General features: G+C 69.0%; 37 protein-coding genes, 2 tRNA genes and 1 pseudogene. 30 read left to right on the top strand and 10 right to left on the bottom strand.

What is annotated here, in order from left to right; all coding sequences use genetic code 11:
• From GE300_RS23190 to GE300_RS16190, 11 genes and pseudogenes are all read left to right on the top strand, one after another.
• Nucleotides 1-179 (top strand): annotated as a pseudogene (locus GE300_RS23190) (IS6 family transposase); the annotation flags it as partial.
• A gap of 159 nt (nucleotides 180-338) precedes the next feature.
• Nucleotides 339-1250, top strand: a complete 912-nt coding sequence (locus GE300_RS16235; RefSeq protein ID WP_154447946.1) for a LysR family transcriptional regulator — start codon at nucleotides 339-341, stop codon at nucleotides 1248-1250.
• A 375-nt stretch (nucleotides 1251-1625) separates the two neighbouring features.
• Complete coding sequence (locus tag GE300_RS16230) at nucleotides 1626-2438, top strand: alpha/beta fold hydrolase (protein ID WP_154447944.1); 813 nt, start codon at nucleotides 1626-1628, stop codon at nucleotides 2436-2438.
• Nucleotides 2435-4165, top strand: coding sequence for an L-arabinonate dehydratase (araD, locus tag GE300_RS16225; protein WP_325063280.1), 1731 nt, complete (start codon nucleotides 2435-2437; stop codon nucleotides 4163-4165). Before GE300_RS16230 ends, araD begins: the two co-directional genes overlap by 4 nt.
• Before the next feature lie 12 nt (nucleotides 4166-4177).
• Entirely contained in the window at nucleotides 4178-4963 is a 786-nt protein-coding gene (locus GE300_RS16220) for an HpcH/HpaI aldolase family protein (RefSeq protein ID WP_154447942.1), read from the top strand.
• A gap of 191 nt (nucleotides 4964-5154) precedes the next feature.
• The gene (locus GE300_RS16215; RefSeq protein ID WP_154447940.1) at nucleotides 5155-6081 is read left to right on the top strand and encodes a 2-hydroxyacid dehydrogenase; all 927 of its coding nucleotides are present in this window, start codon (nucleotides 5155-5157) and stop codon (nucleotides 6079-6081) included.
• A gap of 77 nt (nucleotides 6082-6158) precedes the next feature.
• Nucleotides 6159-7625: an ABC transporter substrate-binding protein gene (locus tag GE300_RS16210; protein ID WP_325063279.1), complete on the top strand. Its 1467-nt coding sequence runs from the start codon at nucleotides 6159-6161 to the stop codon at nucleotides 7623-7625.
• 77 nt (nucleotides 7626-7702) lie between these two features.
• The gene (locus GE300_RS16205; protein ID WP_233417094.1) at nucleotides 7703-8623 is read left to right on the top strand and encodes an ABC transporter permease; all 921 of its coding nucleotides are present in this window, start codon (nucleotides 7703-7705) and stop codon (nucleotides 8621-8623) included.
• 16 nt (nucleotides 8624-8639) lie between these two features.
• The gene (locus GE300_RS16200; RefSeq protein WP_233417093.1) at nucleotides 8640-9614 is read left to right on the top strand and encodes an ABC transporter permease; all 975 of its coding nucleotides are present in this window, start codon (nucleotides 8640-8642) and stop codon (nucleotides 9612-9614) included.
• Nucleotides 9611-10672, top strand: a complete 1062-nt coding sequence (locus GE300_RS16195) for an ABC transporter ATP-binding protein (RefSeq protein WP_154447935.1) — start codon at nucleotides 9611-9613, stop codon at nucleotides 10670-10672. Before GE300_RS16200 ends, GE300_RS16195 begins: the two co-directional genes overlap by 4 nt.
• A complete protein-coding gene (locus tag GE300_RS16190; RefSeq protein ID WP_154447933.1) occupies nucleotides 10669-11697 on the top strand; it encodes an ABC transporter ATP-binding protein in 1029 nt (342 codons plus the stop codon). The genes GE300_RS16195 and GE300_RS16190 overlap by 4 nt, the downstream gene beginning before the upstream one ends.
• 818 nt (nucleotides 11698-12515) lie before the next feature.
• Here the strand turns inward: GE300_RS16190 and GE300_RS23605 are convergent.
• From GE300_RS23605 to GE300_RS16170, 4 genes are all read right to left on the bottom strand, one after another.
• A complete protein-coding gene (locus GE300_RS23605; protein WP_154447931.1) occupies nucleotides 12516-14507 on the bottom strand; it encodes a protein-L-isoaspartate(D-aspartate) O-methyltransferase in 1992 nt (663 codons plus the stop codon).
• A gap of 387 nt (nucleotides 14508-14894) precedes the next feature.
• Nucleotides 14895-16358, bottom strand: coding sequence for a pyridoxal phosphate-dependent decarboxylase family protein (locus GE300_RS16180; RefSeq protein ID WP_154447929.1), 1464 nt, complete (start codon nucleotides 16356-16358; stop codon nucleotides 14895-14897).
• A gap of 3 nt (nucleotides 16359-16361) precedes the next feature.
• Nucleotides 16362-17447 (bottom strand): PLP-dependent cysteine synthase family protein, encoded by a 1086-nt coding sequence (locus tag GE300_RS16175; RefSeq protein ID WP_154447927.1) that lies wholly within the window; start codon nucleotides 17445-17447, stop codon nucleotides 16362-16364.
• A 76-nt stretch (nucleotides 17448-17523) separates the two neighbouring features.
• The gene (locus tag GE300_RS16170) at nucleotides 17524-18018 is read right to left on the bottom strand and encodes a cupin domain-containing protein (RefSeq protein WP_233417092.1); all 495 of its coding nucleotides are present in this window, start codon (nucleotides 18016-18018) and stop codon (nucleotides 17524-17526) included.
• A 195-nt stretch (nucleotides 18019-18213) separates the two neighbouring features.
• Between GE300_RS16170 and GE300_RS16165 the strand changes: the two genes are divergently transcribed.
• The 3 genes from GE300_RS16165 to GE300_RS16155 all read left to right on the top strand — a co-directional run bounded on the left by GE300_RS16165 (nucleotide 18214) and on the right by GE300_RS16155 (nucleotide 24202).
• A complete protein-coding gene (locus tag GE300_RS16165) occupies nucleotides 18214-20139 on the top strand; it encodes a transcriptional regulator (RefSeq protein ID WP_154447925.1) in 1926 nt (641 codons plus the stop codon).
• 273 nt (nucleotides 20140-20412) lie between these two features.
• The gene (locus tag GE300_RS16160; protein ID WP_154447923.1) at nucleotides 20413-22203 is read left to right on the top strand and encodes an ABC transporter transmembrane domain-containing protein; all 1791 of its coding nucleotides are present in this window, start codon (nucleotides 20413-20415) and stop codon (nucleotides 22201-22203) included.
• A gap of 100 nt (nucleotides 22204-22303) precedes the next feature.
• The gene (locus tag GE300_RS16155; RefSeq protein ID WP_154447921.1) at nucleotides 22304-24202 is read left to right on the top strand and encodes an acyl-CoA synthetase; all 1899 of its coding nucleotides are present in this window, start codon (nucleotides 22304-22306) and stop codon (nucleotides 24200-24202) included.
• Between the two features lie 43 nt (nucleotides 24203-24245).
• On the opposite strand, the gene GE300_RS16150 is transcribed toward GE300_RS16155, so the two are convergent.
• The 3 genes from GE300_RS16150 to GE300_RS16140 all read right to left on the bottom strand — a co-directional run bounded on the left by GE300_RS16150 (nucleotide 24246) and on the right by GE300_RS16140 (nucleotide 25412).
• Nucleotides 24246-24425, bottom strand: coding sequence for a hypothetical protein (locus GE300_RS16150; RefSeq protein WP_154447919.1), 180 nt, complete (start codon nucleotides 24423-24425; stop codon nucleotides 24246-24248).
• 94 nt (nucleotides 24426-24519) lie between these two features.
• Nucleotides 24520-25077, bottom strand: coding sequence for a MarR family winged helix-turn-helix transcriptional regulator (locus tag GE300_RS16145; protein WP_233417091.1), 558 nt, complete (start codon nucleotides 25075-25077; stop codon nucleotides 24520-24522).
• 260 nt (nucleotides 25078-25337) lie between these two features.
• A tRNA-Thr gene (locus tag GE300_RS16140) sits at nucleotides 25338-25412 on the bottom strand.
• 182 nt (nucleotides 25413-25594) lie between these two features.
• Here GE300_RS16140 and GE300_RS23175 point away from each other — a divergent pair.
• From GE300_RS23175 to GE300_RS16085, 12 genes are all read left to right on the top strand, one after another.
• Entirely contained in the window at nucleotides 25595-25756 is a 162-nt protein-coding gene (locus tag GE300_RS23175) for a hypothetical protein (protein ID WP_233417090.1), read from the top strand.
• The gene (murA, locus tag GE300_RS16135; RefSeq protein WP_154447915.1) at nucleotides 25749-27017 is read left to right on the top strand and encodes a UDP-N-acetylglucosamine 1-carboxyvinyltransferase; all 1269 of its coding nucleotides are present in this window, start codon (nucleotides 25749-25751) and stop codon (nucleotides 27015-27017) included. The genes GE300_RS23175 and murA overlap by 8 nt, the downstream gene beginning before the upstream one ends.
• Nucleotides 27014-27490 carry a DUF2948 family protein gene (locus GE300_RS16130; protein ID WP_154447913.1) on the top strand — a complete coding sequence of 159 codons (477 nt, stop codon included), beginning with the start codon at nucleotides 27014-27016 and terminating at the stop codon, nucleotides 27488-27490. The genes murA and GE300_RS16130 overlap by 4 nt, the downstream gene beginning before the upstream one ends.
• A gap of 64 nt (nucleotides 27491-27554) precedes the next feature.
• A complete protein-coding gene (hisD, locus tag GE300_RS16125) occupies nucleotides 27555-28862 on the top strand; it encodes a histidinol dehydrogenase (protein ID WP_154447911.1) in 1308 nt (435 codons plus the stop codon).
• Nucleotides 28862-29350, top strand: coding sequence for a UPF0262 family protein (locus GE300_RS16120; RefSeq protein WP_154447909.1), 489 nt, complete (start codon nucleotides 28862-28864; stop codon nucleotides 29348-29350). The genes hisD and GE300_RS16120 overlap by 1 nt, the downstream gene beginning before the upstream one ends.
• Before the next feature lie 6 nt (nucleotides 29351-29356).
• Nucleotides 29357-29830, top strand: coding sequence for an arsenate-mycothiol transferase ArsC (locus tag GE300_RS16115; protein WP_325063278.1), 474 nt, complete (start codon nucleotides 29357-29359; stop codon nucleotides 29828-29830).
• Between the two features lie 241 nt (nucleotides 29831-30071).
• Nucleotides 30072-30290, top strand: coding sequence for a translation initiation factor IF-1 (gene infA, locus GE300_RS16110; RefSeq protein WP_154447907.1), 219 nt, complete (start codon nucleotides 30072-30074; stop codon nucleotides 30288-30290).
• Nucleotides 30291-30300: 10 nt separating this feature from the next.
• A complete protein-coding gene (locus GE300_RS16105; RefSeq protein ID WP_154447905.1) occupies nucleotides 30301-30873 on the top strand; it encodes a Maf family protein in 573 nt (190 codons plus the stop codon).
• Entirely contained in the window at nucleotides 30870-31940 is a 1071-nt protein-coding gene (locus GE300_RS16100; RefSeq protein ID WP_154447904.1) for a ribonuclease E/G, read from the top strand. The genes GE300_RS16105 and GE300_RS16100 overlap by 4 nt, the downstream gene beginning before the upstream one ends.
• Nucleotides 31921-32094: a DNA gyrase inhibitor YacG gene (locus GE300_RS16095; RefSeq protein ID WP_154447902.1), complete on the top strand. Its 174-nt coding sequence runs from the start codon at nucleotides 31921-31923 to the stop codon at nucleotides 32092-32094. The genes GE300_RS16100 and GE300_RS16095 overlap by 20 nt, the downstream gene beginning before the upstream one ends.
• Before the next feature lie 93 nt (nucleotides 32095-32187).
• A tRNA-Phe gene (locus tag GE300_RS16090) sits at nucleotides 32188-32262 on the top strand.
• A gap of 305 nt (nucleotides 32263-32567) precedes the next feature.
• Entirely contained in the window at nucleotides 32568-32771 is a 204-nt protein-coding gene (locus GE300_RS16085) for a hypothetical protein (protein ID WP_154447900.1), read from the top strand.
• Between the two features lie 270 nt (nucleotides 32772-33041).
• Here the strand turns inward: GE300_RS16085 and GE300_RS16080 are convergent, their stop codons facing one another.
• A complete protein-coding gene (locus GE300_RS16080) occupies nucleotides 33042-33626 on the bottom strand; it encodes a dihydrofolate reductase family protein (RefSeq protein WP_154447898.1) in 585 nt (194 codons plus the stop codon).
• A 206-nt stretch (nucleotides 33627-33832) separates the two neighbouring features.
• Between GE300_RS16080 and GE300_RS16075 the strand changes: the two genes are divergently transcribed.
• Nucleotides 33833-35299: a Ppx/GppA family phosphatase gene (locus tag GE300_RS16075; protein ID WP_325063277.1), complete on the top strand. Its 1467-nt coding sequence runs from the start codon at nucleotides 33833-33835 to the stop codon at nucleotides 35297-35299.
• Nucleotides 35300-35557: 258 nt separating this feature from the next.
• Here the strand turns inward: GE300_RS16075 and GE300_RS16070 are convergent, their stop codons facing one another.
• Nucleotides 35558-35860, bottom strand: a complete 303-nt coding sequence (locus GE300_RS16070; RefSeq protein ID WP_154447896.1) for a hypothetical protein — start codon at nucleotides 35858-35860, stop codon at nucleotides 35558-35560.
• A gap of 444 nt (nucleotides 35861-36304) precedes the next feature.
• On the opposite strand from GE300_RS16070, the gene proS reads away from it, so the two are divergent.
• The 3 genes from proS to GE300_RS16055 are packed head-to-tail and all read left to right on the top strand — an operon-like array spanning nucleotide 36305 to nucleotide 39605.
• Nucleotides 36305-37645: a proline--tRNA ligase gene (gene proS, locus GE300_RS16065; protein WP_154447893.1), complete on the top strand. Its 1341-nt coding sequence runs from the start codon at nucleotides 36305-36307 to the stop codon at nucleotides 37643-37645.
• Nucleotides 37646-37648: 3 nt separating this feature from the next.
• Nucleotides 37649-38929 (top strand): lipoprotein-releasing ABC transporter permease subunit, encoded by a 1281-nt coding sequence (locus GE300_RS16060; protein ID WP_154447891.1) that lies wholly within the window; start codon nucleotides 37649-37651, stop codon nucleotides 38927-38929.
• On the top strand, nucleotides 38922-39605 hold the full coding sequence (locus GE300_RS16055) for an ABC transporter ATP-binding protein (protein ID WP_154447889.1): 684 nt from the start codon (nucleotides 38922-38924) through the stop codon (nucleotides 39603-39605). The genes GE300_RS16060 and GE300_RS16055 overlap by 8 nt, the downstream gene beginning before the upstream one ends.
• 61 nt (nucleotides 39606-39666) lie before the next feature.
• Here GE300_RS16055 and GE300_RS16050 read toward each other — a convergent pair whose 3' ends face one another.
• Entirely contained in the window at nucleotides 39667-40677 is a 1011-nt protein-coding gene (locus GE300_RS16050) for a hypothetical protein (RefSeq protein WP_154447887.1), read from the bottom strand.
• Nucleotides 40678-40752 lie beyond the last annotated feature (75 nt).

Below are 40752 nucleotides of genomic sequence, written 5' to 3'. Positions count from 1 at the left end.
GACGACGGGAAAGGGCCATGCTGCGGTTCCGGCGCATGCGAAGTCTGCAGATATTCGCCGCCGTCCACGCCGCCGTCTCCAACCATTTCAACCGGGAACGTGGCCTCTATAGTCGCGAAAATTGCAAGACCCGGCGAACCGTCGTTCTCGTCGAGCGGCGAGCACTTTGTTTCGGGTGAGTTCATGTAAATGACGTCCAACTGAGACGAGTTCGAATTGGTCCGACATCACCTGCGCCGCTGTTAGAGAGCAGAGCGGGGTAAAGTAATCCCCCTTCTTTAGGTTGTTGAAACTGCTTCCGCTTTGCAGAATGCACAAAGTTTCCAAAGGATCAGCACTTGATCCGCTCCAACTGCCCGGAAAAAAACATGATCGAGATCAACCACCTCAGATGCTTCGTCGTCGTCGCGGAGGAACTGCATTTCGGTCGCGCGGCGGTACGACTGAACATGACCCAGCCGCCGCTCAGCCGTCGCATACAATCCCTGGAGCACGCACTTGGATGCGAGTTGTTCAACCGGAACAGTCGCTCCGTCGAGGTCACCGAAGCTGGCAAGACGTTCTACTCCGATGCAAGACGGATACTTCGGCTGCTCGAGTTGTCGTTGACATCCGTGAAGGACGTATCCGACGGACGGGCCGGGCTCGTGAGATGCGGCTTCACTGCCGCCTCGGCCTATCAGTTCATGCCGGCACTGGTCCGCCGCATGGACGAAGCGTTTCCGGGCGTGGTCTTGAAGCTCAAGGAGATGATGAGTCGTCGCCAGATCAGCGCTTTGGAAATCGGCGAGATCGACGTCGCATTGACCCGCCTCCCGATAGACGGGAACCTGTTCGATTTCGAGTGCGTCTTCCGCGAAGAGATGCGCCTCGTCTGTCATCAGGAGTCCCGGCTGGCGACGAAGCCGGTTATATATTGGTCCGACCTGAACGACGTCGACATGATCCTTTACGACCGCGACGAGGCACCGCACCTTCACGAATTGCTGTCGCGTCACTTTGTGCGACACAACATCACCCCACGCGTCCGGCAAGAGCTAGCACAAATACACACCATCATTTCACTTGTACGAAACGGGATTGGTGTGGCCTTCGTACCGGAAACGGCGTCCGTCTTGGACCAGACCAATGTGGTACTGCGCAAGATCAGCGACGCCGATCCGATGACTTTCGAACTCTACATCGCGTGGCGCAAAGACAATCGCAGTCCGATCATCCAGTACCTGCTCGATATCGCGCGCGAGCTCTGAAGCCGACCGGATCTCCGGCCTATGGCCATCCATGCGCCTAAGGTATTGATGCCTGATAAATAGGTATTGGACCGGCATTGGTCTGGCCCCGTAGTCTCATTCCGGGAAAGCGGTTGTCACTCAGAACGGTACCTGAGGTTCGGAGGAGTGGAAGGGCGCGTCCTGCATCAAGGTGTACCGGCTTTCGCGCGGCTTGCGGCGCGGCGGATGGCGGTTCAAGCGCAGATAGCTCGGCCGTAATCGCTTTGCTGCTGCTTTGGCACGGCGCAGGGAGCGGGCGGAGCGCGGCGGGGCTAATCAGCCTTCTCGTACTGCTCCGACTGCCGGGCATTTCCGGCGGGCGCCGTCGGGTAGGTGGACGAAAGGGAACCGGGAATGAGTTTTTTCGCTGTCAGCGATGATACGGAACTTCACTACAATCACGCTGCTGCCAGCGAAGGCCAGCCGACCGTCGTGTTCGTGAACTCTTCGGGCGCAAGGGCGGCCGTTTGGGAGGAAGACATCGTACCCGGGCTGGTCGCGCACGGTGTCGGAACCCTCACCGTCGATTTCCGAGGGCAGGGACAGACCAGGTACGGGCCAGACTCGCGCTTCGACCAGGCGGAAATCGTGACCGACCTTGAGGCGCTGATCGGGCATCTGGGCTTGCGGCGGATTGTGCTGGCCGGACTGTCGATCGGCGGTCTCCATGCCGCGCGCCTGTGGGAGGCGGGCGTGAACTGCGAGGCGATCGTGTTCGTCAACACCCTGCGAAAAAAGGGGCCGCTGACCGAATGGATCGCGGAACTGGAGCACCGTCTTATGGATCTGGGCGGCGAGCGCCTGCTGCATGATGCCTTCCGGCCGGTAACCGTCAGCACCACGCAGCTTGGCAACATTCGCCCCCGCTTTCTGACCCCCGAGCCCTATGCGCCCCTGCCGGTAGACCATCCTCGCAACCGGATCAGTCACGGGTCCCGCCACGTCGACTGGGGATTCCCATGGGCGAAGATCGACATCCCGGTGCTGGTGATGACCGGCCTGCACGACCGGCTGTTTCGGGTGCAGGCGGACGTGGACGAGATCGTCGCAAGCATTCCGAGGGTCGAAGTGATCGAATTTCCGGACGAAGGCCACGCGCTGCACACGGAAAATCCGGGCAGATTCGTCGATGAGATGCTGCGTTTCATCGGGAGGGTAAGCCAGTGACCAAGACCCCTGAGCAATTCAGATCGCATCGCTGGTTCGGCGACCAGGGGCTGCGGACCTTCGGGCACCGCTCGCGCATGCGGCAGATGGGCTATGACCCGCAGGACTGGGAAGGCCGCCCCATCATCGGGATCATCAATACCTGGTCCGACATCAATCCCTGCCACGCGCATTTTCGCAATCGCGCGGAGTTCGTGAAGAAGGGGATCCTGCAATCCGGCGGCTTCCCCCTGGAATTGCCGGCGCTTTCCCTCGCCGAACAGTTCGTGAAGCCGTCAGCGATGATGTACCGGAACCTCCTGGCCATGGAGGTCGAGGAACTCATCCGATCGCACCCCATCGACGGGGTCATCCTGATGGGCGGATGCGACAAGACTACGCCTGGCCTCTTGATGGGCGCCATAAGCATGGACGTCCCGGCGATATACCTGCCCGCCGGGCCCATGTTGCGCGGCAACTGGCATGGCAAGACCCTGGGTTCCGGGTCGGACAGCTGGAAATACTGGGACGAGCTTCGTGCCGGCACGATCACGCGTGCCGATTGGGAGGGCGTCGAGCGTGGCATCGCCCGCAGCTATGGCCACTGCATGACCATGGGCACGGCTTCGACGATGACGGCGATCGCCGACGCGCTCGGCATGACCTTGCCCGGCGCCTCCTCGATCCCGGCGCCGGATTCGAACCACAAGGCGATGAGCAAGGCGGCGGGTCGCCGGATCGTCGAGATGGTGCCAGAAGACCTGAAGCCGTCGAACATCCTTCGGCCGCCCTCTTTCCGGAACGCGATTGCCGTCGCGATGGCGATGGGCTGTTCGACCAACGCGATCATCCATCTGATCGCCATCGCGCGTCGCGCCGGGGTGCCGATCACGCTCGACGATTTCGATGCCGCAAGCCGAAAGGTCCCCGTTATGGCGAATGTGCGCCCCAGCGGGGATCAATATCTGATGGAAGATTTCTACTACGCCGGCGGGCTGCCGGCGTTGATGAAGCAGATCGCACCATATCTGGATCTCGAGATGATATCCGTCACCGGGCGGCCTCTGGCCGAGGACATCCGGCAGGCGGAAGTCTTCAATGACGACGTCATTCGCCCCCTGGAAAAGCCGATCTACCAGGAGGGAGCCCTTGCCGTGCTTCGCGGCAATCTTGCGCCCGACGGCTGCGTCATCAAGCCGTCGGCGTGCAGCGCCGCGTTCCAGGACCACAAGGGACCGGCATTGGTGTTCGACACCTACGAGGAACTGAAGGAGCACATTGACGACGAGAACCTCGAGGTGACGAAGGATACGGTGCTGGTGCTGAGGAACTCCGGTCCGGTCGGCGGTCCCGGAATGCCGGAATGGGGAATGCTCCCGATCCCGAAGAAGCTCTTGCGGGAAGGTGTTCGCGACATGCTGCGGCTGTCGGACGCCCGCATGAGCGGGACCAGCTACGGAGCCTGCGTGCTTCACATCTCCCCCGAGGCGCATGTGGGCGGTCCGTTGGCGTTGCTGAAGACCGGCGACCTTGTGCACATGAACATCCCCGAGCGAAGCATCAACATGCTCGTTTCCGCCGAGGAGTTGGAGAGACGGCGGGCGAACTGGGTGCCAAAGACACGCCCGTTCGGCCGTGGTTTCGGGCGGATGTATGCCGAGCATGTCTCGCAAGCGCACCAGGGATGCGACTTCGACTTTCTGGAAACGTCTGCGGGCGATCCGGTGCCGGAACCCAAGATATTTTAGGGAGCGCGTGACATGCTGAAGCAGCGGATAGCGGCCCAGGAGCCCCTCATCGGCACCTTCCTGAAGACCCCGCACTATGCGCTGGTCGAGGTGCTCGCCCAGACCGGGGTCGACTTCGTCGTGCTCGACGCCGAGCACGGACCGTTCACCCTGTCCGAGATCGATAGCTGCGTGCTGGCGGCACGGGCCGCCAGCCTGCCGATACTCGTGAGGCTGGTCGAAGGCACGCCCGCCAACGTCCTTCGCGTGCTCGACATGGGCGCCTCGGGAATCGTGGTGCCGCAGGTCAGCGACGCCGACCAGGCGGCGGCCATCGTCCGGTCGACACGCTATGGCGAAAAGGGGCGCGGCTTTGCAGGGACAACCCGGGCCGGCGGCTACGGCAGGCTCCCGGCCTCGGCGCTTGCCGAGATCGCGATGCAAGCGGTCGTGATTGTCCAGATCGAGGACCGCGAGGGGGTGAAGAATGCCGATGAGATCGCCGCGACCCCCGGTGTCGACGCCTGCTTCGTGGGGCGCGCAGATCTGGCGATGTCACAAGGCTTGGCGGACCCGAATGCGCCCGAAATCGAAAGGGCGACCTCGGCGGTGTTCGAGCAGTGCAAACGGCATGACGTGGCGCCGATGGTTTTCGTTGCCGGCATGCAGGACTGCCACCAATGGTTCGAACGGGGCGCCCGCCTGATCGCCGTGGGGAGTGAGCACAAGGCAATCCAGGACTACTTCCATCTTGAACGAAGCGACGCCGCGAAGCCACAGCGTGAAAACAGCGGTGGCCGGTTGGCTCCTACTGCTTGATGCAACTGGCGCATCGATCCCGCCATAAGGCGTATTGGACGCGCATCGAAAGCTGCCCTAACGTCAATGAGTATTGGCCGCAAGTCCAGTCGCCGGACGCCGCGGCGCGGGTCGGCAGCTCACTGCGAATGAGTTGGGAAACGATCGATCCCCCGCGCACGGAAACGCAGGCAACAGTGAGAAACCACAGAATGAGCAAGGCAAAAATACTGATACCCAAACCATTTCCGACTTCTTGCGACAGGGCGACCATCTATGAAACGGTGTGCTGCACCGATATCGTACGCGGCAATGCGACTCTGGCTGATGTGCGGGCGATCGCGCTCGCCGGACAGCAGAAGATCGGCGAACAGGAATTGTCGGCGTTCCCGAAGCTGGAGCTGATTTCCAAGTTCGGTGTCGGTTACGACTCCGTCGATGTGGATGCCGCCTCCGCGCGTGGGATCGTTGTGACAAACACGCCGGATGTACTGACGGATGAAGTTGCAGACCTTGCCATGGGGCTGCTGGTTGCTGCGGTGCGAAGGATACCGCAGGCAGAGCGCTTCCTGCGCGAAGGCCACTGGCAAGTCGGCCAGGGCTTCCCGCTATCGCCATCGCTGCGTGGCAAAAAGGTCGGTATTCTCGGCTTGGGGCGTATCGGACAGGCAATCGCGGACCGGCTTCTGGGAATGAAGCTGGACGTCGTCTATTGCAACCGTCGGCCCAAGTCGGGTTGCGAGCTTGTCTACTATGAAGACCTGATCCGCATGGCGTCGGATGTCGATGTCCTTGTCGTCAGCACCCCCGGGGGTCCGGAGACGGAGAAGCTCGTGTCCGCAGAGGTGATAGCGGCATTGGGCGCCGAAGGCACGCTGGTGAACATCGCGCGCGGAAACGTCGTCGACGAAGATGCGCTCACGAAGGCTTTGCAGGGAGGCGCTCTTCTGGCCGCCGGGCTGGATGTGTTTGTGAACGAGCCGATAGTGCCGGCTGCATTGCTCGAACTGGATAACGTGGTGCTGCTGCCGCATGTCGGATCGGGTGCCTTGGAGACCAGGCAGCGCATGGGAGACCTCGTCTTCGACAACTTGGACAGCTGGTTTGAAGGAAGGGGTGCGATCACGCCGGTTCGATAAAATGACAGCTAATAGGCTAGCAAGGGAGGAATAAAGAAATGAGACAACCTGGAACCAAAGTGCTTGCCGGAGTTGCGGTGACGCTTGCGCTTGCGGGCACGGTGAACGCTCAGGAGACCGATGTGACCATCGTTCTGGCAAGTGAGCCGGTGTCGCTTGACCCCTGCATGACTGCGGCGAACGACAACGGGCGTGTCGCGCTCGGAAACATCTTCAACGGTCTGACGGCGCGCAACCCCGAAACCGGCGCGCTTGAGCCGGCGCTGGCAAGCTCCTGGACGCAGCTGGACGGCAACAAGTGGGAATTCGACCTGCGTGACGGGGTCACGTTCCACGACGGCTCGCCGCTGGACGCGGAGGCGGTGAAATACTCGATCGAACGAACGCTGAACGAAAACCTGACGTGCGAGACGCGCACCAAGTTCTTCGCCGGGGGCGAGTACGCTGTCGAGGCAGCGGATGCGGATACCATCGTCATCACAACGGATGCGACGGACCCGATCCTGCCGCTCAAGATGGCGAACGTCATGATACATCCGACGTCGGTTCCGTTCGACGAGCTGCAGCGCACGGCGCCCGGCACCGGTCCTTATGTTCTCGATGACTGGGCGGCCGGCCAGCGTGTTCTGCTGACGCGCTACGACGGCTACTGGGGCGAAACACCCGAGGTCGCGACCGGCAAGTTCATCTGGCGCAGCGAATCCTCGGTCCGGGCCGCGATGGTAACCCAGGGGGAGGCGGACCTCGCCCCCTCGATCGCGGTGCAGGACGTCACGGAAGAGTACGGTGTCGCGTATCCAAACGCGGAATCGACCCGGCTGAACCTCGACATGCTGACCCCGCCGCTGGATGACCGGCGCATCCGCGAGGCGATCGCTCTGGCAATCGACCGCGACGCCATGCTGGGCACGGTCATGAGCTCTGGCGCCGAGAAGGCGACGCAACTTTACCATCCTACGACCATCGGCTGGAGCGATGAGGTGACGATGTGGGAGTATGACCCGGAGCGCGCTCGCGCGTTGCTGGATGAGGCAAAGGCGGACGGCGTGCCGATCGATGCGCCGATCCAGTTCATCGGCCGCATCGGCCACTTCCCCGGGGCCAAGGACTTCCACGAAGTCATCGCAATCATGCTGTCGGATGTCGGCCTGAACGTGGAGCTTGAGTGGGTCGAGGCCGCGGTGAAGAACCGCCTGCAGGTCAAACCCTTTGAGGAGGGCCGGAGGGCGCAGATCTTTGTCGACCAGCACGACAACACCTCGGGGGACCCGGTCTTCACGCTGCCCAGCCGATACGGGTCCGAAGGGGCGCAGTCCAAGGTGGCCGACCCCGAACTGGACCAACTGCTGAAAGAGGCCGCCGGGGCCACGGGTGAGGCGCGCGTGGATGCGTGGAAGGCCGCCGCGGCCAAGATCGAGGAAATCCTGCCCGATACCATGCTGTTCCATATGGTCGGCTATGCAGCCATCGGAGACGGTATCGAGTACACACCCACGATGTTCACCAACAGCTCGGTGCAACTCGCAGATATCTCGCTGAAGTGATCGGCGGATGACCAGGGCGCCCGGCCCGAACGGCCGGGCGCCCTGCGGCAAACGGAACGCCCAAGGAGCGCTCGCACATGCTGGCTGAGTTTCTGTTCAGGCGGGTATTCTACTCCTGTATCGCTCTGTTGGGCCTCGTCGTCGCGGTTTTCTTGCTGGCGCGTCTGACCGGAGATCCGTCGGTTCTCTACTTGCCCGACACCGCGACGGCGGTAATGCGCGAGCAGTTTCGCGAAGCCCACGGATACAACGACCCGATTGTTGTCCAACTCGGCCGATATGTCTGGAATGCGCTTCATCTCGATTTCGGCATGTCTCTGCGCCAGAATGTGCCTGCCATGGATGCGGTGCTTCAGGCGTTTCCCTGGACGCTGCGCCTGGCAGGCGTGACGGTCCTTCTGGCGATGATCGTGGCGATGACCATCGGCCCGCTGGCGGCCTATCGTCCCGGCTCGATATTCGACCGCATCGCCTCGGTCCTGTCGCTTGCGGCGGCCAGCACGCCCGATTTCTGGCTGGCGATCCTCGGGATCCTGGTATTCGCGGTGCATCTGGGGGTGCTGCCGACCTCGGGCACCGGAGGCTTCGCGTACTGGATCCTTCCGATCGGGGTGCTGATGTTCAAGATCACCGGCACGACGACGCAGGTCGTGCGCGGCTCGATGATCTCGTCGCTTGCCTCGCCCTATGTGAAGGCGGCGCGCGCGAAAGGCATGCCCGAGAACCGCATCATCTTCCTGCACGCCCTGCGGAATTCGGTGATCTCTGCGGTCACTGTCGCCGGCGACCAGACGCGCGGCCTGATCAACGGCGCCGTCATCGTGGAAAGCGTGTTCGGATGGCCCGGGGTCGGCAAGCTGATGATCGACGCGATTACCCAGCGCGATTTCGCGGTCGTTCAGGCCGCGGTGCTGGTTACCGCCGCCTGCATCTTCCTGCTGAACATCATCCTGGACCTGATCTATGCGGCGCTCGACCCGCGGATCGATCTGCATTGAGGAAGGGAGGGCTCGCATGACCGACAAGACCCCCGACACAACGGCAAGCGCTCCCGCGTCCAATCCGCGCCGGCGCTATGCGCTACTGACCATGCTCGCCGGCGACCGGTTCGCATCTGCGGCGGCGTGTTTCCTTCTCTTGTTGCTGTTCTTCGCCATCTTCGGCCCGGCCTTGATCGGCGGCGCGGAGGTCAGGATGAACCTGGGGATGCGCAACGCGCCGCCGTTCTCCGGCGAGAACGGGCTGCCCTACCTGCTGGGCGCGGATTCGCTTGGCCGCCCGATCCTGCCGCGCCTGATGGTTGCTGCGCGCACGACGCTGGGGATTTCAATCGGCGTCGTCTTCCTTGCCATGTGTGTAGGCTCGGCGCTGGGGATCGTGGCAGGGTACTATGGCGGTCGGCTGGGAGGCGCGATCATGCGAGGTGCGGACCTGGTGATGAGTTTCCCGTCACTGCTGCTTGCGGTGATCGTCCTTTATGTTCTGGAACCCTTCGTATTCAACGTCGTGATCGTCCTTGCGATCACCCGCATTCCGGTCTTCATCCGCGTCGCGCGGGCCGAGGTTCTGGAGGTCAAGCAGCGGCTTTTCGTGGAAGCTGCACGGTCCATAGGGGCAGGGGACTGGAGGATCCTCCGGTTGCACATCACGCCGGTGGTCCTGCCGACGCTGTTCACCGTCGCGTCGCTTGATCTTGCCAACGTTATGCTTGCGGAAAGCTCGCTCAGCTTCCTTGGTATCGGCGTTCAGCCCCCGGGTGTGACCTGGGGCCTGATGGTGGCCGACGGCCGCAACTTCCTGACCACAGCGTGGTGGCTGTCATTCTGGCCGGGCCTCGCCATTCTGCTCACGGCGCTATCGGCAAACCTGCTGTCCAACTGGATGCGCATCGCCATGGATCCGAAACTGCGCTGGCGGCTGGAACCCGAAGCTACGCGCAGCAGTGCAATCCTGCGCCGCCTGTTCCCGGCCCGGAGCCAGGCGCGATGACGCGCTGGAAGGAGTTCGACGTGAAGCGAGGCAGTTCCGGCCCCCTTCTGCAAGTGCAGGGCCTGGAGGTGGAATTCCGCACCGGCGGGCGTGTGGTCCATGCCGTCAACGGGATCGACATCGACGTCCGGCGTGGCGAGACCGTTGCTGTCCTCGGGGAAAGCGGGTCGGGCAAGAGCATCACCTTCGAGGCAATACTGGGCACGCTCGACTCCCCGCCTGGCCACGTCACAGGCGGTCGGGCCGAGTTCGAGGGGCAGAACCTGTTCGATCTGTCGCCGCGCCGGCGCCGCGCGATTTGCGGAGACCGGATCGGCATGATCTTCCAGGATCCGCTGTCCGCTCTGAACCCGGTCTACACGGTTGGCTGGCAGATGGCGGAGATGTACCGCGTGCATCGCCATCTGGGCCGCGCCGAGGCGCGCCGACAGTCGATGGACATGCTGGCGCGTGTAGGAATTCCGGATGTGCAAAGGCGGATCGACAACTACCCGCACGAATTCTCGGGTGGGATGAGGCAGCGTCTGGTCATAGCGATGGCGCTGGCCGTCGATCCCGCCCTGGTGATCGCGGACGAGCCGACCACCGCGCTCGACGTCACTGTCGAGGCGCAGATTCTGGCGCTGCTGCGCGACCTCCAGCGCGAGCGCGGCATGGGGCTGATCCTGATCACCCATTCCATGGCCGTTGCGGCCGAGATCGCGGACCGGATCTGCGTCATGTATGCCGGGCAGGTGGTGGAGCGCGGCGATGTTCGCACGCTCTTCGGCAGCCCCGCGCATCCATACACGGCCGGGCTCCTGCACTCCCTGCCGGGGGTCGCCGCCGCCCGCCACCGGCGACTGACACCAATCCCCGGTCAGCCGCCCGACCTGGCGCACATCCCGCCGGGATGTCCCTTCCACCCGCGCTGCCCGCGGGCCGAGGCGCGATGCCGGGCCGAACCGCCGGCCCTGCGCCCGGTCGGCGACGGCCAGCGCGAGGCCGCCTGCCATTTCGCGGAGGAACTTCTGGCCGCCGCCCCGACGGCACAGCAGGATGAAGGACATGCCAGATGACACCAGAGCACCTGCGCCCGGATAGTGACGTCGTCCTTCGCGTCCAGGATCTGCAGAAGCATTTTCCGCTCCGCCGCGCGGGGCGACATGGACCCGGGTTATCGATCAAGGCTGTCGACGGCGTGACCTTCGACGTCCGGCGCGGCGAGACAATCGGCGTGGTGGGCGAGAGTGGCTGTGGCAAGTCGACGCTCGGCCGGGCGGTCATGCGCCTGGTCGAGCCGACCGGCGGACGCATCGAACTCATGGGAAAGGACATCACCGCCCTGTCGAGGCGGGAAATGCGCCCCATGCGGCGTCACGTTCAGATGGTCTTTCAGGACCCGTTGTCTTCGCTCAATCCGCGCATGACCGCGCGGCAGATCGTCGAGGAGCCGCTGCACATCTTCCGTTGGGGCGATCGGGCGTCGATCGAGAAGCGCAGTGCAATGCTGTTCGACCATGTCGGGCTACCCCGCGCGAGCCTGTCGAAACATGCCCACGAGTTCTCGGGTGGTCAGCGCCAGCGGATTGCGATTGCCCGGGCTCTCGCGCTCAATCCATCGGTCGTGGTCTGCGACGAGGCGGTCTCGGCCCTGGACGTCTCGATCCAGGCACAGGTCCTGAACCTGCTGCAGGATTTGCAGAAGGAACTGAACCTCGCCTACATCTTCATCACTCACGACCTTTCGGTGGTCGAGTATATCTCGCACCGGATCGCGGTCATGTATCTTGGCCGTATCGTCGAACTCGCGGACACGCGAGCGCTGTTCGACCAGCCAATGCATCCCTACACGCAAGCCCTCATGTCTTCCGCGCCTTCGAGGGATCCGCGCGTGCTCGGTGCCGAGCGTGAAGTTCTCGCCGGGGAGGTGCCCAGTCCGATCAGCCCACCCAGCGGCTGCCGCTTCCGAACCCGCTGCACCAAAGCCCACGATCGCTGCGCCGTCACCAGTCCGGCCTTCAGGAGCGTCGGTTCCGGGCATATGGCTGCATGTCACCTGAACGAGGCGGGCGACGCTCCGATCCCGGATGAGGTGGTGTAGGGACATTTACAGACACGCGTAGTGCGAAGCCGGACAGGGGGCGCAGATTTCCGTGGCACCGCCTTGGCGCGATGTTCGGCGCCGAGATCGGGAAATGTCGAGCTTGTAAGATCAAGCCGCTCGCGTTGCGTCTCAAGAAGGTGCTCGTGAAACTCCTGGCCGAGCGGCAATCGATCCAGAGGGAGGCAAGCTGCGCTCCGGATGGGAACAGCATTTCCAGTCCCTGCGCCTTGGCTTCCCTCACTGTTTCGAGGGCAGGTTCGGAGAGCGGGACGCGGAAATCCTGGACTTTCCCCTTCCGGCCCTCGATGCGTTCTTTGGGGACCGTCCAGATCCTGGCATCCAGATCTATTTCGGACACGCGGGCGCCGAGGCAGCCGTCGAGGCGAACCAAGGTGAGGATGGCAGCGCCCGGATGTGGTGCTGCCGAGCCGCGGATACAGTTCCGGACTATCCTGCTTCTCGACGGCGCCGGTCCCGGGGTCCTTCTTCTCGATCACTGCCTCGGGCGACGTGTAGGTCTCGAGCGGGAATTCAATGACGATGACGAGAAAGCCGCCGGTGCAGCAGGCGGGATCGCCGATCACGCAGGTCGGCCCGGGTCCAGCATGTCGGCCATCAATCGAATGATGGCCGTGGCGTACGGAACCGCCCGTTGCTGCCGGCCGTCGCCAGCTTGCTCAGCCGGTATTCGCAGGTCGCCCCTGGTGTCGCCCTCAGCACCCCGGTTGGCGCGTGCGGCTGCCGGCGCCGGGGTCGACCGGGCTTGCGACGACCCCGAGCCGCGCGCCCTTGCCAACGTGGCCCGGTCGATGCGGTCACACCCCGAAAGGCCAGGTGTCGGGCGTGCCCGGCTGGCGCCGCTCCGGCGCAAGGGGCGTTACCGCCCGCGTCTCGTCGAACCAGATCCAGCCGTCGAACTGCCGCGGCAGGCACGCCTGGGCATAATGCGAGCGCAGTTCCGTCTCGGGCCGGTAGATCACGCCGATGAACCGCTCCAGCCGCTCTTCGAGAAGCCGGCGCCGCAGCGGCTCGTCCGCTGCCAGATCGAGCAGGAAGCGCGGCTGGCCCGCGTCGTGGCACAGCCGCTCGTAGCTGTCCTCGCGCGAGGGGCGGACGCGCTTGACCTCCATCTCGCCGTTCCACGCCGTCGCCGCGGCCAAGGTGCCGGCATGGGTGCCCATGCCGATCAGCGCGGCGTCGATGCCGAACCGCTCGCGGCACACCTGGCCGATGTTGTGCTCGCCCCGAACCGCACCCATCTCGGTCGCCCGCGCATCACCGATATGGGAATTGTGGGCCCAGACCACGGCCTTCGCCTCCGGCCCGCGCGCCTCGAGCAGATGCTCGAGCGTCTCGAACATGTGGCTGTCGCGCAGGTTCCAGCTTTCGGTCCCGCCGTAGTACATGATCCGGTAGTAGCGCTCGGCCGAGCGCACCAGCCGGGCGTTCTGTGCCGCGTCGAGAAAGCCGTGCCCGTCCCGCGCCTCGTAGTCGAGCCGCTTTTCCAGCAGGTCGCGCAACTGGGCGACCACCTCGTCCTCGCAATTTCCGTAGCCGCGGTTGAGCACCGCCCGGCCGTAGGTCGCCGGATCGCGCTGCCACGGCGTGAGGCAACCGTAGCGCTCGCGGGCGATGCGCGCGGCTTCGGGATCGTGCGCGTCCAGATAGGCAAGAACCGCGGCGATCGAGCCGCGCATGTTGTAGATGTCGAGCCCGTAGAACCCGGCACGACGCCCCGGTGCGACGCCGTCATTGTGCCCGCGCATCCAGTCCGCGAAATCCGCGACGGCGGTATTGCGCCACATCCAGGTCGGGAAGCGGGCGAAGGCGGGTTCCTCGAACTCCTGCTTGGCGTGATGGCCGACGAAACGGTTCACCGCGGCGGCGTCGGGCCAGTCGGCCTCGACCGCGACGATGGTGAAGCCGTGTTGCGCGACCAGGTGCCGGGTGACGGCGGCGCGGGCGCGGTAGAATTCCTCGGTGCCATGGCTCGCCTCTCCCAGCAGCACCACGCGCCGGTCGGCCCATCGGTCGAAGAACCGGCCGAAGGCGGGGTCGTCGAGCCGGGGCAGGGGCTCGGCGGTGGAGGCGATCATCTCGGGCAGGCTGCGGCTGCGGCCGGCGACATGGGACGAGGCGGCGCGGCTGCCGTCCTCGGTCCAGCCCTGGTCGCCGATCAGCGGCACGAAGCGCACGCCCGAGATCCGCTCCTGCTCCCACGCGTCCGCGCCGGTGCGGGTGATCTTCAGAAGCGACTGGCCCTCGGCCGAGGCCGCGTCGCCCACCGGGATCACCAACCGGCCGCCGGGACCCAGCTGGTCCTTCAGTGACTGCGGCACCGAGGGGCCGCCGGCGGCGACGATGATGGCATCATAGGGCGCCGCCTTCTGCCAGCCCAGCGTGCCGTCGCCGACATGCACCGCGACCGACCCGTAACCCGCCGCCGCCAGCCGGTCCCGTGCGGTCTCGGCAAGCGGGGCGTGGCGTTCGACGCTGTGCACCGCGCCGGCGATCTCGGCCATCACCGCGGCGGCGTATCCGGACCCGGTGCCGATCTCCAGCACCCGGTCGCCCGGCCGGATCTCTGCCGCCTCGACCATCAGCGCGACGACATAGGGTTGCGAGATGGTCTGGCCGTGACCGATCGGCAGCGGGCCGTCCTCGTAGGCGAATTCCTCGTGGCCCGGTGTGACGAAGGCCTCGCGCGGCACCTTGCGCATCGCGTCCAGAACGCCCGGCTTGCGGATGCCGCGCGCGACTAGCTGGCGCTCCACCATCCGGCTCCGAAGTCCGGCTGTTTCGGGCATTGCGGGCCTCCTGTTCCGCCGCCGGCCGCTTCCGCAAAGGGCGTCGGCGGCTTGCGGCCCTCTGCGGCACGCGCGGGCGTCGGACGTCATGACGCACCGCCTGCCACGGAAACCCGTGCGGCACGGAAAGGTTCGCCGGTTTTTCGCAAGATCAGGGCGGAGAGCCCCGTCTCCTGCTGCTCCGGCGAAGACGGGCGCGGCTCGCGATCGGCGGCCGAGGGCTGGCGCGCACCGCGGCGCGATGGCGGCCGTGCAGGCGTGCATGGCCGCAGCCGGCCCGGAGGCGCGCCCTGGCGCCAATCCACACGGATGCGCCGACCCTGCCGCCCGGAGCACGGGCGAGCGTCGGTATTTGCTGTCTCAGGCCCCGCGGCACCAGGCGCGCGGCTATCGCCCCGCCAGGTCGTCGCCTATCCGCACCACTTCGTCCACGAGCAGGTCGAGGTCCTCGTGTCGCGTGCGGTGGTTGCAGATCGCGACCCGCAGGGCGTGCGCGCCGCCCAGCGAGGTGTCAGAAAGCACCGCCAGCCCGCTGTCCTGCAGTCGCAGCATGATCTCGACGTTCAGCGCCTTCAGGGCCGCGGCGTCCAGCCCGCCCGGATCGTAGCGGAAGCAGACGATGTTGATGACCTGCGGCGCGGCGAGATCGAGCCGGGGGTGCGCCCCGACCAGGGTGGCAAGGTGGCGGGCCTGGTCGATGTTGCGGTCGATCAGGCGGCCGAAACGGGCGATGCCGTGCTCCTTCAGCATCATCCAGACCTTCAGCGCGCGGAAGCTGCGGGTGGTCTCGGGCCCGAATTCGTGCAGCCAGGGGCCCGAGGCGATGCCCCGCGGCGCGGGCTGCAGGTATTCCGGCGAGATGCCGAAGCTCTGCCGCAGCCGCGCGCCGTCGCGGACCAGCGCGCAGCCGACGTCGAACGGCGCGTGCAGCCACTTGTGCGGGTCCAGCGCCAGCGAGTCGGCGCGGGCCAGGCCGGCGACGCGGTGCCGGTTTTCGGGCGCGATGGCGACGAGCGCGCCGATGCAGCCGTCGACATGCAGCCACAGGTTCTCGGCGGCGGCGAGATCGGCCAGCGCGACCAGATCGTCGATGGCGCCGGTGTTCACGCTGCCGGCGTTGGCGATCAGGCAGGCCGGCTGAAGGCCCTGCGCCCGATCCTCGGCGATGGCGGCGCGCAGTGCGCGGATGTCGATCCGGTAGCCGGCGTCGGTGGCGATGCGCCGCAGGGCGCGGTTGCCGAGCCCAAGCGCCTCGACGGCCTTGCGGTGGCAGCTGTGGATCTGGTCCGAGCCGTAGAAGCGCAGGGGCCGGGGCAGGGCCGCAACGCCCTCCTCGCGCACGTCGATCCCGGCCTTTGCGTTGCGCGCCACGGTCAGCCCGACAAGGTTCGCCGCCGTGCCGCCGCCGGTCAGCGTGCCGGCGGCGGCGGCGGGCATCCCGACCATGTCGCGGCACCAGCCCACGACCTGCTGATCGACGAGGACCGCGGCATGATTGCCGCCGCCGAGGTTCGAGCCCTGGATGCCGGCCAGGAAATCCGCCAGCGCGCCGGTAAAGCTGCTTGAACCCATGAACCAGGCCCAGAAGCGCGGGTGCACGTTGCCCATCGGGAACGGCATCACCCCTTCGAACACCTCGCCGATGACATCGGCCAACGGCGTCGGGCCGGCGGGCGGCGGCGCTTCGAAGCGCCGCCGCTGATCGTCCGTCATGGCGCGCCAGACCGGGCGGTCGCGGACCTCTGCCAGGTGGCGCACGGCCGCGTCGACGGTGTCGCGGGCGATGCGCGCGGCCTCGGCCCAGTCCGCGGGGTCGAGGGCGTCGCGCGGCGGCGGGGGACCGTCCCGCATGGCTCAGGCCGCGAAACGGGCGCCGGGGGTCGAGCGCGACAGCGCCCATTCCTCGTCGTCCATCTCTTCCTCGATGCCCTCGAACAGCGGCGTCGAGAGGTAGCGCTCGCCGGTGTCGGGCAGCATGCACAGGATCACCGACCCGGCCGGGGCGCGTTCGGCGATCTGGCGGGCGACGGCGAAGGTGGCGCCGGCGGAGATGCCGCAGAAGATGCCTTCCCTGCGCGCCAGTTCGCGCGCCCACTTGATGCCTTCGGCTCCGGGCACGGGAACCACGTCGTCGTAGAGCCGGGTATCGACCGCCTCCTGCAGCACCGCGGGAATGAAGTCCGGGGTCCAGCCCTGGATCGGGTGCGGCTCGAACGCCGGGTGGGTGGCGGCGGGCGCGCCGTCGCTGCCGCGGGTCTGGGCGATGCCGCTGGACAGCAGTGCCGCGTTCGCCGGTTCGGCCAGGACGATCCGCGTCTCCGGCCGCTCGCGCCGCAGCACCCGGCCGACGCCGGTGACGGTGCCGCCGGTGCCGTAGCCGGTAACGAAGCAGTCCAGCCGCTGGCCGGCGAAGTCGCTAAGGATCTCGCGCGCGGTGGTGGCGGCGTGGATCTCGGCATTGGCCTCGGTCTCGAACTGCCGGGCCAGGAACCAGCCGTTGGTCTCGGCCAGTTCGACCGCCTTGCGGTACATGCCATAACCCTTTTCGGCCCGCGGCGTCAGCACCACCCTGGCACCCAGCATCCGCATCAGCTTGCGGCGCTCGACCGAGAACGAATCGGCCATGGTCACGACCAGCGGATAGCGCTTTTGCGCACAGACGATGGCCAGGCCGATGCCGGTGTTGCCGCTGGTCGCCTCGACCACGGTCTGGCCGGGCGAAAGCAGGCCGCGCCGCTCGGCGTCCTCGATGATGTTCAGCGCCAGCCGGTCCTTGACCGAGCCGGCGGGGTTGAAGAACTCGGCCTTCACATACAGCGTGGTGTCGCCGACGCCCAAGTTGTTGATGCGGATCGTCGGCGTGTCGCCGATGGTGTCGAGCACGCTGTCAAACAGCCGTCCCCGGCCATCGGTGGTGCGGACCTTCTGCTGCATGGTCATCTCGTCTTCTCCTTCAAGGCTGGTGCCGCCGGCAGGTGCGCGGTCGGCCCTGCCGGCGGCTGCGAACCCAGTTGGTCTAGGTGCCCCGCGGGTCGTCCGCGGGATCGACGTAGGTGATGCCGAACGGGCCCATGGCGTTGATCTGCACCACGGTCTCTTCCTCGGTCCAGGCGAAGTGCGGCATGCCGACCGGGATCTGCACGAAGCTGCCCGACGCCATGATCGGCGCCTTCGCCTTGTCGACCGTTCCTCCGGTGCCCATGCCGAAGCCGCCGGAGATCACCGTGACGTGTTCCTCCTTGGTATGGCTGTGCGGCGGGATCACGTAGCCGGCGGGGAATTTCAGCCGGATCACGAACGGCCCCTCCTCGGCCGGGTTGCCGTGCAGAACGGCGATCTGGGCGCCGGCCGGCAGGGTCGCGGGGCCGGGCTGGAAGGTCACCTGCCCGACCGGCACCATCTTGGGGTGGGCCTGTCCCTCATCCGCGCCGACCGGAGCCGCGGCGGCAAGCGCCAGTGCGCCCACGGCGACCGCGGTCGATGCGAAGTGCTTGATTCTGGCCATGTTCATCGCAATCTCCTTTCAACTCCGCTGACTGCGCCGCCCGGTCCGATCTGGCCTCAGGTGCCGACGCAGGGACCGGATCGTTCCGGTCTGGTGATGTGCTAGACTGCATGTGTGGGGGAAACCGTTGTAGTCGCCGTGGAAAGCCGGGTGGAAACGCAGACGAAAGGCGCCGATCGCGCATCCGGACTTGCGATTCGCATGCTGGGAAAGCTGTGCGTCCTGCGCAACGGGCGGCCCGTGGAACTGCCGCCGTCGCGCAAGGTACGGGCGTTGCTGGGCTATCTGGCCGTTGCCGACAACCCGGTCGGACGCAGCCGCCTGTGCGAGATCATGGGCGACCTGCCCAGCGACCCGCGCGCCGAACTGCGCTGGTATCTCAGCAAGATCAGGGCGGTGCTCGACGGCCCCGGGCGTCGCCGCGTGGTGACCGACGGCGACATGGTATCGCTCGACCTGGACGGCGCGGCGGTCGACGCGGTCGAAATCGAACGGGCGGCGCTGACCGGGCTGGAGAATACCCCGACGCCGGAGCTGAGGCGGCTGGCGCCGCTGTTCGCGGGCGATTTCCTTGAAGGGTTCGACCTCAACCGCAGCCCGCAGCTGGACCACTGGCTGACGACGCAGCGCAGCCATTTCCGCGACCGCCACGCCCAGGTGCTCGCCGGGCTGATCGGGCGGCTGCCGGCCGATGGCGCCGAAGCCAGGGCGCTGGCCGAGCGTTGGGTGATCCTGGCGCCGTTCGAGCCGCCGGCGCACCGCGCGCTGATGTCGGCGCTGCCACCCGCCGCGGCCGAACGGCACCTGGCCGCCGCCGTGCGCCTGTTCGAGGCGGAAGGCATGGACCCGGCGCCCCTGCGCGCCGCACGGCGGGCGGTGCGGGCGGCGCCGGCGGCTGTTCCGGCGACGGAGTTGCCGACGCGCACCGATCCGGCGCCGCAGGGATACCGGGCCTCGCTGGCGGTGATGCCGTTCCGCGAATCCGAGGCCGCGGACGGGCAGGCGCAGCTGGGAGCCGGCCTGACCCGCGACATCATCGCCCGCCTGGCGAAGCTGCGGGCGCTGTTCGTCATCGCCTATGGCTCGGTTTCCGCGCTGGCCGAACGCGGTCTGGAGCCCGCCGAGGCCGCCCGGATACTGAACGTCGACTACCTCGCATGCGGCGCGGTGCTTCGGCGCGGCGACCGGATCCGCATCGACGTCGAGATGGCCGAGACGCGATCCGCGCGCCTCCTCTGGGCCGAGACCTACGACGCCGCGGTGACCGATCCGTTCGAGGTCTTCGACCGGATCGGCGACAGCATCGTCCAGGCGATCGCCAGCGAGGTCGAGACCGTCGAGAAGAACCGCGCGGTGCTGAAACCGCCGAACTCGCTGAACGCGTGGGAGGCGTTTCACCGGGGCCTGTGGCACATGTACCGTTTCACCCGCGCCGACAATGCCGAGGCGCAGGAGTTCTTCCGCCGCTCGATCGCGGCGGATCCCACGTTTTCGCGGGCGCATGCGGGGCTGTCGTTCACCCATTGGCAGAACGCGTTCCAGAACTGGCAGGACCGCACCCGCGAGACCGACCTGGCGATCGAGGCCGCCGGCTGCAGCCTGATGGCCGACGATCACGATCCCGGCGCGCACTGGGCGATGGGCCGGGCGCTGTGGCTGCGCCGCGACGAAGCGCCGGCGGTGGGCGAGCTCGAGCAGGCGGTGCGACTCAGCCCGAACTTCGCGCAGGGCCACTACGCGCTGTCGTTCGTCAATGCACAGACCGGCGACGCCGAGGCCGCGATCGGTTCGGCCGATCTGTCGGGCCGGCTAAGCCCGTTCGACCCGATGCTGTTCGCCATCCACGGCGCCAGGGCGATGGCGCATGTGCGGCTCGGACGGTTCGAGCAGGCCGCGGATTCGGCGCTGCAGGCCACGGCGCGGCCGAACGCGCACGCCCTCATTCACATGATCGCCGCGTTCTGCCTGGTGCTGGCCGGCCGCACCGACGAGGCCGGTGCCGTGGCGGCGACGCTCCGGCGGGCACATCCGGGATACCGGATCGACGAGTTCCTGCACGCCTTCCGGTTTCCCGCCGACATCGAACAACTCTATCGCCGGGCGGCCGTGCGGCTGCAGCTTGACTGACCTGACGTGCCGCGGCCATCGGCGCGGCATCGGCTCGGACGGCACGCATTGCCGGCGGAGCGCGGTCCGGCCGGTTCGGACTCATGCCCAGGCCCGGACGCGGGGGTTCGGCTGCCGCTTCCGGAACCGGGCCGGTCGCGCACCCTGGCCCTGGGATAGCACGAGATCCTTCTCCGCTCCGCCGCCCCCGGACATTCCGCCGCGCCGTTGGCTTCGGCTTGCCCTGACGCCGGCCGCCGCCTAATCAGGGGCGAGCACAGCAAGCGGGGGCGCATGGCAGGCAGCGATCCGAACAAACCGTCCGACGAACGCGAGAAATCCCGGCGCCTGAGCGCGCTGCGCGGGCTGGCGCCGTTCCTGTATCCCTACCGCTGGCTGGCCGGGCTGGCGGTGCTGGCGCTGGTCTGCACCGCGGCGCTGTCGCTGGCGCTGCCGCTGGCGGTGCGCCGGGTGATCGACGGCTTCAGCGGCGACATCGCCCTGATGGACGCCTATTTCGCCGCCGCGGTGGCGCTGGCGGCGCTGCTCGCGCTGGGCACGGCGGTGCGCTACTACCTGGTCACCCGGCTGGGCGAGCGGGTCGTCGCCGACATCCGCCTGGCGGTCTATACCCGCGTCATCGGCATGAGCCCCGCCTTCTACGAGCGGATCATGACCGGCGAGGTGCTGTCGCGGCTGACCACCGACACCACGCTGATCCTGTCGGTGATCGGCTCGTCGGTCTCGGTGGCGATGCGCATGGCGCTGACGCTGCTGGGCGGCATCGTGCTGATGCTGGTGACCTCGGCCAAGCTGACCGGGCTGGTGCTGCTGCTGGTGCCGCTGGCGGTGCTGCCGATCATCCTGCTGGGCCGCCGCCTTCGGGTGCTGAGCCGCGAAAGCCAGGACCGCATCGCCGACAGCTCGGGGCAGGCGTCCGAGACGCTGCTGGCGGCGCAGACGGTGCAGGCCTACACCCACGAGGCGGTCAGCCGCCGGGCGTTCGGCGCGCTGACCGAGAGCGCCTTCGGCACCGCGCTGCGGCGGATCCGCACCCGCTCGCTGATGAACGCCATCGTGATCTTCTTCGTGTTCACCGGCATCGTCGGGGTGCTGTGGATCGGTGCCCGCGACGTGCGCGCGGGGGCGATGACCGCCGGCCAGCTGGTGCAGTTCGTGATCTACTCGGTGATGGTCGCGGGCGCGGTCGCCTCGCTGTCCGAGATCTGGGGCGAGCTGCAGCGCGCCGCCGGCGCCACCGAGCGGCTGGTCGAGCTGCTGAACCTGCGCGACGACATCGAGGATCCGGATCAGCCCGAGGCGCTGCCGCAGCCGGTGCGCGGCCGGATCGGTTTCGAGGGCGTACGCTTCCATTATCCGGCGCGGCCCTCGATCGCCGCGCTGGAGGATTTCGCGCTGACCGTCCGGCCGGGCGAGACGGTGGCGCTGGTCGGCCCGTCGGGCGCGGGCAAGACCACGGTGTTCCAGCTGCTGATGCGCTTCTTCGATCCCGACGCCGGGCGCATCACCCTGGACGGGGTGCCGATCGACCGCCTGCGGCGCGAGGATCTGCGCCGGCAGTTCGCGCTGGTCCCGCAGGAGCCGGTGATCTTCGCCGCCTCGGCGCGCGAGAACATCCGCTTCGGCCGCCCCGACGCCGGCGACGCCGAGATCGAGGCCGCCGCCCGGGCGGCGGCGGCGCACGATTTCCTGGCGGCGCTGCCCGAGGGCTACGACACCTATGTCGGCGAGCGCGGGGTGATGCTGTCCGGCGGGCAGAAGCAGCGCATCGCCATCGCCCGCGCGATCCTGCGCGACGCGCCGGTGCTGCTGCTGGACGAGGCGACCTCGGCGCTGGACGCGCAGTCCGAGCGGCTGGTGCAGCAGGCCGTCGAGGAGCTGTCGAAGGGCCGCACCACGCTGGTCATCGCGCACCGGCTGGCGACGGTGAAGAAAGCCGACCGGATCGTGGTGATGGACGGCGGCCGGATCGCCGCCGAGGGTACCCACGACGCGCTGGTCGCCGAGGGCGGGCTCTACGCGCAGCTGGCGCGGCTGCAGTTCACCGACGGCCGGGCGGCGTGACGCGGCCGCCGTGGCGTCAGCCTTGCGCCTCGGCGCCGTGCGCCGCATCCTTGCGCCGCGCACCCGCAAGAGGTGCCGATGATCACGCCGGGAGGGACCATTGGCCAAAGTCGCCACGCTTGACGACAAGATCGCGATCGAGCAGGAGATGCCGTTCGAGCAGCGGATGACCGCGCGCTCGCTGTACGAGATGCTGAGCCGGACCGCGGAGCGCTTCCCCGATCGTCCGGCGCTGACCTTCCAGATCAAGGCCGGGCCGCGCGACAAGGCCGAGACGCTGACCTGGTCGGCGCTGCGCGCCAGCGTCACCCGCGCCGCCAACCTGTTCCGGCGCATCGGCATCGGCGACGGCGACGTCATCGCCTATGTGCTGCCGAACTGCAACGAGACCGCGGTGACGCTGCTGGCCGGCGCGACCGCGGGCATCGTCAACCCGATCAACCCGCTGCTGGAGGCCGAGCAGATCGCCGCGATCCTGCGCGAGACCGGCGCCCGCGCGGTGGTCACGCTGGCGCCGTTCCCCAAGACCGAGGTCAACGACAAGGTGTCGCGCGCGGTGGCGATGGCGCCCGAGGTCAAGACCGTGCTCGAGGTCGACCTGGCGCACTACCTGTCGCCGCCGGTGCGCTGGCTGGTGCCGCTGCTGCGCCCGGCGGCCAAGCGCGGCCACCAGGCCAACGTGATGGACCTGAACCTGTCGCTGCAGGGCGAGGCCGACGACCGGCTGAGCTTCGACGAGCCGCTGGACGACCGCATCTGCGCCTTTTTCCACACCGGCGGCACCACCGGCATGCCGAAGGTGGCGCAGCACCGCGCCTCGGGCATCCTGTTCAACGGCTGGTGCGGCCAGTCCTACATGTTCACCGAGCACGACGTGCTGATGTGCCCGCTGCCGCTGTTCCACGTCTTCGCCGCCTACCCGGTGCTGATGAGCTGCCTGGTCTCGGGCGCGCAGATGGTGATGCCGACCCCGGCGGGCTATCGCGGCGACGGGGTGATGGACAGCTTCTGGAAGCTGATCGAGCGTTACAAGGTCACCTTCCTGATCACCGTGCCGACCGCCGTCTCGGCGCTGATGCAGCGCAAGATCGACGCCGACGTGTCGACGCTGCGGCTGGCGGTCAGCGGCTCGGCGCCGATGCCGCTGGAGCTGTTCAGGCGCTTCGAGGAGGCCACCGGGGTGAAGATCCTCGAGGGCTACGGCATGACCGAGGCGACCTGCCTGGTGTCGATCAACCCGCCGGACGGGCAGCGCAAGGTCGGCTCGGTCGGGCTGCCGTTCCCCTACAGCGAGGTGCGGATCCTGTCCTGCGACAAGGACGGCGGCGTGCTGAAGGAATGCGGCGTCGACGAGGTCGGCGAGATCTGCGTCGCCAACCCCGGCGTGATCCCCGGCGGCACCTACACCGAAACCGACAAGAACCACGGCCTGTTCGCCCACGATACCTTCCTGCGCACCGGCGATCTGGGGCGGATCGACGCCGACGGCTATCTGTGGATCACCGGTCGCGCCAAGGACCTGATCATCCGCGGCGGTCACAACGTCGACCCGGCGCAGATCGAGGAGGCGATGATGACGCACCCCGATGTCGCCTTCGCCGGCGCCATCGGCCAGCCCGACGCGCACGCCGGCGAGGTGCCGGCGGTGTACCTGGAGATGCGCGAGGGCGTCGCGCCCGACCTCGACGCGCTGCAGGCCCACGCCCGCGAACACATCGGCGAGCGCGCGGCGCATCCGAAGTACATCGAGGTGCTGGGCGAGCTGCCGAAGACCGCGGTCGGCAAGGTGTTCAAGCCCGAGCTGCGCAAGATGGCGATCGCCCGGGTCTACGGCGCCGCGCTGGCCGAGGCCGGCGTCGGCGCCGGGATCGACCATGTCTACGAGGACAAGAAGCTGGGGCTGGTGGCCGGGCTGAAGCGCACCGATCCCGCGGTGACCGACGCGGACGTCGCCGCCGTGCTGGGCCGCTTCGCGCGGCCCTGGGCCTGGATCGACTGAGGCGCCGGTACCTGCGGCGCCCGCGCTGCGGGCGCCGTCGGGTCTAGGGCCGGGCGGGGCCGGACCGGCTGTCGCCGCGGACCGGGGCGGGGTCGCCCATCGCCAGGTGCAGCCGGGCGTCGGCCAGCGCCTCGCTGACCGGGACCAATTGCTCGACCGCGGCGAAATCCTGCAGCGCCTCGAGAATCAGCGCGAGTTCCTGTCTGGTCTTGGGCGCGTACATGGGCTGGTTCCGCGGATCGCCTGGGGACTGGTATCAGCATACCGCGTCGCCGGCGCGATCGGAATCGCGGCGGCGCATCCTGGTTAAGCGACGCTCAGCCGGCGCTCTCGACCGTCAGCAGCGCCTTGCGCAGCAGCGCGTCCAACTGGTCCAGCTCGGATCCGCCAAGGCTGTCCGACAGCAGCGCCTCGACCGGCGCCTGGGCCGACGCCAGTGCCGCCTCGGCCATCTCCAGGCCGGCCTCGGTCAGCCGGGTCAGCGCGCTGCGGCCGTCGGTGGGGCTGGGGGCGCGCTCGATCAGGCCGCGGGCCTTGAGGCGGTGCATGATCTTGGTCAGCCCGCCGGGGGTGATGTTCAGCGACCGGCACAGCGCGGTCGGCGTCATCGCGTGCGGCGCCGGCTCGCTGCGCAGCCGGATCAGCAGATCGTAGTCGCCCGCGGCGAGATCGAAGCGGGCCCGGGCCTGCGCGCGCACACGCGACTGCAGCCCCTCGGCCAGGCGCACCAGCCGCAGCAGCGCGTCCGACGGCGTCGACGCGGCCTCGGGCCAGGTGTCGCGGCGCTCGTGCAGCAGCGCCTCGGTGTCGCGGCGGTTCTGCGCCGTCGCGACCGGCGCGGCATCGAGGAATTGCGAGTCTATCTGCGTCTTCATCGTTAAGGTCTCACAGCTGCCCGTTGTCATTCCTTTGATGGGCCCCCTGCAAGGCCGCCGAGCCACCTAGCCAAACGCTGCCAGACACGCAAGCTGAAGCCGCGCTTTACCTTGGGTAAACATTCGCGTCGGCCTGGCGCTCAGGCGGCGCGGCACCGGCCCCGGCAGACAGACGCGGCAGACAGACGCGGCACGCGGCGACTGTCCCTGGCGGGACACAGGAAGCAACGCCGTCGCAGGGCGGGATCGACCGAAGAAACTGGTGCTGCCGGAGAGAATTGAACTCTCGACCTCTCCCTTACCAAGGGAGTGCTCTACCTCTGAGCTACGGCAGCGTCCGAAGCGTGGCGCGCGTTTTAGCCCATATGCCGGAGAGCGCAACCGGAAAATTCGCCCGCGCCGGCGCAACCCGCCCGCAACCCGCCCGCAACCCGCCGCTCCGGCAGCCGCCCGGCGCGCCGGCGCTGGACGCAAAGCCACAACTTGCTTACATGCGACGGGCAAGATGACACGCGACATGACCGGCAAAGCGAAATCCGACGACCGCGCCGAGCGTCTGGCGCAGCAGTTGCGCGCCAACCTGCGCCGCCGAAAGGCGCAGGCCAGGGCGCGCGCCGACAACGACGAGACGGCTGCCGACCCGGCCGCCCCCGAACGGGAGAACGACGAAGATGGATAGCATCATGGTCACCGGCGGCCGGCCGCTGGAGGGCGAGATCCCGATTTCGGGCGCAAAGAACGCCTGCCTGACGCTGATGCCGGCGGCGCTGCTCAGCTCGGACCCGCTGACGCTGACCAACGCGCCGCGGCTGTCCGACATCCGCACCATGGCGCAGCTGCTCGAGTCGCTGGGCTGCGAGGTCGCGGCGCTGCAGGACCGCCGGGTGCTGGCGATCGGCGCCGAGCACATCGCCAGCCACGTCGCGCACTACGACATCGTGCGCAAGATGCGCGCCTCGATCCTGGTCCTCGGCCCGCTGCTGGCGCGCGAGGGGCGGGCGGTCGTGTCGCTGCCCGGCGGCTGCGCCATCGGCGCGCGGCCGGTGGACCTGCACCTGACCGCGCTCGAGGCGCTGGGCGCGCAGCTGGACCTGCGCGAGGGCTATGTCCACGCCCAGGCGCCGGTCGGCGGGCTGAAGGGCGGGCGCGTGACCTTCCCGCTGGTGTCGGTGGGCGCGACCGAGAACGTGCTGATGGCGGCGACGCTGGCGCGCGGCACCACGGTGATCGCGAACGCCGCGCGCGAGCCCGAGATCGTCGATCTGGCGCGCTGCCTGAAGGCGATGGGCGCGCAGATCGAGGGCGAGGGCACCCCGACCATCACCGTGCAGGGCGTCGACCGGCTGCACGGCGCCACCTATCGCGTCGTCGCCGACCGGATCGAGCTGGGCACATACATGCTGGCGCCGGCGATCGCCGGCGGCTCGGTCGAGCTGCTGGGCGGCACCCGCGAGCTGGTCTCGGCCTTCGCCGACAAGCTCGAGGCCACCGGCGTCGAGGTCGCCGACACCGCCCGCGGCGTGCGCGTCACCCGCGGCAACGCCGCGCTGCGCCCGGTCGACGTGCGGACCGCGCCGTTCCCGGGCTTTCCGACGGACCTGCAGGCGCAGATGATGGCGGCGCTGACCCTGGCCGACGGCGTTTCGGTGCTGGAGGAGACGATCTTCGAGAATCGCTTCATGCATGCGCCCGAGCTGTTGCGGATGGGCGCGCACATCGACGTGCACGGCGGCATCGCCACCGTCACCGGGGTTGACAAGCTGCGCGGCGCGCCGGTGATGGCGACCGACCTGCGCGCCTCGGTCTCGCTGATCCTGGCCGGTCTGGCGGCCGAGGGCGAGACCACCGTGGCGCGGGTCTACCACCTCGACCGCGGTTACGAGCGGCTCGAGGAGAAGCTGGGCGGCTGCGGCGCGCGGATCGAACGGGTCGCGGCATGAGCGACGCGCGGTTCGAGGACGCCGCCGAGGGCCCGCTGCGGCTGCGCGCCGAGTCGGCCGACGACGTGCCGGTGATCTCGGCGCTGCTGCAGGACGCGGTGCTGCCTTCGGACCAGATCTCCTGGTCGCGCGCCGGGCTGCGCTTCGCCGCGCTGGTGAACCGGTTCCGCTGGGAGGACAAGGCCGCCGCCGAGGCCGCCGGCCGCCCGTACGAGCGGGTGCGCTCGGTGCTGACCGTGGGCGGCGCGCTGAAGGTCGCCGCGACCGGCGTCGATCCGGCGGACCGGGATCTGGTGCTGTCGATCCTGTCGCTGGAGTTCGACCCGGGTGCGGACGGCGCCGGCCGCGTGCGGCTGGTGCTGGCCGGCGACGGCGAGATCGCCATCGACGTCGAGTGCCTGGACCTGAGGCTGGCGGACGTGACCCGGCCCTACGCCGCGCCCAGCGGCAAGGCGCCGGCGCATCGCGACTGAGCCCGGCGCGGCGCGCTTGAGGCCGGCCGCGCCGCTTTGTATGTGAGGCGGCAAGGAGACCCGAATGCCCCAGTTCCTGACCGCCGCCGACCCCGATTTCGAGCCCCGCTTCGACGCCTTCCTCGCGGCCAGGCGTGCGGACGCGCCGCGGGTCGACGCGGTGGTGGCCGGGATCCTCGCCGACGTCGCGGCACGCGGCGACGCGGCGGTGATCGAGTTGACCGAGCGCTTCGACCGGCTGCGCCTGACGCCGGACACGCTGGCGATCCCGGCCGACGAGATCGACGCCGCCATCGCGCAGGTGCCGCCCGACGAGCGTGCCGCGCTGGACCTGGCCGCCGCGCGCATCCGCGCCTATCACGAGCGCCAGCTGCCCGGCGGCGACAGCTGGACCGACGCCAGCGGCGCGACGCTCGGCTGGCGCTGGACCCCGGTCGAGGCGGCGGGGCTGTACGTGCCGGGCGGGCTGGCGTCGTACCCGTCCTCGGTGCTGATGAACGCGATCCCGGCCCGGGTGGCGGGGGTCGGGCGGCTGGTGATCTGCGCGCCGACGCCGGACGGGCAGGTGAACCCGCTGGTGCTGTACGCCGCGCGGACGGCGGGGGTGGACACGATCTACCGGATCGGCGGCGCGCAGGCGGTCGCGGCGCTGGCCTTCGGCACCCGGACCATCGCGAAGGTCGACAAGATCACCGGCCCCGGCAACGCCTATGTCGCCGAGGCCAAGCGCCAGGTGTTCGGCCGCGTCGGCATCGACATGATCGCCGGGCCGTCCGAGATTCTGGTGATCGCCGACCGCGACAACGATCCGGACTGGATCGCGCTCGACCTGATGAGTCAGGCCGAGCACGACGAAAGTGCGCAGGCGATCCTGATCACCGACGACGCCGGGTTCGCCCGCGACGTGGCCGAGGCGGTCGAGGCGCGGCTTCAGACCCTCGACCGGCGCGCCATCGCCGGGGCCAGCTGGCGCGACCACGGCGCGGTGATCGTCGTGCGCGACCTGGCGCAGGCGGCGGCGCTGTCGGACCGGATCGCACCCGAACACCTGGAGCTGTGCGTCGCCGATGCCGACGCGCTGGCCGCGCGCGTCCGCCACGCCGGCGCGATCTTTCTGGGGCCGTGGACGCCCGAGGCGATCGGCGACTACGTCGGCGGGCCGAACCACGTGCTGCCGACCTCGGGCTCGGCGCGGTTCTCTTCGGGGCTGTCGGTGCTCGACTTCATGAAGCGCACGACGCTGGCGCGGATGAGCCCCGGCGCGCTGCGCGCCATCGGCCCCGCCGCCGCGACGCTGGCACGCTCGGAAAGCCTCGAGGCGCACGGGCTCAGCGTCACTGTCCGGCTGGACCGGCTGAACGAGGACACCTGATGCGCGCGACCGACCGGCTGATCGACATCACGCTCGACGACAGCGGCCTGCCCGCGCCCACGCCCGAGATCGAGCAGGAGCGCCGGGTGGCGGTGTTCGACCTGCTCGAGGACAACAGCTTCGTGGTGCCGCCGCGCGCCGGACAGGCCGACCCCGGCGGGCCGTACCGGCTGGCGCTGGGGATCCGCGACCGGCGGCTGGTGTTCCGCGTCGGCACCGAAAGCGATCAGCCGGTGGTCGAGTTCCACCTGTCGCTCAGCCCGTTCCGGCAGGTTGTGCGCGACTACTTCCAGATCTGCGAGGCCTATTTCGACGCCGTCAAGCGCCTGCCGCCCAGCCAGATCGAGGCGATCGACATGGGCCGGCGCGGCATCCACAACGAGGGCGCCCGGATCCTGACCGAGCGACTGGAGGGCAAGGTCGCCACCGACAGCGACACCGCGCGCCGGCTGTTCACGCTGATCTGCGTGCTGCAAGCCAGGGGGTAGCGGCGGGTGAGCGCGGACCAACCGACCTCCGTCCTGTTCTGCTGCGACTACAATTCCGTGCGCTCGCCGATGGCCGAGGGGATCATGAAGAAGCTGCACGGGCACAAGATCTACGTGCAGTCCGCCGGCGTCCGGCACGAGCACGACATCGACGGTTTCGCCGTCGCCGTGTGCCAGGAGATCGAGGTCGAGCTGATCCGCCACCGCAGCCGCTCGTTCCAGGAGATGGAGGAATGGGGCGACCAGATCGGCCAGTACGACCTGATCGTGGCGCTGTCGCCGGCCTCGCTGCGGCAGGCGCAGGAATACACCCGCTACCACGCGATCGAGATCGAGTACTGGCCGATCTTCGACCCCACCGGCCTGGGCGAGACCCGCGCCGAGAAGCTGGACGCCTACCGGCAGTCGCGCGACCAGATCCTCGGCCGGATCATCCAGCGCTTTCCGCCGCCCGAGGACGACGAGCCGGACTCGCCGTGACCTGAATCGCGCACTGCCGGAATTTTCGTTGAGACCGGACGCATGTCTCGCTACGGTTGCCGAAAGCACCGGCGCACATCGTGCGAATCGTCGGACCGGAAAGCCACGCCACCGGTAAATTCGGGGGCCGCGGGCGCTTTCCCGGTCGCTTTTGACTTGAAACTGCCTCACTTCGGGACCATCTTCCACCTCGCGCGGAATCTGTGCTTCCGCGCGAACGGAAACGCACATCGGAGAGACCATGGCCAAGGAAGAGCTTCTTGAATTCCCGGGTGTCGTGACCGAGCTGCTGCCGAATGCGACATTCAGGGTAGAGCTCGAGAACGGCCATGAAATCATCGCCCACACCGCCGGTAAGATGCGCAAGAACCGCATCCGTGTCCTGGCCGGTGACAAGGTCCAGGTGGAGATGACTCCCTACGACCTGACCAAGGGCCGGATCAACTATCGCTTCAGATAAGCCCGGACCACTGTCACTGACCCTTGCCTCCGCAAGCCCGCGGCGCTTGGCGCTGCTGGCCCGGATCGGCGTCGTGCCCGACGCCGTGCGCCCCGCCGACATCGACGAATCCCCCCGCCCGGGCGAGCTGCCGCGGCCCTGTGCCCTGCGCCTGGCGCAGGAAAAGGCCGCAGCGGTCGAGGGCGACGTCGTGCTGGCGGGCGATACCGTCGTCGCCGCCGGCCGCCGGATCCTCGGCAAGCCCGCCGACGAGGCCGAGGCGCGCGCCTTTCTCGACCTGCTGTCGGGCCGCCGCCACACCGTCTATACCGCCGTCGCGGTCCGCTCCGACCGCTGCCGCGCCCGCGTGGTCGCCACCGCCGTGAAGATGAAGCGTCTGACCCGCGCCGAGATCGACGGCTACATCGCCTCGGGCGAGTGGCGCGGCAAGGCCGGCGGCTACGCCATCCAGGGCATCGGCGGCGCGTTCATCCCGTGGATCGGCGGCTCGTACACCGCCGTCGTCGGCCTGCCGCTGACCGAGACCGCGAACCTGCTGCAGGCCGCCGGCGTGCCGGTGCGCTTCGACGGGGCCGCGGCATGAAGGGCCGCGCCGTCGCGCTTGATGCGCTGCCCGACGGCCGCCGCGCCGCCGCGCTGATGATCGACGGCCGCCTGGCCGACGTGCTGGTCGACGCGCCCGAAGCCTGGGGCCCGGCGCAGCCCGGCGCGATCTTCCTCGGCAAGCTCGGCCGGCCGATGAAGGGACAGGGCGGCGCGATCGTCGACCTAGGCGACGGCAGAACCGGTTTTCTGCGCGAAAGCAAGGGCCTGGCGCCGGGCGCTGCGGTGCTGGTTCAGGTCTCGGGGGTGGTCGAGCCGGGCAAGGCGCCGCCGGTCAGCCGCCGCATCCTGTTCAAGAGCCGCCACGCCATCGTCACGCCCGGCAGCGCCGGCATCAACGTCTCGCGCCGGGTGCGGGACGAGGCCGCCGCCGACGCCGCGCTCGAGGCCGGCCACGCGGCGATGGCGGGCGCCGGCGACGATCTCGGGTTGATCCTGCGCTCGTCGGTCGCGGCGGCCGAGCCGCAGGCGATCCACGACGACGTCGCCGCCACGCGCGCGCTGGCCGAGACGATCCTGGCCGAGACCGGCCCCGCGCCGCAGCTGCTGCTGGACGCGCCCGACGCGCACCTGCAGGCCTGGCGCGACTGGGCCGAGCCGGCGCCCGACCTGGTCGACGACGCGCGCGGCGCCTTCGAGCGACAGGGCGTCTGGGACGCGCTGGCGCAGGCGCTGGGCCCGCGCGTGGCGCTGCCCGGCGGCGCCGACATGTTCATCGAGCCGACCCGGGCGCTGGTCGCGGTCGACGTCAACACCCGCGGCGACACCTCGCCCGCCGCCGGGCTCAAGGCCAATGTCGCCGCGTTCCGCGCGCTGCCCGGCGCGCTGCGCCTGCGCGGCCTGGCCGGGCAGGTGACGGTCGATCCGGCGCCGTATCCGAAGCGCGAGCGCAGCCAGCTCGAACAGGTGATGAGGGGCGCGCTGCGCGCCGACGGCGCCGAGACCTCCCTTGCGGGATGGACCCCGCTGGGCCATCTGGAGTTGCAACGCAAACGCGACCGGCACCCGCTGAAGGAGCTTCTGAAAGATGCGCTGCCCGATCTGTGACAAGCCCGCCGACCGCCAGTACCGCCCGTTCTGCTCGCGCCGCTGCGCCGACGTCGACCTGGGCCGCTGGATCACCGGCAGCTACGCAATCCCCGGCGAGGATTCGCCCTCCGAGGAGGACGACGAGCGGACCCGCCGCCCGCCGCTGAACTGACGCGCATTTTCCCGGAATTTTTTACGCCGGCCCCTCTGGACAGCCTTGGCGGCATGACCTAAAACCGCGCAGCCTTCGCAAGGCAGCCCCAGTGCCCGGGTAGCTCAGGGGTAGAGCAGCGGATTGAAAATCCGCGTGTCGGTGGTTCAAATCCGCCCCCGGGCACCATGATTTCCAACTGTTATTCAATGGCTTAGAGCGGACGCGCGCAATGCGAGGTTCAAGCGGAGCGGCCTCTTGTGTGCGGATTTGTGTGCAAAATGCTTCCGTTAGAGGATGCTCTGTGACCGCTGCTGAATCGCTTTATACCCTTGCCGCCCAGGCTGCCGATATGGACGGCTTGGCCCGTGCTGCCGATCTACTGGCAACGGATCTTCCCAACGAAGGCGACATAGATCAGGAAGACGCGCTTACCCGGCGTCGCCCGGTCGCTCGCCACGCTGCTGCGCCAGCATGCCGAAGCCCTCGACAAGTTGACGGTCGCATTGCGCGGTGCCAAATGGGGAGCGCCGGACAACCGCGCGGACGAAGCGGCACACGACGCCTGCACCTTGGCGGGGCTGTGTGAGACCGCCTTGCAGGTCGATAACGAAGGCGGCGACGTTACCGCGCTACTCACCGTCATGAAGGAAAAGGCGGAGCGCGCCGTTAACGCTCTGGACCCGGTGACGAAATGAACGCCGCTGACCGCATCGCCCGCGCCTTCGCCCATAAGCCTGAAGGATCGCCAGAGCGAAGGCACCGCCGTCCACCGGCAGCCGACGGCGGGCCACAGCCATGCCGCCGGCGCCGGCCTTGCCCTCGTCGCCGGAAATGTTGCGACAGACGACAGGAGCAGCGTCAAGGAACAGGGGTGATTCCGTACACCAACCGGCGATCAGGATCGTCGGCGGCGTGATCGCGTGACGGGCCGGAAAGCAAGAGGCGCCGGCGAGGTTCGCAAGGGCTCAGCGGCGCTCCGGCGCCAGGGTCAGCAGGCGGGTTCCGCGGTCGTTCAGTGCGCGCTCGGCCACGGTGCGGTAGCCGGCGGCGCGCCAGGCCGCCTCGGGGTCGCGCTCGGTCTGCGCGGACAGCATGGGCAGGCCGTTGCCGAAGGCGACCGGCTCGATCGTCAGGCTGATGCGGTCGATCGCGCCGGCGTCGTGGAACCAGTCGTGCACCGCGGTGCCGCCGAGGATCAGGCCGCGGCGCAGCGGCCGGACCGGCGCCACCCGCGCGGCCAGCGCGGCGGGCGTCAGCGGGCCCGGGTCCAGCCACAGCTGGGTCGGACGCCGCCATTCCCCGGCGCCCGCAGCGGACGAGAACACGATCCGCCGCCGCTCGGGCTTGTCGGCGGCCTCGTGGGTGTTGCGGCCCATGATCGCCCAGTCGGCGGCCTCGACCTCGGCCAGGAACAGCGTCTGTTCCTCGGGGCTGGCCCAGGCGGCGGGCGGGTGGTTTCTGGCGCGCGCGATGAACCCGTCGCGCGAGGCGACGACGGCGAGGACGAAGCGTGGCCGCCGGGCGGCGGACGAGGGATCGGGGCTCGGCATCGGCGGCGAACATACGCCCGCGCGCGGGGCGGCGCCAGTGTCGGGCCGGCCGCGGTCGCAAGCGTTGCGGATTGACAGAATCCCCGGTGCAGGCCAGATGTGCGGCAGGCGGAAACGGGAGCGGACCACTGACTCAGCTCAGGTCCACGCAGAACGCGAAACCGGCGCGGCCGGGGGCCGAACTGGCGCCGATCGAGGGCGAGTCGGTGCGGCGCGTCGGCGTGGTCGACGTCGGCTCGAACTCGGTGCGGCTGGTGGTGTTCGACGGCGTCGCCCGCTCGCCGGCGTATTTCTACAACGAGAAGATCCTTTGCGGCCTCGGCCGGGGGCTGCAGGAAAGTGGCCGCCTGAATCCCGAGGGGCGGGTGCGGGCGATGAACGCGATCCGGCGGTTCGCGGCGCTGGCCGAGACGATGGACGCCACCGTGCTGACCGGCGTCGCCACCGCGGCGGTGCGCGACGCCGAGGACGGCGCCGAGTTCTGCCGCGACGTGCAGGCGATGACCGGTCTGGCGCTGCAGGTCGCCAGCGGCGAGGAAGAGGCGCTGCTGTCGGCCAAGGGCGTGCTGCTGGGCTGGCCGCAGGCCAGCGGGCTGGTCTGCGACATCGGCGGCGCGTCAATGGAGCTGGCGCAGGTCGCGCGGGGCGAGGTCGGGGCGCGCGCCACCTCGCCGCTGGGGCCGCTGCGGCTGTCGAACCTGGGCGGCGCCAAGGCGATCGAGAAGGCCATCGCCAAGGAGCTGAAGAAGCTGGTCGCCGCGGTCGAGGCCGAGAACACCGACCGGATCTTCCTGGTCGGCGGCTCGTGGCGGGCGATCGCCAAGCTGGAGATGGAGCGGCGCGGCTATCCGCTGCACGTCCTGCACGAGTACAACATGTCCGCCGAGCAGGTCGCCGAGACCTGCGACTGGCTGGTCGAGCAGAGCGTCGACACGCTGAAGGGGATGACCGACTCCTCGACCGCGCGGCTGGAACTGGTGCCGCTGGCGGCGCGGGTGCTGCGGGCGCTGGTCAAGGCCGTCGCCCCGGTCACCATCTCGGTGTCGTCCTACGGGCTGCGCGAGGGGCTGCTCTACGAGCGGATGCCGCCCAGCCTGCGGGCCCGCGACCCGCTGCTGGAGGCGGCCCGGCACATGGAGATGAGCCACGCCCGCTTTCCCGGATTCGGCGCCTCGCTGCATGCCTGGCTGCGGCCGCTGTTTCCCGACGCCGATCGCGAGACGCTGCGCCTGACCCGCGCGGCGTGCTACCTGCACGACATCACCTGGCGGGCGCATCCCGACTACCGCGCCGACGTCTGCTTCGAGACCGTGACCCGCGCCAACCTGTCGGGGGTCGATCACGAGGGGCGGGTGTTTCTCGGCATCGCGATCCTGAACCGCTACAAGGGCTCGCCCGAGCACGGGCTGCTGCCGGCGCTGTCCGAGCTGCTGACGCCCGAGCGCCGGGCCCAGGCCGAGGAACTGGGCAAGGCGATCCGGCTGGGCGCGATGCTGTCGGGCTCGGCCCCTGGATCGCTGGAGAACACCGCGCTGTCGGTCGACGATGCGGCGGTGACGCTGACCCTGCGCGGCCCGGCGCGGGCGCTGGCGGGCGACGCGGTCGACCGCCGCTTGCGCGCGCTTGCCCGGCAGCGCAACCTGGAAGGCAACGTGGTGCTGGAAGACGGCTGAGCGGCGCGCCCGTTCGGGGTGAAAACCGGGGATTTCACCGTGAAAACCACATAAGTTGCGGAATTCAAATAGAAAAACATTCATGAATGCCGGGTTGACGCGCTGATCCGGCGGCATCGGTGCGTTCGATCGGCGGTCGCGCCGCCGCCGGGCGGGGCGCGGGCGGGTGCCATGCCCGCGCGGCGCGATCAGATGACTGTCCCGGGCTGATCGGCATGTTCCGGATGTCGGTGTTGCCGCCGACGGTGATGGCGGTGCTCACGCCGGTCGGGCAGCCGCCGACCGTGTTCGCAGACCGCACGATGAACCCGCCAGCGCCTCGCCCCAGATCCCCCTGGTTGCGACGTTGTCGGACTGCAGCGTGATCCGGCCGCGGGCGCGCATCGGGATGCCGTGGCAGGTTCCGTTCGAGCCGATGTCGATGTTGCCGAGCGACAGGAGGTTCGCGCAGCAGCGGCCCTGCGTGCAGTACGCCGGGGTGCCGGTCTGCGACTCCGGTTCCGCCTCGGGCGGCCCGCGGGCGGCGATCGCGGCATAGGCGACCGGGGAATCCCGTGCCAACGCGGGCAACGCCGAATTCCCCTGCCGACTCGGTGCAAATCCCCCGGACGTGAACCGCCATGCCGGGCAACCGGCCGGTCAAGGGCGAAAGCGTGCCGCCACCGCCTTCGGCCGGGACATTTCGTTGCCCGCCGCTGGGCCGGGCCCGGCGCCGTGCGCGAACAGGCTTTCCCAAGGCACTGGCCCCAAATGAAAAACCGGCCCGCTGAACGCAGGCCGGTGTGTCGTCTCCCCAGACTTGGGCTGTGGCCCTTTTTTCGCCCGAATGTTCTGGCGCGCGGTGGGGATTCGCCCCGCCGCGGCGGTTTGTTGCCGGGCAAGCATGAGTAAGCATTTTCCGACCGCTTTGGCAAACCCGAAATTTCCTTGCCCGACACGCTGCATTGCACAAGGGACGGGCTTGGCCTAATTGGGCAGTCGAGTTCGCAAGCCTTCGGAGTCCGCATGCGCCTGTCCCGCTATTTCCTGCCCATCCTGAAAGAGACGCCGTCCGAGGCGCAAATCGTCTCGCACCGGCTGATGCTGCGCGCCGGGATGATCCGCCAGGCCAGCGCCGGGATCTATTCGTGGCTGCCGCTGGGCTTCAAGGTTCTGCGCCGGCTGGAGCAGATCGTCCACGAGGAACAGCAGCGCGCAGGCCATATCCCGATGCTGATGCCGACGATCCAGTCGGCCGAGCTGTGGCAGGAGAGCGGCCGCTACAACGCCTATGGCCCCGAGATGCTGCGCATCCGCGACCGGCACGACCGCGACATGCTGTACGGCCCGACCAACGAGGAGCTGATCACCGACATCTTCCGCAGTTCGGTCCGCAGCTATCGCGAGTTGCCGCTGACGCTGTACCACATCCAGTGGAAGTTCCGGGACGAGATCCGGCCCCGGTTCGGGGTGATGCGCGGCCGCGAGTTCCTGATGAAGGACGGCTACAACTTCGACCTGACGAAGGAAGACGCGCTGCACGCCTACAACCGGCATTTCGTCAGCTACCTGCGCACCTACGAGCGCATGGGCCTGAAGGCGATCCCGATGCGCGCCGACACCGGGCCGATCGGCGGCGACTACAGCCACGAGTTCCTGGTGCTGGCCGACACGGGCGAGTCGGAAGTGTTCTACGACAGCAGGGTCACGGATTTCGAGTTCGGCGACCGCGCCATCGACTTCGACGACCGCGCCGCGCTGCAGGGCATCTACGACCAGTGGACCAGCCTGTATGCCCGCACCGACGAGACGCACGATGATACGGTCTTTGCCGAGGTGCCCGAGGACCGCCGCCGCAAGGCGCGCGGCATCGAGGTCGGGCAGATCTTCTATTTCGGCACCAAGTACTCCGAGCCGATGGGCGCGAAGGTGCAGGGGCCGGACGGGCAGGCGGTGCCGGTGCACATGGGCAGCCACGGGATCGGCGTCAGCAGGCTGGTCGGCGCGCTGATCGAGGCGAACCACGACGAGAACGGCATCGTCTGGCCGGCCTCGGTCGCGCCGTTCAAGGTCGGCGTGGTCAACCTCAAGCAGGGCGACACCGACGCCGACGCGGCGTGCGAGGCGCTTTACGCCGGGTTGGCGACGCGCGGTCTGGACCCGCTCTACGACGACCGCGAGGAGCGGGCGGGAGCGAAGTTCGCCGGCATGGACCTGATCGGCTGCCCCTGGCGGATCACCGTCGGACCGCGCGGGCTGAAGAACGGCGTGGTGGAGCTGACCTGCCGGCGCACCGGCGAAAGCGAGGAGCTGAGCCCCGAGGCGGCGCTGGACGCCTGCGCGCAGCGCCTGGCCAGAGCGCTGTAAGACATGACCCCGCGCCCGTTCTCGGCCTACGAGCGCATGATCGCCTGGCGCTACCTGCGCGCCCGGCGGCGCGAGGGCGGCGTCAGCGTGATGTCTGTGATCAGCCTGGTCGGCGTGTCGCTGGCGGTGTTCGCGCTGATCGCCACGCTGGCGGTGCGCTCGGGCTTCCGCACCGAGTTCGTCGACACGATCATCGGCGCCAACGCCCATGTGACGCTGCGCGCCACGCCGGTCTACGACGAGTACGGGCTGGTGCGCGACACGATCCAGGATTACGAGCGGCTGGCCGATGTGGCGGCCCGGGTGCCGGGCGTGGTGCGCGCCGCGCCGATGATCAACGGGCAGGTCATGGCCACGGCCAACGGCCGCAACAGCGGCGTCGAGATCTACGGCGAGACGCTGGAGGATCTGAAGACGATCCCGCTGGTCTCGACCCCCGAGACGGCGCAGGGGGATCTTGCGCGCTATGGCGAGGGCATCGCCATCGGCTCGGGCATCGCGCGCGAGCTGCGGCTGGGCGTGGGCGACGTGCTGCGGCTGATCTCGCCCGACGGGGTGAAGGGGCCGTTCGGCACCACGCCGCGGATCGTCGACTACGAGGTGGTCTACATCTTCCAGGTCGGGCGCTACGACATCGACCGCACCCGGATCTACATGCCCTTCGAGGAGGCGCAGAGCTTCTTCAACCGCGAGGGCATGGCGGACGGGATCGAGATCATGGTCGAGGAGCCCGAGGCGGTGAACGCGTCGGTGCCGGCTCTGGTCGCCGCCGCCGGGCCCGAGGTCTATGCCTTCACCTGGCGCGACCAGTGGCAGAGCTTCCTGCGGGCGCTGGAGATGGAGGACAACATCATGTTCATCATCCTGTCGATCCTGGTGATGGTCGCCTCGCTGAACATCGTCTCGGGGCTGATCATGCTGGTCAAGAACAAGGGCCGCGACGTCGGCATCCTGCGCACCATGGGCCTGAGCGAGGGCGCGGTGCTGCGGGTGTTCTTCATGTGCGGCGCGTCGATCGGGCTGGCCGGCACGCTGATCGGGGTGGTCCTGGGCAGCCTGTTCGCGATCTACATCGACCCGATCTTCAACGCGGTGAACTGGATCCTCGGCGGCGGCGCGTGGGACCCGTCGGTGCGGTACCTGTCCAGGCTTCCGGCCGAGCTGCGCTGGGAGGACGTGGCCAAGGCCGTCGCCTTGTCGCTGGGCCTGTCGTTCGGCGTGACCTATTTCCCGGCCCGCCGCGCCGCGCGCCTGAACCCGGTCGAGGCGCTGCGCTATGAATGAGCCGGCACTGGTCCTGGAGGGCATCGAGAAGGCCTACAACCCCGGCCGGCGCAACGAGGTGCGGGTGCTGAACGGCGCCGCGGCGCGGATCGAGGCCGGCGAGGTCGTCGGCCTGCTGGCGCCCTCGGGCGCGGGCAAGTCGACGCTGCTGCACATCGCCGGGCTGCTGGAGACCGCGGACGCGGGCGAGATCCGCATCGCCGGGCAGGCGGCCAGCGGCGGCGGCGACCGGCTGCGCACGCGGCTGCGGCGCGACGGGATCGGCTTCATCTACCAGTTCCACCACCTGCTGCCCGAGTTCTCGGCCCGCGAGAACGTCGCGCTGCCGCAGATGGCGGCGGGGCAAGGCGCGGCGGCGGCGCGGGCGCGCGCCGACGACCTGCTGGGCCGGGTCGGCCTGCAGGACCGGCTGGACCACCGCCCCGGCGAGCTGTCGGGCGGCGAGCAGCAGCGCGTCGCCTTCTGCCGGGCGCTGGCCAACGCGCCCAAGCTGCTGCTGGCCGACGAGCCGACCGGCAATCTGGATCCCGACACCTCGGACCGGGTGTTCGCGGCGATGCTGGAGGTGGTGCGCGAGACCGGCCTGGGCGCGCTGATCGCCACCCACAACCACGAGCTGGCGCAGCGCATGGACCGTGTGCTGCGGCTGGACCACGGCCGGCTGGTCGCGGCCTGAGCCTGCGCCCGAGCCGCCGCCCGAACTGCCGCCCGAGCCGCCATCGGCGCCGCCGCCGCTTTCAGCTTTCGCAGATGTTCTGCAGCGCCACCCAGTCGGCGTCGCGCGGCAGCGCCGGGGTCAGCCCCTCGGGGACCGGCGGCGCGGGCACGGCCAGGTCGGGGAAGCGGCGGCGCAGGTCGTCCAGGAAGGGCCGCGGATCGATGCCGCGTCCGGCCAGCGCGGCGACCGCCGCCGCCACCGCCGCGGGCGCCGGCGGCGCGGTCTGCCCGGCGGTCTGCCGCGCCATCTCGGCGACGTCGCCGGGGCCGATCCGGCCCGAGGTCAGGAACGCCATTGCCTCGGTCACGCCCAGGTCCCGGGTCCAGCCGCGCAGCGCCGAGGCGTCGCGCCCGCCGGCGGCGGCCAGGGCCAGCCAGCCGGCCACCACCTCGGCCGCCGGGGCGCGCTCGACCAGGCGGCGCGACAGCAGCACGCTGCCGTCGGGCAGGATGGCGGCGGGCGGGGCGTCCCAGGCCATCACCTCGACGCGCACGCCGGGCGCGGCGCGGCCGGTCAGCCGCCGCAGGCTGCGCCGTCCCTCGGGGGTCAGGCAGGCGGGGCGGTCCAGCGCGGCGCGGATCCGGCCGGCGATCTGCTCGGCCTGTTCGGCGGTGACGAGGGCATAGGCGCGGGCGCGCAGCGCGTCCGGCGCCGCCCAGCCGAGCGCGGCCAGCCCCGTCGCCACCGCGGCGGGCAGCAGCAGCCGGCGCAGCCGCCGCATGCGCGGCGCGGCGCGGCCGCGGACCCGGGCCATGCGGCTGACCTCGGCGATCGCCTCGATCATGTCCCGATCGCGAACTTCCAGCACTTCGTCGGTGCCGGCGTCGGGGGCGTAGAGCGCCACCCCGCCGTCGAAAGCGACGCGCCCGGTCGCGGCCAGCGACCAGTGCGTCAGCGGCTCCTCGTCGAACGAGGACAGCACCAGCGTGGCATTGCCGAACGAGACCAGCACCTCGCGCCAGGCGGCGTCGGGGGCCTCGCGCCAGCGGCCTGCCGCCTCGAGCCGGATGTATCTGTCGAGCGCCGTCACAGCGTGGTCGGTCCTGCCTCGGGGGTTGCCGGCGGGTCGCCTGCCGGGCCTCTTATAAGGGCGGAACGGGCGGTT

It is taken from the genome of Halovulum marinum (genome assembly GCF_009697225.1).
In the GTDB taxonomy this organism is placed as follows: domain Bacteria; phylum Pseudomonadota; class Alphaproteobacteria; order Rhodobacterales; family Rhodobacteraceae; genus Halovulum; species Halovulum marinum.
This window is presented reverse-complemented; position numbering and strand designations above follow the sequence as displayed.

Bases quoted from the DNA above. Each gene is read 5' to 3' on its own strand.
- GE300_RS16220 (WP_154447942.1), top strand. From the start codon at position 4,178: ATGCTGAAGCAGCGGATAGCGGCCCAGGAGCCCCTCATCGGCACCTTC.
- GE300_RS16205 (WP_233417094.1), top strand. From the start codon at position 7,703: ATGCTGGCTGAGTTTCTGTTCAGGCGGGTATTCTACTCCTGTATCGCT.
- GE300_RS16055 (WP_154447889.1), top strand. From the start codon at position 38,922: ATGAATGAGCCGGCACTGGTCCTGGAGGGCATCGAGAAGGCCTACAAC.
- GE300_RS16095 (WP_154447902.1), top strand. From the start codon at position 31,921: ATGCGCTGCCCGATCTGTGACAAGCCCGCCGACCGCCAGTACCGCCCG.
- GE300_RS16175 (WP_154447927.1), bottom strand. From the start codon at position 17,447: ATGACCATGCAGCAGAAGGTCCGCACCACCGATGGCCGGGGACGGCTG.
- infA (WP_154447907.1), top strand. From the start codon at position 30,072: ATGGCCAAGGAAGAGCTTCTTGAATTCCCGGGTGTCGTGACCGAGCTG.
- GE300_RS16165 (WP_154447925.1), top strand. From the start codon at position 18,214: ATGCTGGGAAAGCTGTGCGTCCTGCGCAACGGGCGGCCCGTGGAACTG.
- GE300_RS16200 (WP_233417093.1), top strand. From the start codon at position 8,640: ATGACCGACAAGACCCCCGACACAACGGCAAGCGCTCCCGCGTCCAAT.
- GE300_RS16060 (WP_154447891.1), top strand. From the start codon at position 37,649: ATGACCCCGCGCCCGTTCTCGGCCTACGAGCGCATGATCGCCTGGCGC.
- GE300_RS16195 (WP_154447935.1), top strand. From the start codon at position 9,611: ATGACGCGCTGGAAGGAGTTCGACGTGAAGCGAGGCAGTTCCGGCCCC.
- GE300_RS16180 (WP_154447929.1), bottom strand. From the start codon at position 16,358: ATGCGGGACGGTCCCCCGCCGCCGCGCGACGCCCTCGACCCCGCGGAC.
- GE300_RS16130 (WP_154447913.1), top strand. From the start codon at position 27,014: ATGAGCGACGCGCGGTTCGAGGACGCCGCCGAGGGCCCGCTGCGGCTG.
- GE300_RS16080 (WP_154447898.1), bottom strand. From the start codon at position 33,626: ATGCCGAGCCCCGATCCCTCGTCCGCCGCCCGGCGGCCACGCTTCGTC.
- GE300_RS16215 (WP_154447940.1), top strand. From the start codon at position 5,155: ATGAGCAAGGCAAAAATACTGATACCCAAACCATTTCCGACTTCTTGC.
- GE300_RS16100 (WP_154447904.1), top strand. From the start codon at position 30,870: ATGAAGGGCCGCGCCGTCGCGCTTGATGCGCTGCCCGACGGCCGCCGC.
- GE300_RS23605 (WP_154447931.1), bottom strand. From the start codon at position 14,507: ATGCCCGAAACAGCCGGACTTCGGAGCCGGATGGTGGAGCGCCAGCTA.
- GE300_RS23175 (WP_233417090.1), top strand. From the start codon at position 25,595: ATGACCGGCAAAGCGAAATCCGACGACCGCGCCGAGCGTCTGGCGCAG.
- GE300_RS16160 (WP_154447923.1), top strand. From the start codon at position 20,413: ATGGCAGGCAGCGATCCGAACAAACCGTCCGACGAACGCGAGAAATCC.
- proS (WP_154447893.1), top strand. From the start codon at position 36,305: ATGCGCCTGTCCCGCTATTTCCTGCCCATCCTGAAAGAGACGCCGTCC.
- hisD (WP_154447911.1), top strand. From the start codon at position 27,555: ATGCCCCAGTTCCTGACCGCCGCCGACCCCGATTTCGAGCCCCGCTTC.
- GE300_RS16170 (WP_233417092.1), bottom strand. From the start codon at position 18,018: ATGAACATGGCCAGAATCAAGCACTTCGCATCGACCGCGGTCGCCGTG.
- murA (WP_154447915.1), top strand. From the start codon at position 25,749: ATGGATAGCATCATGGTCACCGGCGGCCGGCCGCTGGAGGGCGAGATC.
- GE300_RS16230 (WP_154447944.1), top strand. From the start codon at position 1,626: ATGAGTTTTTTCGCTGTCAGCGATGATACGGAACTTCACTACAATCAC.
- GE300_RS16190 (WP_154447933.1), top strand. From the start codon at position 10,669: ATGACACCAGAGCACCTGCGCCCGGATAGTGACGTCGTCCTTCGCGTC.
- GE300_RS16150 (WP_154447919.1), bottom strand. From the start codon at position 24,425: ATGTACGCGCCCAAGACCAGACAGGAACTCGCGCTGATTCTCGAGGCG.
- GE300_RS16120 (WP_154447909.1), top strand. From the start codon at position 28,862: ATGCGCGCGACCGACCGGCTGATCGACATCACGCTCGACGACAGCGGC.
- GE300_RS16145 (WP_233417091.1), bottom strand. From the start codon at position 25,077: ATGAAGACGCAGATAGACTCGCAATTCCTCGATGCCGCGCCGGTCGCG.